This window comes from Bacillus sp. 0909A (genome assembly GCF_036765115.1).
GTDB lineage: Bacteria > Bacillota > Bacilli > Bacillales > Bacillaceae > Bacillus > Bacillus mojavensis.
The window spans coordinates 1-56,259 of record NZ_JBAIZU010000008.1 but is presented as its reverse complement, the minus strand read 5'-3'; the positions used below and the strand labels follow the sequence as shown (position 1 = coordinate 56,259).

The following is a 56,259-nucleotide window of genomic DNA, read 5'->3' as shown; positions in this document are numbered from 1 at the left end:
TCGATGAAGCGGGCTCAAAGGTCAGATTGCGTTCATTTACAACGCCTCCTAATTTAAAAGAGCTTGAACAGAAACTTGATGAAGTTCGTAAAGAGAAGGATGCTGCGGTGCAAAGCCAAGAATTTGAAAAAGCGGCTTCCTTGCGTGATACGGAACAGCGTTTACGTGAACAGGTGGAGGATACGAAAAAATCATGGAAAGAGAAGCAGGGGCAGGAAAACTCAGAGGTTTCTGTGGATGATATTGCGATGGTTGTATCCAGCTGGACTGGGGTGCCTGTTTCAAAAATCGCTCAAACTGAAACAGATAAGCTTCTTAATATGGAGAGCATTCTTCATTCCCGTGTCATCGGCCAAGATGAAGCTGTTGTAGCCGTTGCTAAAGCGGTCAGACGTGCGAGAGCAGGGCTAAAAGATCCTAAACGTCCAATCGGCTCATTCATTTTCTTAGGCCCTACAGGCGTAGGTAAAACGGAGCTTGCACGGGCACTTGCTGAGTCTATCTTCGGTGATGAAGAAGCCATGATCAGAATTGATATGTCTGAATACATGGAAAAACACTCGACTTCTAGACTTGTAGGTTCACCTCCAGGGTATGTGGGTTATGATGAGGGCGGCCAATTAACAGAGAAAGTAAGAAGAAAACCATACTCTGTTGTGCTTCTTGATGAGATTGAGAAAGCGCACCCTGACGTCTTCAATATCCTCCTTCAAGTTCTTGAAGACGGACGATTAACTGATTCTAAAGGCCGTACAGTCGATTTCCGCAACACGATTCTGATCATGACGTCAAACGTCGGAGCAAGTGAGCTGAAACGCAACAAATATGTCGGCTTCAACGTTCAGGATGAGACGCAAAATCATAAAGACATGAAGGATAAAGTGATGGGTGAACTGAAACGTGCGTTCAGACCGGAATTCATCAACCGTATTGATGAAATTATCGTCTTCCACTCACTCGAGAAAAAACATCTGGCTGAAATCGTGTCATTGATGTCTGATCAATTAACGAAACGACTAAAAGAACAGGATCTTTCTATTGAATTGACGGAAGCTGCAAAAGCAAAAGTCGCGGAAGAGGGCGTAGACCTTGAATACGGTGCCCGCCCGCTCAGAAGAGCCATTCAAAAACATGTGGAGGATCGTTTATCCGAAGAGCTCCTCAGGGGTAACATTCATAAAGGACACCATATCGTTCTTGATGTAGAAGATGGCGAATTTGTCGTAAAAACGACTGCTAAAACGAATTAATATAGAAGACGAAAATGAGGCATACAGCATGTAAGTGTATGCCTCAATTTCGTATCAAGAAATAGAACAAGGGAGAGGTCTTACACTATTTATGGCTAAAACAAAATCCAAATTCATCTGCCAATCCTGCGGCTACGAGTCTCCAAAATGGATGGGGAAATGTCCGGGCTGCGGTGCTTGGAATACAATGGTGGAAGAAATGATTAAAAAAGCACCGGCCAATCGGAGAGCGGCTTTTTCTCATTCTGTTCAAACCGTACAGAAACCTTCCCCCATAACATCAATCGAAACATCAGAAGAACCCCGGGTTAAAACACAGCTCGGCGAGTTTAACAGAGTGCTCGGCGGCGGAGTGGTGAAGGGATCACTTGTTTTAATTGGCGGGGACCCCGGTATCGGGAAATCGACCTTATTACTGCAAGTATCCGCTCAGTTATCTGGTTCAACGCGTCATGTTCTATACATTTCAGGAGAAGAATCGGTAAAACAAACGAAATTAAGAGCAGACCGTCTGGGCATAAATAATCCCTCACTGCATGTTTTATCCGAAACCGATATGGAGTATATTTCGTCTGCTATAGAAGAGATGAATCCAGCGTTTGTCGTTGTCGACTCTATTCAAACGGTTTATCAAAGTGATATCACATCGGCTCCCGGCAGTGTATCACAGGTAAGAGAATGTACAGCCGCACTGATGAAAATTGCAAAAACAAAAGGTATTCCGATATTTATTGTGGGTCACGTAACGAAAGAAGGGTCCATCGCGGGGCCGAGACTGCTGGAGCATATGGTTGACACTGTTTTATACTTTGAAGGAGAACGTCACCATACTTTCCGAATCTTACGGGCTGTAAAAAACCGTTTTGGCTCTACAAACGAAATGGGTATTTTTGAAATGCGGGAAGAAGGGCTCACTGAGGTACTGAATCCTTCAGAGATCTTCTTAGAAGAGCGTTCGGCGGGATCTTCGGGGTCGAGCATTACGGCTTCTATGGAAGGTACAAGGCCTATTCTTGTTGAAATTCAGGCACTCATCTCGCCAACGAGCTTTGGCAATCCGCGGCGCATGGCAACAGGGATAGATCATAACAGGGTTTCACTGTTAATGGCTGTATTAGAAAAAAGAGTAGGGCTGCTGCTGCAAAATCAGGATGCATATTTGAAGGTAGCGGGCGGCGTCAAACTAGATGAACCTGCGATTGATCTTGCTATAGCGGTAAGTATCGCATCAAGCTTTAGAGATACACCTCCAAATCCTGCAGATTGCTTTATAGGAGAAGTGGGATTAACCGGAGAAGTCCGCCGGGTATCAAGAATTGAACAGCGTGTAAAAGAAGCGGCAAAGCTTGGCTTTAAACGCATGATCATACCTGCGGCAAATCTGGATGGATGGACGAAACCAAAAGGGATTGAGGTCATCGGAGTAGCAAATGTTTCAGAGGCACTTCGTACTTCATTAGGAGGATAATAGATGGAAAAAGAGAAAAAAGGGGCGAAACATGAGTTAGATCTGTCTTCTATTTTGCAGTTTGTTGCTCCTGGAACACCGCTCAGAGCGGGGATAGAAAATGTGCTGAGAGCAAATACAGGCGGTCTGATTGTTGTTGGATATAATGATAAAGTAAAAGAAGTGGTGGATGGCGGTTTCCACATTAACACTGCTTTTTCTCCGGCGCATTTATATGAACTGGCTAAAATGGATGGTGCGATTATCTTGAGTGATTCTGGTCAAAAGATCCTATATGCCAATACACAATTGATGCCTGAAGCCACAATTTCTTCGTCAGAAACAGGAATGCGGCACCGCACCGCCGAAAGAGTAGCTAAGCAAACCGGCTGTCTCGTTATCGCAATTTCTGAAAGAAGAAATGTCATAACGTTATATCAGGAAAGTATGAAGTATACACTAAAAGACATAGGATTTATTTTAACAAAAGCGAACCAAGCCATTCAAACTCTAGAAAAATATAAAACAATTCTGGACAAAACGATTAATGCTCTAAACGCATTAGAGTTTGAGGAACTCGTTACATTCAGCGATGTTCTGTCTGTGATGCACCGTTATGAAATGGTGCTGCGAATTAAAAATGAAATCAACATGTATATCAGGGAGCTGGGAACAGAAGGTCATTTGATTAAGCTGCAGGTCATCGAACTGATTACTGATATGGAAGAAGAGGCTGCTTTATTTATTAAGGATTACGTGAAGGAAAAAATTAAAGATCCGTTTGTCCTTTTAAAAGAGCTGCAGGATATGTCCAGCTACGATTTGCTTGATGATTCCATTGTTTATAAGCTTCTTGGTTACCCGGCTTCTACAAATCTTGATGACTATGTTCTGCCTAGAGGATACAGGCTGCTAAATAAGATACCGCGCCTTCCGATGCCAATTGTGGAAAATGTGGTGGAAGCATTTGGCGTCCTGCCGAGAATTATTGAGGCAAGTGCAGAAGAATTAGATGAAGTAGAGGGTATCGGTGAAGTACGAGCCCAAAAAATCAAAAAGGGCTTAAAACGCCTTCAAGAGAAGCATTATTTAGACAGACAGCTATGATTTTCGGTTAAAACCGTATCATTACGGGTATATTATTGTTGGTTTTTGTTTATTCTGATATTCGTAGGTTACGTAAAATCTTGTGAAATATAACAATTTTCTTTAAAGGAGGTGGGGGTATGTTAAAACGAATAGTTCAGGCGTTCTTCATTATTTTCGGCGGCGTTGTTGGTATATTTTTAATACCTGAATTGTTTGTACTGTTAAGTTTACAGGACATACCTTTAATAACAAACGCATATACGTCTGCGGCAATAGGTGCAATTATCTTTTTTCTCATCAGTATATGGGGTACAGATTACGTTGTGAACTGGGTGAAGTGGATAGAGGATTCATTATTAAAAGCGCCGGTTCCAGATTTGTTATTTGGAAGTCTTGGCTTAGTATTTGGACTTATAATTGCTTATCTTATCGTAAACGTTATTCCTTTAGACAATATACCTTACCGCATACTCAGCACAATCATCCCTGTGTTTTTAGCTTTCTTTCTCGGTTATCTTGGCTTTCAGGTGGGCTTTAAGAAAAAGGATGAACTGATCAGCCTATTCTCCATTTCCGCCAGAATGCAAAAGAAAAAAGGAGCAGCCGATGAAGAGCACGAGGTCCAAGACAAAAAGCTGAAAATCCTGGATACAAGTGTTATTATTGATGGGAGAATTGCAGATATTTGTCAGACTGGTTTTTTAGAGGGAATCATCGTGATTCCGCAGTTTGTCCTTGAGGAATTGCAGCATATCGCTGACTCCTCAGATGTGTTAAAACGCAACAGAGGGCGCCGCGGTCTTGATATCCTGAACCGCATTCAAAAAGAATTAGATATTAAAGTTGAAATTTATGAAGGTGACTTTGAAGATATTCAGGAGGTTGACAGCAAGCTTGTCAAACTCGCTAAACTGACATCCGGAGTCGTTGTGACGAATGATTTTAATTTAAATAAAGTATGCGAGCTTCAGAAGGTAGCAGTATTGAACATTAATGACCTTGCCAACGCGGTCAAGCCCGTTGTGCTTCCGGGTGAGGAAATGAATGTTCAGGTCATAAAAGACGGCAAAGAGCATAATCAGGGAGTCGCTTACTTGGATGACGGCACTATGATTGTCGTTGAAGAAGGACGGAATTATATCGGCAAACACATTGATGTTCTCGTCACAAGTGTGCTGCAGACAGCAGCGGGACGAATGATTTTTGCCAAGCCTAAGCTGTTGGAGAAGGCGCTGTAAAGGGAGAAAGAACAATGAATTATGATGTGGTTATTCCTGCGGCCGGACAGGGGAAACGGATGAAGGCAGGGAGAAATAAACTGTTTATCGAGCTGAAAGGAGATCCGGTTATCATTCACACTTTACGGGTGTTTGACAGCCATCGTCCGTGCGACAGAATCATTTTGGTGATTAACGAGCGCGAACGTGAAGACTTTCAGCAATTGCTGAGCCAATATCCGTTTCAAACCGCTATCGAGCTTGTAGCAGGCGGAGATGAACGCCAGCACAGTGTTTATAAAGGACTTAAAGCCATTAAACAAGAAAAGATTGTGCTCGTTCACGACGGCGCTCGTCCTTTTATAAAGCATGAACAGATTGACGAACTGATCGTTGAAGCAGAGCAGGCAGGAGCGGCCATCCTGGCTGTTCCGGTAAAAGATACGATTAAACGCGTTCAAGGTTTAGAAGTCAGTGAGACGATTGAACGTTCAAGCTTGTGGGCTGTCCAAACGCCACAAGCTTTTCGTCTTTCTTTATTGATGGAGGCTCACGCTGAGGCAGAGCGCAGAGGATTTTTAGGAACGGATGACGCCAGTCTCGTCGAACAGCTTGAGGGCGGTTCGGTCCGTGTTGTAGAAGGTAACTATACAAATATTAAGCTGACGACTCCTGATGATTTAACGTCAGCTGAAGCTATCATGGAATCAGAAAGTGGGAATAAACATGTTTAGAATCGGACAAGGTTTTGATGTGCACCAATTAGTAGAGGGCCGGCCTCTTATTATCGGCGGAGTTGAAATTCCGTATGAAAAAGGATTGCTCGGACATTCTGACGCGGATGTATTATTGCACACCGTTGCTGACGCATGCCTCGGAGCTGTCGGGGAGGGCGACATCGGCAAGCACTTTCCTGATACAGATCCTGAGTTCAAGGATGCTGATTCGTTTCAATTACTTCAGCATGTCTGGGGGATTGTGAAACAGAAAGGATATGTACTTGGAAATATTGATTGCACGATCATTGCACAGAAGCCGAAGATGGCGCCGTACATAGAAGACATGAGAAAAAGAATCGCTGAAGGGCTTGAGGCAGAGGTTTCCCAAGTGAATGTAAAAGCGACTACGACCGAAAAGCTTGGATTTACAGGAAGAGCGGAAGGAATAGCGGCTCAAGCGACAGTGCTGATACAAAAAGGCTAACTTGTTTTGATGCCCGGTCTATTTGGTGGTAGAATAGATGCATACATTTAGCCTGAGGCCATACATGAGATGAAAGGAAGTATTTGAAATGGGAAACGAAGTACGCGTTCGTTATGCACCGAGTCCAACAGGACATTTGCATATTGGAAATGCCAGAACGGCGCTTTTTAATTATTTATTTGCCCGCAACCAAGGCGGTAAGTTTATTATTCGTGTTGAGGACACGGATAAAAAACGCAACATTGAGGGCGGAGAACAAAGCCAGCTTAACTATTTAAAATGGCTTGGCATCGACTGGGATGAGAGTGTGGATGTCGGCGGAGATTACGGTCCATACCGTCAGTCCGAGCGTAATGATATCTATAAGGTTTACTATGAAGAGCTGCTTGAAAAAGGGCTTGCTTATAAATGTTTCTGTACGGAAGAAGAACTTGAAAAAGAACGTGAAGAGCAGATTGCCCGCGGAGAGATGCCGCGTTATTCCGGGAAGCACAGAGATCTGACTCAGGAAGAACAGGAAAAATTCCTTGCAGAGGGCAGAAAGCCGAGTATTCGTTTCCGCGTCCCTGAAGGAAAAATCATTGCGTTCAATGATATTGTAAAAGGTGAAATTTCTTTCGAATCTGATGGCATCGGCGACTTTGTTATTGTGAAAAAAGACGGCACGCCGACTTATAACTTTGCAGTAGCTGTGGATGACTATCTAATGAAAATGACGCACGTGCTGCGCGGTGAGGATCATATTTCGAATACACCAAAACAGATCATGATCTATCAAGCATTTGGATGGGATATTCCTCAGTTCGGCCATATGACGCTGATTGTAAATGAAAGCCGTAAAAAGCTCAGCAAACGTGATGAATCCATTATTCAATTCATTGAGCAATATAAAGAGCTTGGCTACTTGCCGGAGGCGCTGTTTAACTTTATCGGCCTGCTGGGCTGGTCGCCGGTGGGAGAGGAAGAGCTTTTCACAAAAGAAGAGTTTATTGACATTTTTGATGTAAACCGGTTATCTAAATCACCAGCTCTGTTTGATATGCATAAGCTAAAATGGGTCAACAACCAATATGTGAAAAAATTGGAGCTTGATCAGGTTGTTGAGCTTACGCTTCCGCATCTTCAAAAAGCCGGCAAAGTTGGCAATGAGCTTTCTCCTGAAGAACAAGAATGGGTTCGCAAACTGATTTCTCTATATCATGAGCAATTGAGCTACGGTGCAGAAATTGTTGAGCTGACTGATTTGTTCTTTACGGATGAGATCGAGTATAATCAAGAAGCAAAAGCTGTTCTAGAAGAAGAGCAGGTGCCTGAAGTGCTTAGCACATTCGCTGCGAAGCTTGAAGAGCTAGAGGAGTTCACTCCGGACCAGATCAAAGCTTCTATCAAAGCAGTTCAGAAAGAAACAGGTCATAAAGGGAAAAAACTGTTTATGCCGATCCGTGTTGCTGTAACAGGCCAAACTCACGGTCCTGAGCTTCCGCAATCAATTGAACTGATCGGAAAAGAATCTGCAATTCAGCGTTTGAAAAATATCTAAATAGATGATTGTTGACAGGGAAGAGTATAAAGCTTTAGACCAATACAGAAAGGATCTTCATTGGCTGAGAGAGATCCAGGAGTCGGGTTTTAGAAGTGCGCCCTTAAGACCTTTGAAGAACGTTTTTCGAAATCAGTATTCAAAGGCGGCCGCCGCCGTTACAGGCTGAAGTTGGGAGAGCAGGAGTCTGCTTTTCAAACAGAGTGGAACCGCGCGGTTAAAGCGTCTCTGTCATGTTTACATGCAGGGGCGCTTTTTTTATTGGTGTTTAGAGGAAATAGATAGATGATAGCGTGTAGAATGGGGGGAAGCATGTGTTTTTTAAAATGCTCAAAGAAGACATTGATACGGTGTTCGATCAAGATCCTGCAGCACGAAGTTATTTTGAAGTGATTTTAACTTATTCAGGTTTACATGCTATATGGGCGCATCGGATTGCACATGCTTTATATAAACGAAAATTTTATTTCCTTGCACGCCTTATATCTCAGGTGAGCCGATTTTTTACAGGAATTGAAATCCACCCAGGGGCTACAATCGGAAGAAGATTTTTCATAGACCACGGGATGGGGGTTGTCATTGGGGAGACATGTGAAATCGGCAATAACGTAACCGTTTTTCAGGGGGTTACCCTTGGAGGAACGGGGAAAGAAAGAGGAAAAAGGCACCCGACAATTAAAGATGACGCATTGATAGCAACAGGTGCTAAAGTGCTCGGTTCGATTACTGTCGGTGAAGGCTCCAAAATAGGGGCTGGTTCAGTTGTGCTGCACGATGTTCCGGACTACTCCACAGTTGTCGGCATCCCGGGAAGGGTTGTCGTTCAAAACGGCAAGAAAATCAAACGGGATCTAAACCATCAGGATTTACCCGATCCTGTTGCTGACCGGTTTAAGTCTTTGGAACTGCAGATTTTAGAGCTGAAGGCGGAACTTGAAGACAGAAAAGAAAGGATTAATCAAAAATGACAATCACTCTTTATAATACATTGACCAGACAGAAGGAAACATTCGTTCCTCTTGAAGAGGGGAAAGTGAAAATGTACGTGTGCGGACCGACGGTTTATAATTATATTCATATAGGGAATGCCCGTCCGGCCATCGTTTATGACACGATACGAAACTATTTGGAGTATAAAGGCTACGATGTCCAGTATGTCTCTAACTTCACAGATGTAGATGATAAATTAATTAAAGCGGCAAATGAACTCGGTGAAGATGTTCCAACCATTTCTGAGCGTTTTATTAAGGCATACTTTGAAGATGTGGGCGCTCTTGGCTGCAGAAAAGCAGACCTTCATCCGCGCGTCATGGAAAACATGGACGCGATTATTGATTTCATAGATCAGCTGGTGAAAAAGGGCTATGCTTATGAATCTGAAGGAGATGTGTATTTTAAAACAAGAGCATTTGAGGGATACGGAAAGCTTTCGCAGCAATCGATTGATGAATTGAGATCTGGCGCACGCATCCGAGTTGGCGAGAAAAAAGAAGATGCTCTTGATTTCGCTCTGTGGAAAGCGGCTAAAGAAGGAGAAATCTCCTGGGATAGCCCTTGGGGGAAAGGACGTCCGGGCTGGCACATTGAATGCTCTGCGATGGTGAAAAAGTACTTAGGTGATCAGATTGATATCCATGCAGGCGGCCAGGATTTAACCTTCCCTCACCATGAAAATGAAATTGCGCAATCTGAAGCGCTGACTGGCAAAACATTTGCGAAATACTGGCTTCATAATGGCTATATCAATATCGATAATGAAAAAATGTCAAAATCACTCGGCAACTTTGTGCTTGTGCATGACATTATTAAACAGCATGATCCGCAGCTGCTCAGATTCTTTATGCTGTCTGTTCACTATCGTCACCCAATCAACTATTCAGAAGAGCTTCTGGAGAACACAAAGAGCGCGTTTAACCGGTTGAAAACAGCGTACAGCAACCTTCAGCACCGTTTAAACAGCAGCACGAATTTAACAGAAGACGATGATAAATGGGTTGCAAAGATTGAAGAACATCGAAAAGCATTTGAAGAAGCAATGGATGATGATTTTAATACGGCAAATGCCATTTCTGTTTTGTTCGATTTGGCGAAAAATGCGAACTATTATCTTCAGGAAGATCATACGGCAGATCATGTGATTACAGCGTTTATTGACATGTTTGACCGAATTGTTTCTGTCCTCGGTTTCTCACTGGGTGAGCAGGAGCTTCTGGATCAAGAGATTGAAGATTTGATTGAAAAAAGAAATGAAGCGCGCCGCAATCGTGATTTTGCTCTGTCAGACCAGATCCGCGACCAGCTAAAAAGCATGAATATCATTCTTGAAGATACGGCTCAAGGCACTCGCTGGAAACGGGGAGAATAACGGATGCTTGATTTTGAAACGATAAAAGATTCAAAGCAGCTTAACGGTCTTGCGCTTGCTTATATAGGTGATGCCATTTTTGAAGTTTATGTGAGGCATCACCTGCTTAAGCAGGGATTTACCAAACCAAATGATCTTCACAAAAAATCAAGTCGGATCGTATCGGCAAAGTCACAGGCTGAGATCCTTTTCTTTCTGCGGAATCAATCATTTTTCACGGAAGAAGAGGAAGCTGTGCTGAAAAGAGGCAGAAATGCCAAGTCGGGAACGATACCTAAAAATACAGATGTGCAGACGTACCGCTATAGTACAGCATTTGAAGCACTGCTGGGCTATCTTTTTCTTGAGAAAAAAGAAGAAAGACTGAATCAGCTTGTTGCTGAAGCTATACAATTCGGGACGGTCAGGGAGGAAAACAAATGAGTGAGCAACATGATTACGTCATAGGAAAAAATGCAGTGATCGAGACGTTAAAATCAGATCGTAAGCTGTATAAGCTGTGGATGGCGGAAAACACCGTAAAAGGACAAGCACAGCAGGTGATTGAGCTTGCGAAAAAGCAGGGCATCACCATTCAATACGTCCCTAGAAAAAAACTCGACCAAATGGTGACAGGGCAGCACCAAGGTGTAGTGGCGCAGGTCGCAGCGTACGAGTACGCGGAACTGGACGACTTATATAGAGCGGCAGAGGAAAGAAATGAACAGCCTTTCTTTCTCATTCTGGACGAGCTTGAGGATCCTCATAATCTCGGTTCAATTATGAGAACAGCTGATGCAGTCGGCGCCCATGGCATTGTGATTCCAAAACGCAGAGCTGTCGGTCTGACAACTACGGTGGCAAAGGCTTCAACAGGCGCAATTGAGCATATTCCAGTGGCAAAGGTCACCAATTTGGCGCGAACGCTAGAGGAAATGAAAGAGCGGGGAATCTGGGTTGTCGGAACGGATGCATCCGCGCGGGAGGATTACCGCACAATGGACGGCAGCATGCCTTTGGCTCTCGTCATCGGAAGCGAAGGAAAAGGAATGGGACGCCTGATTAAAGAAAAATGTGATTTTCTTATTAAACTCCCGATGGCCGGTAAAGTTACTTCACTCAATGCATCTGTAGCGGCGGGGCTTTTGATGTATGAAGTCTACCGGAAACGAAATCCTCTGGGAGAATAATGATCAATGGATATCCTGTTAGTAGACGGATACAACATGATTGGAGCCTGGCCGCAGCTGAAGGATTTAAAAGCGAACAGTTTTGAAGAGGCGAGAGACGTACTGATTCAGAAAATGGCTGAATATCAATCGTATACAGGAAACAGGGTTATTGTCGTATTTGACGCACATCTTGTGAAGGGGCTTGAGAAAAAACAGACCAATCACAGAGTTGAAGTGATTTTCACAAAAGAGAATGAGACTGCGGATGAGCGGATAGAAAAGCTGGCACAGGATCTGAATAACATTGCGACTCAAATTCATGTTGCGACCTCTGACTATACTGAGCAGTGGGCGATTTTCGGACAGGGGGCATTGCGAAAATCGGCCCGGGAGCTCTTGAGAGAGGTAGAAGCGATAGAAAGGCGAATCGAAAGGCGGGTAAGAAAGATCACTTCCGAAAAGCCAGCGGGTAAAATTGCTTTATCGGAAGAGGTTTTGAAAACGTTTGAAAAATGGCGGAGGGGCGACTTAGATTAAGTTGACGCTTTTTTGTCCAGTAATGTATAATATTTCTATCTACGTGCGCCGGGGGGATCGGAGTGAATCTACAGAACAACAAGGGAAAATTCAACAAAGAGCAGTTTTGCCAGTTGGAGGACGAGCAGGTCATTGAAAAGGTTCATGTTGGGGACAGTGATGCGTTAGATTACTTGATTACGAAGTACCGAAACTTTGTTCGTGCAAAAGCAAGATCCTATTTTTTAATAGGTGCGGACAGAGAAGATATTGTTCAGGAAGGAATGATAGGCCTCTATAAGTCTATTCGTGACTTCAAAGAGGACAAGCTTACCTCTTTCAAAGCTTTCGCAGAATTATGTATTACCCGCCAAATTATTACCGCAATAAAGACAGCTACTCGCCAGAAACACATTCCTTTGAATTCCTACGTCTCATTAGATAAACCAATTTTCGATGAAGAGTCAGACCGAACGCTGCTTGATGTCATTTCGGGAGCGAAAACGTTAAACCCAGAAGAAATGATTATCAATCAGGAAGAATTTGATGATATTGAAATGAAAATGGGAGAACTTTTAAGTGATTTAGAGAGAAAAGTACTTGTATTATATCTAGACGGAAGAAGCTATCAAGAGATTTCAGATGAGCTGAACCGCCATGTGAAATCGATCGATAACGCTCTTCAGCGAGTGAAACGCAAGCTGGAGAAGTACCTGGAAATTCGTGAGATCAGTTTGTAATAGGTATTTATGGTATATTGACAGTAATTTTCCGACTATGATATGTTACTTAAGATAAGAACTAATGTCTATTTAGAAAAAGGTGTAATGACATGAGAAAAAAGATTACGTTAGCATGCAAAACATGCGGAAACCGTAATTATACGACAATGAAGAGCTCTGCATCAGCGGCTGAGCGATTAGAAGTAAAGAAATACTGCAGTACTTGCAATTCACATACAGCTCATCTTGAAACAAAATAGTGTTTGCGCTTTTAAATTGTGGAGGTCTTTTACATGCGTATTATGAGATTCTTTAAAGATGTTGGGAAAGAAATGAAAAAGGTAAGCTGGCCTAAAGGAAAAGAGTTAACTCGCTATACCATCACGGTTATTTCAACAGTTATCTTTTTTATTATCTTTTTTGCCCTCCTTGACACAGGAATTTCTCAATTAATTCGTTTAATAGTTGAATAATGATCAGCAATACGTGCTATAATAGATCATAATATCACTTGCCAAAACCCGTTCAGCGGGTTTTTTATTGTGGGTTAAAAATGAAAGTTATCATAGGCTTACCGCCTATTTTTTGCATGAAGCGTTATGGTAGTACACTAAAACCAAATGCGGGGAGGGAAGGACTGGACAGTCCTGAAGAGAATGGAAAAGAATTGGTATGTTGTTCACACGTATTCTGGTTATGAGAACAAAGTAAAAGCCAACTTGGAAAAACGTGTTGAATCAATGGGGATGCAGGATAAGATTTTTCGTGTAGTCGTACCTGAAGAAGAAGAGACAGATATCAAAAACGGCAAGAAAAAAGTTGTCAAAAAGAAAGTATTCCCTGGTTATGTCCTTGTTGAAATCGTCATGACGGATGATTCTTGGTATGTTGTCCGCAACACACCTGGTGTTACTGGATTCGTAGGTTCTGCCGGCTCTGGTTCAAAACCGACGGCGCTTCTTCCTGGCGAAGCAGAAACCATTCTGAAGAGAATGGGTATGGACGAACGCAAAACTGACATTGACTTTGAATTAAAAGAGACAGTGAAAGTGATAGACGGACCTTTTGCCAACTTTACTGGATCAATTGAAGAGATTGACTACGATAAAAGCAAGGTTAAGGTTTTCGTTAATATGTTCGGCCGTGAAACGCCGGTTGAGCTGGAATTTACCCAGATCGACAAATTGTAATGTGAAAAAACTTGAAATTGCTATATATAAATGATAATATAGCAAAGGTACGTCTTGGACTTATCCAAGGCAGCTAGCTTGATATTTCGTCATTCATATAAAGAATGAAACCTTGAGTGGGAGGGTTTACCCTATTACCACATCACGGACTTAAGGAGGTGTGTCTCGTGGCTAAAAAAGTAGTAAAAGTTGTAAAATTGCAAATTCCTGCTGGAAAAGCTAACCCAGCGCCGCCAGTTGGACCTGCACTAGGTCAAGCCGGTGTTAATATCATGGGATTCTGTAAGGAGTTTAACGCTCGTACAGCTGACCAAGCTGGTTTAATCATTCCTGTTGAAATTTCGGTTTACGAAGACCGTTCATTTACATTTATTACAAAAACTCCACCTGCTGCAGTATTGCTTAAAAAAGCAGCTGGAATTGAGTCTGGTTCTGGTGAACCAAACCGTAATAAAGTGGCAACCGTTAAGCGCGATAAAGTACGCGAAATCGCTGAAACGAAAATGCCTGACTTAAACGCAGCAGACGTTGAAGCGGCAATGCGCATGGTTGAAGGTACTGCACGCAGTATGGGTATTGTAATCGAGGATTAATTTGTTTCTTGTCGGGTTGCGAGTTTTCACAAGTTCGCAACCCTTATTCGTGGGAGGTTATTCCGCTATAACCACATAAGGAGGAAATTTTAAAATGGCTAAAAAAGGTAAAAAGTACGCAGAAGCTGCTAAGCTTGTAGATCGTGCGAAAGCGTACGATGTTTCTGAAGCAGTAGCTCTCGTTAAAAAAACAAACACAGCTAAATTCGACGCTACAGTTGAAGTTGCATTCCGTCTAGGGGTTGACCCTCGTAAAAACGACCAGCAAATCCGCGGAGCAGTTGTGCTTCCAAACGGAACTGGTAAAACTCAGCGCGTTCTCGTTTTCGCAAAAGGCGAAAAAGCGAAAGAAGCTGAAGCTGCTGGTGCAGATTACGTTGGAGATACTGACTACATCAACAAAATTCAACAAGGCTGGTTCGATTTCGATGTAATCGTAGCTACACCTGACATGATGGGTGAAGTTGGTAAAATCGGTCGTGTGCTTGGACCAAAAGGTTTAATGCCAAACCCTAAAACTGGTACAGTTACTTTCGAAGTTGAAAAAGCAATCGGCGAAATCAAAGCTGGTAAAGTTGAATACCGCGTAGATAAAGCTGGAAACATCCATGTTCCTATCGGTAAAGTTTCTTTCGAGGATGAAAAACTTGTTGAGAACTTCACAACAATGTATGATACAATCCTGAAAGCAAAACCTGCTGCAGCAAAAGGTGTTTACGTGAAAAACGTTGCTGTAACTTCTACTATGGGACCTGGTGTCAAAGTAGACGCATCAACTTTCAACGTAAAATAATATTTGACATGACATCAACATTCTGATATGATTAAAAATGTTGTAAAATATAATATATCATTTATACCGTAGACAGTAGGGGCTTAACAGCTTAATATCCTACCGAGGTGTATATTATCACAGCTATTACGTTACGTATGCTTGTATATACAGCCTCCATGTCTCATGGAGGCTTTTTATATGGAATCCGTTTCTCAGTCGTGATCACCTGACGGTATAAGTGTTACACAAGAATCTACAGGAGGTGTAACCATGAGCAGCGCAATTGAAACAAAAAAAGTTGTTGTTGAAGAAATTACTTCTAAATTAAAAGAAAGCAAATCAACGATCATCGTTGATTACCGCGGACTTAACGTTTCTGAAGTAACAGAACTTCGTAAACAGCTTCGTGAAGCTAACGTTGAGTTCAAAGTTTACAAAAACACAATGACTCGCCGTGCGGTTGAACAAGCTGAACTTGATGGTTTGAATGATGTCTTAACTGGACCGAATGCAATTGCATTCAGTACTGAGGATGTTGTCGCTCCAGCTAAAGTTATTAACGAGTTTGCTAAACAGCATGAAGCTCTTGAAATCAAAGCTGGCGTTATCGAAGGTAAAGTTTCTACTGTTGAAGAAGTGAAAGCTCTTGCCGAACTTCCATCACGCGAAGGCTTGCTTTCTATGTTGCTTAGCGTACTTCAAGCTCCAGTTCGTAACCTTGCTCTTGCTGCAAAAGCTGTGGCAGATCAAAAGGAAGAACAAGGCGCTTAATCTAATCAGTTTTTAAAAATCAAAACAAAATGGAGGAATTACAAATGGCTTTAAATATCGAAGAAATCATTGCTTCCGTTAAAGAAGCAACTGTACTTGAATTGAACGACCTAGTAAAAGCAATCGAAGAAGAATTTGGCGTAACTGCTGCTGCTCCTGTAGCTGTAGCTGGCGGAGCTGCTGCTGGCGGAGCTGCTGAAGAGCAAAGCGAATTCGACCTTATCCTTGCTGGTGCAGGTTCACAAAAAATCAAAGTTATCAAAGTTGTACGTGAAATCACTGGTCTTGGCTTGAAAGAAGCTAAAGAACTTGTTGACAACACTCCAAAACCTCTTAAAGAAGGTATTGCTAAAGAAGAAGCTGAAGAGCTTAAAGCTAAACTTGAAGAAGTTGGCGCTTCTGTAGAAGTTAAGTAATCTTCACTTGCCTGTAGGGGAAGCTCGCTTTTATGAGGCGGGCTTTTTCTTTGCCATTCTTTAAGTAATGAAAAAAAGGAGGTTCTAATAATGAGTGAGCACTATTATTCAGAAAAACCTTCAGTAAAAAGCAACAAACAAACATGGTCTTTTAGGCTTCGAAACAAGGAGTTTACGTTTACCAGCGACAGCGGTGTTTTTTCTAAAAAGGAAGTCGATTTTGGCTCGCGCCTGCTGGTCGAATCTTTTGAAGAGCCTGAAGTTGAGGGCAGCTTTTTAGATGTAGGCTGCGGCTATGGCCCGATTGGATTATCGCTGGCTAGTGACTTTAAAGACCGGACCATCCACATGATTGATGTTAATGAAAGAGCCGTAGAGTTATCAAATGAAAATGCAGAACAAAACGGGATAACAAACGTTGAGATTTACCAAAGCGATTTGTTTTCAAACGTTGACTCTGCTCAAACATTTGCTTCTATTCTTACAAATCCCCCAATCCGAGCCGGAAAAAAAGTTGTCCATGCTATCTTTGAGAAAAGCGCTGAACACTTAAAAGCTTCAGGTGAATTGTGGATCGTCATACAGAAAAAACAAGGTGCGCCTTCTGCCATTGAAAAGCTTGAGGAACTGTTCGAAGAAGTTTCTGTCGTTCAAAAAAAGAAAGGCTATTATATCATAAAAGCAAAAAAAGTTTGACTCGGTATTTTAGCTATGTTAATATTATAAAATGCCAATGTATATATTTAGATTGATATGATGAAATGTCAATATCTATGTATAAATTATACAAGTATGGAAATGCTAATAAAATCGGTATTTGTTTTTGGATGTGGTTTTCTTAATTAGAAACCCTTTTTTCTTTTGTCTTGTAAAAGTGTTTTCTTTCTTTGAAAGAGATGCTTATTACACATATAATACGCATGATTTGAGGGGTGAATCAGTTGACAGGTCAACTAGTTCAGTATGGACGACACCGCCAGCGCAGAAGCTATGCTCGCATTAGCGAAGTGTTAGAATTACCAAATCTCATTGAAATTCAAACCTCTTCTTATCAGTGGTTTCTTGATGAGGGTCTTAGAGAGATGTTTCAAGACATATCGCCAATTGAGGATTTCACTGGTAACCTCTCTCTTGAGTTCATTGATTACAGTTTAGGGGAGCCTAAATATCCAGTAGAGGAATCAAAAGAACGTGATGTGACTTACTCAGCTCCGCTAAGAGTGAAGGTTCGTTTAATTAACAAAGAAACTGGAGAGGTAAAAGACCAAGATGTCTTCATGGGTGATTTCCCTATTATGACAGATACAGGTACTTTTATCATAAACGGTGCGGAACGCGTTATCGTTTCCCAGCTTGTTCGGTCTCCAAGTGTATATTTCAGTGGTAAAGTAGACAAAAACGGTAAAAAAGGTTTTACCGCAACTGTCATTCCAAACCGTGGCGCATGGTTAGAATACGAAACTGATGCGAAAGATGTTGTTTATGTACGCATTGATCGCACACGTAAGTTGCCGGTTACGGTTCTTTTGCGTGCTCTCGGCTTCGGCTCCGATCAAGAGATTCTTGATCTCGTAGGAGAAAACGAATACCTGCGAAATACGCTTGATAAAGATAACACAGAAAACAGCGATAAAGCGCTGCTTGAAATCTACGAGCGCCTCCGTCCTGGAGAGCCGCCTACAGTGGAAAATGCGAAGAGCTTGCTTGATTCTCGTTTCTTTGATCCGAAACGATACGATCTTGCCAATGTAGGACGCTATAAAATTAATAAAAAGCTTCATATTAAAAATCGCCTCTTTAATCAGAGACTTGCTGAAACGCTTGTTGATCCTGAAACAGGAGAAATCCTGGCTGAAAAAGGTCAGATTCTTGATAGAAGAACACTTGATAAAGTACTGCCATACTTAGAAAACGGAATCGGCTTCAGAAAGCTGTATCCGAACGGCGGTGTTGTTGAGGACGAAGTAACGCTTCAATCCATTAAAATCTTTGCTCCTACTGATCAAGAAGGAGAACAGGTTATTAATGTCATCGGCAATGCTTACGTTGAAGAAGAGATTAAAAACATTACACCTGCTGATATTATTTCTTCTATCAGCTACTTCTTCAACTTGCTGCACGGAGTAGGCGACACAGATGATATTGACCATCTTGGAAACCGCCGTTTACGTTCTGTAGGTGAACTTCTCCAGAACCAATTCCGTATCGGTTTAAGCCGTATGGAGCGTGTGGTTCGTGAGAGAATGTCAATTCAAGATACGAATACAATTACACCTCAGCAGCTGATTAATATTCGTCCTGTTATTGCGTCCATTAAAGAGTTCTTTGGAAGTTCTCAGCTTTCTCAATTCATGGACCAGACGAACCCGCTTGCTGAATTAACACATAAGCGCCGTCTGTCGGCTCTTGGACCGGGCGGATTGACACGTGAGCGTGCCGGAATGGAAGTGCGTGACGTTCACTACTCCCACTATGGCCGTATGTGTCCGATTGAAACGCCTGAGGGACCGAACATCGGTTTGATCAACTCACTATCATCATATGCAAAAGTAAACCGTTTTGGCTTTATTGAAACGCCATATCGCCGCGTTGATCCTGAAACAGGAAAAGTGACGCCAAGAATCGATTACTTAACTGCTGATGAAGAAGATAACTACGTTGTCGCTCAGGCAAATGCACGACTCGATGACGAAGGTGCGTTTGTGGACGACAGCATTGTAGCCCGTTTCCGCGGAGAGAACACCGTTGTTCCTAGAAACCGTGTTGATTACATGGATGTATCGCCTAAGCAGGTAGTATCTGCTGCGACAGCATGTATCCCGTTCCTAGAAAACGATGACTCAAACCGTGCCCTAATGGGAGCGAACATGCAGCGTCAGGCTGTGCCTTTGATGCAGCCGGAAGCGCCATTTGTAGGAACTGGTATGGAATACGTATCAGGTAAAGACTCTGGTGCCGCTGTTATTTGTAAACACCCTGGTATCGTTGAACGTGTAGAAGCGAAAAACGTTTGGGTTCGCCGTTATGAAGATGTAGACGGTCAAAAAGTAAAAGGAAATCTGGATAAATACAGCTTGCTGAAATTTGTCCGCTCTAACCAAGGTACTTGCTACAACCAGCGTCCGATCGTAAGTGTCGGCGATGAAGTGGTAAAAGGAGAAATCCTTGCTGACGGTCCTTCTATGGAGCTTGGTGAACTTGCACTTGGCCGTAACGTAATGGTCGGCTTTATGACATGGGATGGCTACAACTATGAGGATGCCATCATCATGAGTGAACGTCTTGTGAAAGATGATGTTTATACATCTATTCACATTGAAGAATATGAATCAGAAGCACGTGATACAAAACTCGGGCCTGAAGAAATTACTCGCGATATTCCAAACGTCGGTGAAGATGCGCTTCGCAATCTTGATGACCGTGGAATTATCCGTATCGGGGCAGAAGTAAAAGACGGAGATCTTCTTGTTGGTAAAGTAACGCCTAAGGGTGTAACAGAACTTACTGCAGAAGAACGCCTTCTTCACGCCATCTTTGGTGAAAAAGCCCGCGAGGTTCGTGATACTTCTCTTCGTGTGCCTCACGGCGGCGGCGGAATCATTCACGATGTCAAAGTCTTCAACCGTGAGGACGGAGACGAACTTCCTCCAGGTGTAAACCAGTTAGTGCGCGTATATATCGTTCAGAAACGTAAAATTTCTGAAGGGGATAAAATGGCCGGTCGTCACGGTAACAAAGGTGTTATCTCTAAGATTCTTCCTGAAGAAGATATGCCTTATCTTCCTGACGGCACACCAATTGATATCATGCTTAACCCGCTGGGCGTACCATCACGTATGAACATCGGGCAGGTATTAGAGCTTCACATGGGTATGGCCGCTCGTTACCTCGGCATCCACATTGCGTCACCGGTATTTGACGGAGCGCGTGAAGAGGATGTTTGGGAAACACTTGAAGAAGCTGGAATGTCTCGTGACGCTAAAACTGTTCTTTACGACGGACGTACCGGAGAGCCGTTTGATAACCGTGTATCTGTCGGTATCATGTACATGATTAAACTGGCTCACATGGTTGACGATAAACTTCATGCACGCTCTACAGGTCCTTACTCACTTGTTACGCAGCAGCCTCTTGGCGGTAAAGCTCAATTTGGCGGACAGCGTTTTGGTGAGATGGAGGTTTGGGCACTTGAAGCTTACGGTGCGGCATACACTCTTCAAGAGATTCTGACTGTTAAGTCTGATGACGTGGTTGGACGTGTGAAAACATACGAAGCCATCGTTAAAGGCGACAACGTTCCTGAACCTGGTGTTCCGGAATCATTCAAAGTATTAATTAAAGAACTTCAAAGTTTAGGTATGGATGTGAAAATCCTTTCTAGCGATGAAGAAGAAATAGAAATGAGAGATTTAGAAGACGAAGAAGATGCAAAACAAGCTGACGGCCTGGCGTTATCAGGTGATGAAGAGCCGGAAGAAACAGCATCTGCAGACGTTGAACGTGATGTAGTAACAAAAGAATAATCTCTAGTTATAAAGGCAAGTGACATCGGTTAATCCGAAGATAAAAAGGGAGGTAGGCCCCTTGCTAGATGTGAACAATTTTGAGTATATGAACATCGGTCTTGCTTCACCGGATAAAATCCGTTCATGGTCTTTTGGTGAAGTGAAAAAGCCTGAAACGATAAACTATCGTACGTTAAAACCTGAAAAGGACGGTCTATTCTGCGAACGCATTTTCGGACCGACTAAGGACTGGGAATGTCATTGCGGGAAGTACAAGCGAGTTCGTTATAAAGGCGTAGTTTGTGACCGCTGCGGAGTTGAAGTAACACGGGCTAAAGTCCGTCGTGAGAGAATGGGGCACATTGAACTGGCTGCCCCAGTTTCCCACATTTGGTATTTCAAAGGTATTCCAAGCCGTATGGGTCTTGTGTTGGATATGTCGCCTCGTGCATTGGAAGAAGTTATTTACTTTGCTTCTTATGTTGTAACTGATCCGGCAAATACACCGCTTGAAAAGAAACAGCTTCTATCTGAAAAGGAATACCGTGCGTATCTTGATAAGTACGGCAATAAGTTCCAAGCATCTATGGGTGCTGAAGCGATTCATAAACTTCTTCAAGATATCGATCTTGTAAAAGAAGTTGATATGTTAAAAGAAGAGCTGAAAACATCTCAAGGACAGCGTCGTACTCGTGCGATCAAACGCCTTGAAGTGTTAGAAGCCTTCCGTAACTCAGGAAACAAGCCTTCTTGGATGATCCTTGATGTGCTTCCTGTTATTCCTCCTGAGCTCAGACCGATGGTTCAGCTTGATGGCGGACGTTTTGCGACTTCTGATTTGAACGACCTTTATCGTCGTGTCATCAACCGTAACAATCGTTTGAAACGCCTTTTAGACCTTGGTGCGCCTAGCATTATCGTTCAAAACGAAAAGCGTATGCTTCAAGAGGCTGTCGATGCTTTAATTGACAACGGCCGTCGCGGACGCCCTGTAACAGGTCCTGGTAACAGACCATTAAAATCTCTTTCTCATATGCTGAAAGGGAAGCAAGGACGTTTCCGTCAAAACCTTCTTGGTAAACGTGTCGATTACTCCGGACGTTCTGTAATCGTCGTTGGTCCGCATTTGAAAATGTACCAATGCGGATTACCGAAGGAAATGGCGCTCGAACTTTTCAAACCTTTCGTTATGAAAGAGCTTGTTGAAAAGGGTCTGGCTCACAACATTAAGAGTGCGAAACGTAAAATTGAGCGCGTACAGCCTGAAGTATGGGATGTACTAGAATCAGTTATCAAGGAGCATCCGGTACTTCTGAACCGTGCCCCTACGCTTCACAGATTAGGTATCCAAGCGTTTGAACCAACACTTGTTGAAGGACGCGCAATCCGTCTTCACCCGCTCGTATGTACAGCTTATAACGCTGACTTTGACGGTGACCAAATGGCGGTTCACGTACCATTATCTGCAGAAGCTCAAGCTGAAGCACGCATCTTGATGCTTGCCGCTCAAAACATCTTGAACCCTAAAGATGGTAAACCGGTTGTAACACCGTCTCAGGATATGGTACTGGGTAACTATTACCTGACTCTAGAGCGTGCCGGTGCTGTCGGTGAAGGTATGGTCTTCAAGAATACGGATGAAGCGCTTCTTGCTTATCAAAACGGATATGTTCATCTTCATACGAGAGTGGCTGTTGCAGCAAACTCCCTTAAGAACGTGACATTTACTGAAGAGCAACGCTCAAAATTGTTAATTACAACTGTCGGTAAACTGGTCTTCAATGAAATTCTTCCAGAATCATTCCCTTACATGAATGAACCAACGAAGAGCAACATTGAAGAGAAAACACCTGACCGTTTCTTCTTAGAAAAAGGTGCCGATGTAAAAGCTGCCATCGCACAGCAGCCAATCAATGCACCGTTTAAAAAAGGTATTCTGGGTAAAATTATCGCGGAAATCTTTAAACGATTCCACATTACGGAAACGTCTAAAATGCTTGACCGCATGAAAAACCTAGGTTTCAGATATTCAACAAAAGCTGGTATTACAGTTGGGGTTTCTGACATCGTCGTTCTCGATGATAAACAAGAAATTCTTGAAGAAGCACAAGGCAAAGTTGATAACGTTATGAAGCAGTTCCGCCGCGGTCTGATTACTGAAGAAGAACGCTATGAGAGAGTCATCTCTATCTGGAGTTCTGCAAAAGACGTTATCCAAGGCAAACTGATGAACTCACTTGATGAGCTCAACCCGATCTACATGATGAGTGACTCTGGTGCCCGTGGTAACGCGTCTAACTTTACTCAGCTTGCCGGAATGCGCGGCCTGATGGCCAACCCGGCTGGACGTATCATTGAGTTACCAATCAAATCTAGTTTCCGTGAAGGTCTGACAGTATTGGAGTACTTTATCTCCACTCACGGTGCGCGTAAAGGTCTTGCCGATACCGCCCTTAAAACTGCTGACTCAGGTTACCTTACACGCCGTCTTGTTGACGTTGCACAGGATGTTATCATCCGTGAAACTGATTGTGGAACTGACCGAGGCATCCTTGCTCAACCGCTTAGAGAAGGCACTGAAATCATTGAGCGCTTAGAAGAACGCTTAATCGGCCGTTTTGCAAGAAAACAAGTGAAACATCCTGAAACAGGTGAAGTGCTTGTAAACGAAAACGAACTGATTGATGAGGATAAAGCGATTGAAATCGTAGAAGCCGGCATTGAAGAAGTGTGGATCCGTTCTGCCTTCACATGTAATACGCCTCATGGTGTATGTAAACGATGCTATGGCCGAAACCTTGCGACTGGTACCGATGTTGAAGTCGGTGAAGCAGTCGGCATCATCGCTGCCCAATCAATCGGTGAGCCTGGTACACAGTTAACAATGCGTACATTCCATACAGGCGGGGTTGCAGGAGACGATATCACACAAGGTCTTCCGCGTATCCAAGAGCTTTTCGAAGCGCGTAATCCAAAAGGTCAGGCAACAATTACCGAAATCGACGGTACAGTCGTTGAAATCAATGAAGTTCGCGACAAACAGCAGGAAATTGTGGTTCAAGGCGCAGTTGAAACACGCTCTTATACGGCACCATATAACTCCCGCTTAAAAGTAGCGGAAGGAGATAAAATTACTCGCGGCCAAGTGCTGACAGAAGGTTCAATCGATCCGAAAGAACTTCTTAAAGTGACTGACCTGACTACTGTTCAAGAGTATCTTCTTCATGAGGTTCAAAAGGTTTACCGTATGCAGGGTGTTGAAATCGGCGATAAACACGTAGAAGTAATGGTTCGCCAAATGCTTCGTAAAGTACGTGTGATTGATGCCGGTGATACTGATGTGCTTCCTGGCTCATTACTTGATATTCACCAATTTACTGAAGCGAACAAAAAGGTATTGCTGGAAGGCAAACGTCCTGCTACAGGCCGTCCTGTCTTACTCGGTATCACCAAAGCTTCTCTTGAAACTGATTCATTCTTATCTGCTGCTTCCTTCCAGGAGACAACACGTGTCCTTACAGACGCAGCGATCAAAGGTAAGCGTGATGAACTTCTCGGCCTGAAAGAGAATGTTATTATCGGTAAGCTTGTTCCGGCTGGTACTGGAATGATGAAATACCGAAAAGCAAAACCTGTTTCAAATGTTCAATCGACTGAGGACATGGTTCCGGTTGAATAACTGATAGTATGCTGCTGAGAGACTGCAAAACAGTCTTTCAGCAGTCATATTTAAATAAAAAGATCACTCTATGAGAAGATAGAAACTAAAAAATGTCATACCTTGTTGACATTCGTCTCCTAGAATGATAATATAACCAAGGTGCTCGAAATAAACCTGTTACTTTGGAGGATATGTTTATGTCTTATGATAAAGTATCACAGGCCAAATCAATTATTATTGGTACGAAGCAAACAGTGAAAGCTCTAAAACGAGGTTCAGTAAAGGAAGTAGTCGTTGCAATAGACGCAGATCCTATTCTTACGTCAAGTGTAATCACACTAGCGAAAGATCAAGGGATTGCTGTCTCAATGGTTGAATCCATGAAAAAGCTCGGCAAAGCCTGCGGAATTGAAGTAGGAGCAGCAGCTGTTGCCATTATGTTATAACGTACTTTTTGTTTTTGCGTGAGATTTATTCTCGTGTAAAGACATTGTTTTTTGCCTATTGATGAACCACCTGGGTATGTGGGTTATAAAACGTAATGAAGGGAGGAACAAAACATGCCTACAATTAATCAGCTAATTCGCAAAGGACGCGTGAGTAAAGTAGAAAACTCAAAGTCTCCTGCACTTAACAAAGGATACAACAGCTTTAAAAAAGAGCACACTAATGTATCTTCTCCACAAAAACGCGGGGTATGTACTCGTGTTGGTACAATGACACCGAAAAAACCGAACTCAGCACTTCGTAAATATGCTCGTGTTCGTTTAACTAACGGAATTGAGGTTACTGCCTACATTCCTGGTATCGGTCACAACCTGCAAGAGCACAGTGTTGTACTTATCCGCGGCGGACGTGTAAAAGACTTACCAGGGGTACGTTACCACATCGTTCGTGGTGCGCTTGACACTGCTGGAGTTGAAAACCGTGCGCAAGGCCGTTCTAAATACGGTACGAAACGTCCTAAAGCAAAATAATAAACGAATAAACGTATAATTTGAGAAGGGAGGATATTCAGATGCCACGTAAAGGTCCTGTAGCAAAAAGAGACGTTTTACCTGATCCGATTTACAACTCTAAGCTTGTATCTCGTCTAATCAACAAAATGATGATCGACGGTAAAAAAGGTAAGTCTCAAACAATCCTATACAAGTCATTCGATATCATTAAAGAACGTACTGGCAATGATGCAATGGAGGTTTTCGAACAAGCATTGAAAAACATCATGCCTGTACTTGAAGTAAAAGCACGCCGTGTAGGTGGTGCGAACTACCAAGTTCCTGTAGAAGTTCGTCCTGAACGTCGTACTACTCTTGGACTTCGCTGGTTAGTTAACTACGCTCGTCTTCGCGGAGAAAAAACGATGGAAGAGCGTTTAGCTAACGAAATCCTTGACGCAGCTAACAACACTGGTGCTGCTGTTAAGAAACGTGAAGATACTCATAAGATGGCTGAAGCAAACAAAGCATTTGCTCACTATCGTTGGTAGGATTTATATACTAAAAAACACAATTTCCCAATAAGGAAGGAGAAATTACCCAATGGCAAGAGAGTTCTCCTTAGACAAAACTCGTAATATCGGGATCATGGCTCACATTGATGCCGGTAAAACGACTACTACAGAACGTATCTTGTTCTATACTGGTCGTATCCACAAAATTGGTGAAACTCATGAAGGAGCTTCACAAATGGACTGGATGGAGCAGGAACAAGAGCGTGGTATCACAATCACTTCCGCTGCGACAACTGCACAGTGGAAAGGATACCGCGTAAACATCATCGATACTCCAGGACACGTAGACTTCACAGTTGAAGTTGAACGTTCTCTTCGTGTACTTGATGGTGCTGTTGCTGTACTTGACGCACAGTCTGGCGTTGAGCCTCAAACAGAAACTGTTTGGCGTCAAGCAACAACTTACGGAGTACCGCGTATCGTTTTCGTTAACAAAATGGACAAAATCGGTGCAGACTTCCTTTACTCTGTAGGAACTTTAAGAGATCGTCTTCAAGCTAACGCTCATGCAATTCAATTGCCGATCGGTGCTGAAGACAACTTCGAAGGTATCATTGATCTAGTAGAAAACGTTGCGTATTTCTACGAAGATGACCTTGGAACTCGTTCTGACGCGAAAGAAATCCCTGAAGAGTACAAAGAGCAAGCTGAAGAGCTTCGCAACAGCCTCATTGAAGCTGTATGTGAGCTTGATGAAGAGCTTATGGACAAATACCTTGAGGGTGAAGAAATCACTATTGACGAGTTAAAAGCAGGTATCCGTAAAGGTACATTAAATGTTGAATTCTACCCAGTTCTTGTTGGTTCTGCCTTCAAAAACAAAGGTGTTCAATTAGTACTTGATGCTGTTCTTGACTACCTTCCTGCACCAACAGACGTTGCTGCAATTAAAGGTATCCGTCCTGATACAAATGAAGAGATTGAGCGTCATTCTTCTGATGAAGAGCCATTCTCTGCACTAGCATTTAAAGTTATGACTGACCCTTACGTTGGTAAGCTGACGTTCTTCCGTGTGTACTCTGGAACACTTGATTCTGGTTCATACGTGAAAAACTCAACTAAAGGCAAACGTGAGCGTGTTGGACGTATCCTTCAAATGCACGCCAACAGCCGTGAAGAAATCTCTACTGTATATGCAGGAGATATCGCAGCTGCTGTAGGTCTAAAAGATACTTCTACTGGAGATACTCTATGTGACGAAAAGGATCTAGTTATCCTTGAATCAATGGAATTCCCAGAACCAGTTATCGACGTTGCAATTGAGCCTAAATCAAAAGCTGACCAAGATAAAATGGGTATCGCTTTAGCAAAACTTGCTGAAGAGGATCCAACTTTCCGTACTCAAACAAACCCGGAAACTGGTCAGACAATCATCTCTGGTATGGGTGAGCTTCACCTTGATATCATTGTTGATCGTATGAAGCGTGAATTCAAAGTAGAAGCTAACGTTGGTGCTCCTCAAGTTGCGTACCGTGAAACATTCCGTTCCGGTGCAAAAGTTGAAGGTAAATTCGTACGTCAGTCTGGTGGACGCGGTCAGTTCGGTCACGTTTGGATTGAATTCGAACCAAACGAAGAAGGCGCTGGCTTTGAATTCGAAAATGCGATTGTCGGTGGGGTTGTTCCTCGTGAATACATCCCAGCTGTTCAAGCAGGTCTAGAAGATTCACTTGAAAATGGTGTATTAGCTGGATTCCCGCTTATCGACATTAAAGCAAAACTTTTTGATGGATCTTACCATGATGTTGACTCAAACGAAATGGCGTTTAAAGTTGCTGCTTCTATGGCATTGAAAAATGCAGTCAGCAAATGTAACCCAGTTCTTCTTGAACCAATCATGAAAGTAGAAGTGGTTATTCCTGAAGAATACATGGGAGACATCATGGGTGATGTTACTTCTCGTCGCGGACGCGTAGAAGGTATGGAAGCTCGCGGTAACGCGCAAGTTGTTCGTGCGATGGTTCCTCTTGCTGAAATGTTCGGTTACGCTACTGCCCTTCGTTCTAACACGCAAGGTCGCGGTACGTTCACTATGCACATGGATCACTACGAAGAAGTGCCGAAGAGCATTGCTGAAGAAATTATCAAAAAAAATAAAGGCGAATAATTGATTTTGCCTCTTAACTCAAGTATAACTACTATTGTAAGATGAGGAAGTGAAAGCTTTCTTTCACTTCCTATCACTCTATACATTACTAATTAAAAGCTCTTAAGGAGGATTTTAGAATGGCTAAAGAAAAATTCGACCGTTCCAAATCACATGCCAATATCGGTACAATTGGACACGTTGACCATGGTAAAACAACTTTAACTGCTGCTATCACAACAGTACTTCATAAGAAATCTGGTAAAGGTACAGCTATGGCGTACGATCAAATTGATGGTGCACCAGAAGAACGTGAGCGCGGTATCACAATCTCTACTGCACACGTTGAGTATGAAACTGAAACTCGTCACTATGCACACGTTGACTGCCCAGGACACGCTGACTATGTTAAAAACATGATCACTGGTGCTGCGCAAATGGACGGAGCTATCCTAGTAGTATCTGCTGCTGATGGCCCAATGCCACAAACTCGTGAGCACATCCTTCTTTCTAAAAACGTTGGTGTACCATACATCGTTGTATTCTTAAACAAATGCGACATGGTAGACGACGAAGAGCTTCTTGAACTAGTTGAAATGGAAGTTCGCGATCTTCTTAGCGAATACGACTTCCCTGGTGATGATGTACCAGTTATTAAAGGTTCTGCTCTTAAAGCTCTTGAAGGAGATGCTGAGTACGAAGCTAAAATCTTCGAACTTATGGATGCAGTTGATGAGTACATCCCAACTCCAGAACGTGACACTGAAAAACCATTCATGATGCCAGTTGAGGACGTATTCTCAATCACTGGTCGTGGAACAGTTGCTACTGGACGTGTAGAACGCGGACAAGTTAAAGTCGGTGACGAAGTTGAAATCATCGGTCTTCAAGAAGAAAACAGCAAAACAACTGTTACTGGTGTTGAAATGTTCCGTAAGCTTCTTGATTACGCTGAAGCTGGAGACAACATTGGAGCCCTTCTTCGCGGTGTAGCTCGTGAAGATATCCAACGTGGTCAAGTACTTGCTAAACCAGGTACAATCACTCCACACAGCAAATTCAAAGCTGAAGTTTACGTTCTTTCTAAAGAAGAGGGTGGACGTCATACTCCATTCTTCTCTAACTACCGTCCTCAGTTCTACTTCCGTACAACTGACGTAACTGGTATCATCCATCTTCCAGAAGGCGTAGAAATGGTTATGCCTGGAGATAACACTGAAATGAACGTTGAGCTTATCTCTACAATCGCTATCGAAGAAGGAACTCGTTTCTCTATTCGTGAAGGCGGACGTACTGTTGGTTCAGGCGTTGTTTCTACAATCACTGAGTAATAGTATATTGAAAACGAGGCCCTTTGGGTCTCGTTTTTTTTTGTGCTTTTTTGTTTTATAATAAGGTTTATCCTATTTGAGGAGCTATGGGTTATGAGTGAAATCACATCAATTTCTTTCATGAAAGAACTGAGAATCGATAATACGAAGCAAATGCTCATGATCAATGGAAATGATATATCGAACCCATTGCTGCTTTTTTTACATGGTGGACCCGGAGCATCCCAAATCGGATTTATCAGGAACTTTCAAAGGGAACTGGAACAGCACTTTACAGTTGTAAATTGGGATCAAAGGGGTTCAGGTCTTTCCTATACTAAACAGATTCCGCAAAGTTCAATGACAATCAGTCAAATCATTAAAGACACGATTCATGTTACTGAATGGCTCTTAGATCATTTTTCAAAAACAAAAGTGTATCTTGCAGGACACTCCTGGGGTTCGCTGCTGGCTCTTCATGTACTTCAAGAGAGGCCGGATCTTTTTCACGCTTACTATGGAATCAGTCAGGTCACTAATACTCAGCTGGAAGAAAAAATGGCCTATCATTCTGTATGCAAGACAAATCGCTTTCTATCATTAACCTTAGGTTTACTTGGCCCGCCACCTTGGAACAAGAAGATTTATCATTTCATCTTTCGAGTCTGCATTGAATTGAGCAGGGGAGGATTCACTCATCATCGCCGACACATTCTTACAGTATTGTGTCAGTTGCTAGCTGGCAATGAGTATGGAATAAAAAACATCTCTCGTTTCATCAGAGGGCATCGTTTCAGCGCAAAGAATTTGTCTGATGATTTACACCGTTTTGATGCTTTTAAATCAGTTTCTTCTATTAAAGTACCGTGTTTCTTCATTTCAGGCAGTCATGATTTGATTGTTCCTGCTGAAATATCGAAACAGTATTATCAATTTGTTGATGCTCCTGAAAAGCACTGGCATTATTTTAAAAACTCCGCCCATACGCCGCATATCGAGGAGCCTTCATTATTTGCCAAAACTCTGAGTAAACACGCAGTGTACCACTTATAATAGAAGAAAATTCCCTTATTCACTCGCTTCTTGATAAATAAGAAAAACACATGTATAATACTAAAAGTGTGCAAATCATGCATATTCTAAATAAGTCTTGCAACATACGTCTATTTTCTGTATAATGGTGTATGTTGGTCTTTGACTGCGATGAAGTGAGAGGTTGCTGACACACCCGGCCGCTTTGCCATGGCAAGGTGTTCAGGTTTTTCTCACGGAGAACTGTCTAACGTGAAGTAGGCGAAAAGGAGGGAAAATAATGGCAAAACAAAAAATTCGTATTCGTTTGAAAGCATATGATCATAGAATCCTTGATCAATCTGCAGAGAAGATTGTTGAAACGGCAAAACGTTCTGGTGCCAGCGTATCTGGTCCGATTCCGTTGCCAACTGAAAAATCAGTTTACACAATCCTTCGTGCGGTGCACAAATACAAAGATTCTCGTGAGCAATTTGAAATGCGTACACATAAACGTTTAATCGACATTGTGAACCCAACACCACAAACTGTTGATGCACTCATGCGATTAGACTTACCATCTGGTGTCGATATCGAAATTAAACTTTAATTCTAAAATATAGAATGATCTTAATAGGAGGTGTGACGAATGACCAAAGGAATCTTAGGAAGAAAAATTGGTATGACGCAAGTATTCGCTGAAAATGGTGATCTTATTCCGGTAACTGTTATTGAGGCTGCTCCGAACGTTGTTCTTCAAAAGAAATCAGCTGAAAACGATGGCTACGAAGCAATCCAGCTTGGTTTTGACGACAAGCGTGAAAAGCTTTCTAACAAACCTGAAAAAGGACACGTTGCAAAAGCGGAAACTGCTCCTAAGCGCTTCGTAAAAGAATTACGCGGAGTGGAAATGGATGCGTATGAAGTTGGTCAGGAAGTCAAGGTTGAAATTTTCTCTGCTGGAGAAATTGTAGATGTAACAGGAGTATCTAAAGGTAAAGGTTTCCAAGGTGCAATCAAGCGCCACGGACAATCTCGCGGACCTATGTCTCACGGTTCACGCTACCACCGTCGTCCTGGTTCAATGGGACCTGTAGATCCTAACCGTGTATTCAAAGGTAAATTATTACCTGGACGTATGGGCGGAGAGCAAATCACTGTTCAAAACCTTGAAGTCGTAAAAGTTGATGCAGAACGCAATCTTCTTTTGATCAAAGGTAACGTACCTGGTCCGAAAAAATCTTTAATCACTGTTAAAAGTGCTGTTAAATCTAAATAACTCTCTTAGGAAAGGAGGAAATTGATCATGCCAAAAGTAGCATTATACAACCAAAACGGTTCTACTGCTGGTGACATCGAATTAAACGCTTCTGTATTTGGAATTGAGCCAAATGAAAGTGTTGTATTCGACGCTATTCTTATGCAAAGAGCTTCCTTACGTCAAGGATCTCATAAAGTAAAAAATCGTTCTGAAGTACGCGGCGGAGGTCGTAAACCATGGCGTCAAAAAGGTACTGGACGTGCCCGTCAAGGTTCTATCCGTTCACCGCAATGGCGCGGAGGTGGTGTCGTATTCGGCCCAACACCACGCAGCTATTCTTATAAATTACCTAAAAAAGTTCGCCGCTTGGCAATCAAATCAGTATTGTCTTCTAAAGTGAACGACAACAATATCATCGTTCTTGAAGATCTTACTCTTGATACGGCTAAAACAAAAGAAATGGCAGCTATCCTTAAAGGGCTATCTGTTGAGAAAAAAGCTTTAATCGTAACTGCGGATGCTAACGAAGCAGTGGCTTTATCTGCTCGCAACATTCCTGGAGTTACTGTAGTTGAAGCGAACGGAATCAACGTTTTAGACGTTGTCAACCACGAGAAGCTTCTGATTACAAAAGCAGCGGTTGAAAAAGTAGAGGAGGTGCTTGCATAATGAAAGATCCTCGTGATGTTCTAAAGCGCCCCGTCATTACTGAACGTTCGGCTGATTTAATGGCTGAAAAGAAATATACTTTTGAAGTTGATGTAAGAGCTAACAAAACAGAAGTGAAAGACGCGGTTGAAAGCATCTTTGGTGTGAAAGTTGACAAAGTCAACATCATGAACTACAAAGGTAAATCAAAACGTGTCGGACGCTACACTGGTATGACTAGCCGTCGCAGAAAAGCGATCGTGAAACTTACTGCAGACAGCAAAGAAATCGAAATTTTTGAAGCTTAATTATCTGTAAAAAGAAGGAGGGAAATTCAAAATGGCGATTAAAAAGTATAAACCGACCTCTAATGGACGTCGTGGCATGACAACTTCAGATTTTGCTGAAATCACGACTGACAAGCCGGAAAAATCCTTGCTTGCTCCCCTTCACAAAAAAGGCGGACGTAACAACCAAGGTAAATTGACTGTACGTCACCAAGGTGGCGGACATAAACGCCAATACCGTGTTATCGATTTTAAACGCGATAAAGATGGTATACCTGGACGCGTTGCTACAGTTGAATACGATCCAAACCGTTCAGCTAACATCGCTCTAGTCAACTATGCAGACGGAGAAAAACGTTACATTCTTGCTCCTAAAGGAATTCAAGTGGGTACTGAAATCATGTCAGGTCCAGAAGCTGACATCAAAGTAGGTAATGCACTACCACTTATCAACATCCCTGTTGGTACAGTTGTGCATAACATTGAATTAAAACCTGGTAAAGGCGGACAGCTTGTACGTTCAGCTGGTACATCTGCTCAGGTTCTTGGTAAAGAAGGCAAATACGTTCTTGTACGTCTTAACTCTGGAGAAGTTCGCATGATTCTTTCTGCTTGCCGTGCTTCTATCGGTCAAGTAGGTAACGAACAGCATGAACTTATCAACATTGGTAAAGCTGGACGTTCTCGCTGGAAAGGCATCCGTCCAACAGTTCGTGGTTCTGTAATGAACCCTAACGATCACCCACACGGTGGTGGTGAAGGACGTGCGCCAATCGGACGTAAATCACCAATGTCTCCATGGGGCAAACCAACTCTTGGATTCAAGACACGTAAGAAAAAGAACAAATCTGATAAATTTATCGTACGTCGTCGTAAAAATAAATAACGGGGTTGTCTACGGTTCATATCGGACCGTAGTGCAATCACGAAGGGAGGTTCCAAAATGGCTCGCAGCTTGAAAAAAGGACCATTTGTCGATGGACACTTGATGACAAAAATCGAGAAATTAAATGAAACTGACAAGAAACAAGTCGTTAAAACTTGGTCTCGTCGTTCTACTATTTTCCCACAGTTTATTGGTCACACAATCGCAGTCTATGACGGACGTAAACACGTGCCTGTATTCATCTCTGAAGATATGGTAGGGCACAAGTTGGGTGAATTCGCTCCAACTCGTACGTACAAAGGTCATGCTAGTGATGACAAAAAAACAAGACGCTAAGAGAGGAGGCTTTTAAATGCAAGCTAAAGCTGTTGCAAGAACAGTCCGTATTGCTCCTCGTAAAGCACGTCTAGTAATGGACCTGATTCGAGGCAAGCAAGTAGGTGAAGCAGTGTCAATCTTGAACCTAACACCGAGAGCTGCTTCTCCAATTATCGAGAAAGTATTAAAATCCGCTATTGCAAATGCTGAGCATAACTACGAAATGGACGCTAATAGCCTGGTTATTACTCAAGCATTCGTTGACGAAGGCCCTACGTTAAAAAGATTCCGCCCACGTGCTATGGGACGTGCGAGCCAGATCAACAAACGTACGAGCCACATTACAATCGTTGTATCAGAAAAGAAGGAGGGATAAGTAGTGGGTCAAAAGGTAAATCCAGTCGGTCTTCGTATCGGAGTCATTCGTGATTGGGAATCTAAGTGGTACGCTGGTAAAGATTACGCTGACTTCCTGCACGAAGATTTAAGAATTCGTGAATACATTAGCAAACGACTTTCTGACGCTTCTGTTTCTAAAGTTGAAATCGAACGCGCAGCAAATCGTGTTAACATTACGATCCACACAGCTAAGCCTGGTATGGTTATCGGTAAAGGCGGTTCTGAAGTTGAAGCACTTCGTAAAGCCCTTAACAGCCTAACTGGCAAGCGTGTACACATCAACATTCTTGAAATCAAAAGAGCAGATCTTGATGCACAACTAGTTGCTGACAACATCGCTCGTCAATTAGAAAACCGTGTTTCTTTCCGCCGTGCGCAGAAGCAACAAATCCAACGCACAATGCGTGCTGGAGCACAAGGTGTGAAAACAATGGTTTCTGGTCGTCTTGGCGGTGCAGATATCGCTCGTTCTGAATACTACAGTGAAGGAACTGTTCCATTGCACACATTACGTGCGGACATTGACTATGCAACATCTGAAGCTGACACTACTTATGGTAAGCTTGGTGTGAAAGTCTGGATCTATCGTGGAGAGGTTCTTCCTACTAAGAAGAAAACTGAGGAAGGAGGAAAATAATATGTTATTACCTAAACGCGTTAAATATCGCAGAGAGCATCGCGGAAAAATGCGTGGCCGTGCGAAAGGCGGTACTGAAGTACATTTCGGTGAGTTCGGTATCCAAGCTCTAGAAGCTTCTTGGATCACTAACCGTCAAATCGAAGCTGCCCGTATTGCGATGACTCGTTACATGAAACGTGGCGGTAAAGTTTGGATCAAAATTTTCCCTTCTAAACCTTACACTGCTAAACCACTAGAGGTACGTATGGGATCCGGTAAAGGGGCTCCAGAAGGTTGGGTAGCTGTTGTAAAACCGGGCAAAGTTTTATTTGAAATTTCTGGTGTGTCTGAAGAGGTTGCTCGTGAAGCGCTTCGTCTTGCATCTCACAAATTGCCAATTAAAACGAAGTTCGTAAAACGTGAAGAAATTGGTGGTGAATCAAATGAAAGCTAATGAAATTCGTGACCTTACCACTGCTGAAATTGAACAAAAAGTAAAGTCTCTTAAAGAAGAACTTTTCAATCTTCGCTTTCAATTAGCGACAGGACAACTTGAAAATACTGCTCGCATTCGTGAAGTGCGCAAAGCTATCGCGCGCATGAAAACTGTGATTCGTGAAAGAGAAATTGCTGCTAATAAATAATCACTGAGGGGAGGTCGTGAGCATGAGCGAACGTAACCAACGCAAAGTTTACCAAGGCCGTGTTGTTTCTGACAAAATGGATAAAACCATCACTGTTGTTGTTGAAACATACAAGAAACATTCACTTTACGGTAAACGCGTAAAATACTCAAAGAAATTCAAAGCACATGATGAAAATAATCAAGCGAAAATCGGTGACATCGTAAAGATCATGGAAACTCGTCCATTGTCTGCAACTAAGCGTTTCCGTCTAGTTGAAGTTGTCGAAGAAGCTGTTATTATCTAATAAAGTTCGGAATTCTTCTTTCCGAAGGGAGGTAACAAATAATGATTCAACAAGAGACTCGTTTAAAAGTAGCTGACAACTCTGGCGCACGTGAAGTACTTACTATTAAAGTTCTTGGTGGTTCTGGTCGTAAAACAGCTAATATTGGTGATGTAATTGTTTGCACGGTTAAACAAGCAACACCAGGAGGCGTTGTCAAAAAAGGTGAAGTCGTAAAAGCTGTTATCGTTCGCACTAAAAGTGGAGCGCGCAGAAGTGACGGTTCATACATCAGCTTCGATGAGAATGCATGTGTTATCATCCGTGACGACAAGAGCCCGCGTGGAACTCGTATCTTCGGACCAGTTGCTCGTGAATTGCGTGAAAACAACTTTATGAAAATTGTTTCTCTAGCTCCAGAAGTTATCTAATGAAATAAATGCCTTACTCAAGGAGGTGCGATCAGGATGCATGTAAAAAAAGGCGATAAAGTTATGGTTATCTCTGGTAAAGATAAAGGTAAACAAGGAACAATCCTTGCTGCTTTCCCTAAAAAGGACCGCGTTTTAGTTGAAGGTGTTAACATGGTAAAGAAACACTCTAAACCAACTCAAGCTAACCCTCAAGGCGGTATTTCTAATCAAGAGGCGCCAATTCATGTATCAAACGTTATGCCGCTCGATCCTAAAACAGGTGAAGTGACTCGCGTAGGATACAAAGTGGAAGATGGCAAAAAAGTTCGTGTGGCAAAAAAATCTGGGCAAGTTCTAGATAAATAGTATTAAAGGAAGGGAGGTCTATCTCATGAACCGCCTTAAAGAAAAGTACAATAAAGAAATTGCACCTGCTTTAATGACTAAGTTCAGCTATGACTCAGTTATGCAAGTGCCTAAAATTGAAAAAATCGTAATCAACATGGGTGTTGGTGATGCTGTTCAAAACGCAAAAGCAATCGACAGTGCTGTTGAAGAATTAACGTTTATCGCAGGTCAAAAACCTGTCGTTACTCGTGCGAAGAAATCAATTGCTGGATTCCGTCTTCGTGAAGGAATGCCTATCGGTGCGAAAGTAACTCTTCGCGGAGAGCGCATGTATGATTTCCTTGATAAACTTATTTCTGTATCTTTACCGCGTGTGCGTGACTTCCGTGGGGTTTCTAAAAAATCTTTCGACGGTCGCGGTAACTACACACTTGGTATCAAAGAACAGTTAATCTTCCCTGAAATTGACTACGATAAAGTAACAAAGGTTCGCGGAATGGACATCGTTATTGTAACGACTGCTAATTCTGATGAAGAGGCTCGTGAGCTATTAACTCAAGTAGGTATGCCGTTCCAGAAATAATCAATGAAAGGGAGGCGAAATCGTGGCTAAGAAGTCAATGATTGCGAAACAACAACGTACACCAAAGTTTAAAGTACAAGAGTACACTCGCTGTGAACGCTGCGGACGTCCGCATTCAGTCATTCGTAAATTTAAACTTTGCCGTATTTGTTTCCGTGAGCTTGCATATAAAGGACAAATTCCTGGCGTGAAAAAAGCCAGCTGGTAATCCCCAAGAAAGGGAAGGAGGTAATTATATAATGGTTATGACAGATCCAATTGCAGATATGCTGACTCGTATTCGTAATGCAAACATGGTACGTCATGAGAAGCTTGAAATTCCTGCTTCTAAATTGAAAAGAGAAATTGCTGAAATTTTAAAGCGTGAAGGTTTCATTCGTGACGTTGAGTTCGTAGAAGACAGCAAACAAGGTATCATCCGCGTTTTCTTGAAATACGGACAAAACAACGAGCGCGTAATCACTGGTCTTAAAAGAATCAGCAAACCTGGTTTGCGTGTTTATGCTAAATCTAATGAAGTACCTCGTGTACTTAACGGTCTTGGAATCGCAATTCTTTCTACATCACATGGCGTTTTAACGGACAAAGAAGCCCGTGCAAAACAAGCTGGTGGAGAAGTATTAGCATACGTTTGGTAAAAAAGTTTAACATGAATGGAGGTGTTTGGTATGTCTCGTGTAGGTAAGAAGCTACTTGAGATTCCTTCTGATGTTACAGTAACGTTAAACGATAACAATACTGTAGCTGTGAAAGGACCAAAAGGAGAATTAACTCGTACGTTTCACCCTGATATGGAGATTAAAATAGAGGACAATGTGCTTACAGTCGCTCGTCCTTCTGATCAAAAAGAGCACCGTGCCCTGCATGGTACGACTCGCAGTCTGCTTGGCAACATGGTGGAGGGCGTATCTAAAGGATTTGAAAGAGGTTTGGAATTAGTCGGTGTCGGTTACCGTGCGTCTAAATCCGGAAATAAACTTGTTTTAAACGTTGGATACTCTCACCCTGTTGAGATCGTCCCTGAAGAAGGCATCGATATCGAAGTTCCTTCTCAAACGAAAGTAGTCGTTAAAGGTACAGACAAAGAACGCGTAGGAGCTATTGCTGCTAACATTCGCGCTGTCCGTTCTCCAGAGCCTTACAAAGGTAAAGGAATCCGCTACGAAGGTGAAGTTGTTCGCCGTAAAGAAGGTAAATCTGCTAAGTAAGATCGCTTAAAGTGAAGAAAGGAGTGACCTAGATGATTACGAAAACTAGCAAAAATGCTGCTCGTCTTAAAAGACACGCTCGTGTTCGCGCTAAACTTTCTGGTACTGCTGAAAGACCGCGTCTGAACGTTTTCCGTTCAAACAAGCACATTTACGCTCAAATCATCGATGATGTAAATGGTGTAACACTTGCTAGTGCATCTACTCTCGATAAAGACTTGAACGTTGAAAGCACTGGAGATACTTCAGCTGCTGCTAAAGTTGGAGAATTAGTTGCAAAACGCGCTGCTGAAAAAGGCATTTCTGACGTAGTATTTGACCGTGGCGGATACTTATACCATGGACGTGTAAAAGCTTTGGCTGATGCCGCTCGTGAAGCTGGACTTAAATTTTAATAAAAGAAGGAGGGACACATGATTATGCGTCGTATTGACCCAAACAAATTAGAGTTAGAAGAACGCTTAGTTACGGTTAACCGCGTAGCGAAAGTTGTTAAAGGTGGTCGTCGTTTCCGCTTCGCAGCTCTAGTCGTTGTCGGTGACAAAAACGGACACGTAGGATTCGGTACTGGTAAAGCGCAAGAAGTACCAGAAGCAATCCGCAAAGCTGTTGAAGATGCGAAAAAGAATTTAATTGAAGTACCAATGGTTGGAACTACAATTCCACATGAAATCATCGGACGTTTCGGTGCAGGTAACATCTTGTTAAAACCTGCTTCTGAAGGTACTGGAGTTATCGCTGGAGGCCCTGTACGTGCGGTACTTGAGCTTGCTGGCGTAGCTGACATCCTTTCTAAGTCTTTAGGTTCTAACACACCGATCAACATGATTCGTGCAACACTTCAAGGCTTAAGTGAACTTAAGCGCGCTGAAGAGGTTGCGAAGCTTCGTGGAAAATCTGTAGAAGAACTGTTAGGATAAGGAGGGAATATTAATGGCTAAATTAGAAATTACCCTCAAACGAAGTGTAATCGGTCGCCCGGAAGATCAACGCGTTACTGTGAGAACACTTGGTTTAAAGAAAACAAACCAAACTGTTGTTCATGAAGACAACGCTGCGATTCGTGGTATGATTAATAAAGTATCTCATTTAGTTTCTGTTAAAGAACAATAAAAATAATTGATCGGATAAGGAGGTGTCCTAATGAAACTTCATGAATTAAAACCTTCAGAAGGTTCACGCAAAACGCGTAATCGCGTAGGTCGTGGTATTGGTTCTGGCAACGGTAAAACAGCTGGTAAAGGTCACAAAGGTCAAAACGCTCGTTCTGGCGGCGGTGTACGCCCAGGGTTCGAGGGGGGACAAATGCCTTTATTCCAACGTCTTCCTAAACGCGGCTTTACTAACATTAACCGTAAGGAATACGCTGTAGTCAACCTAGACAAATTGAACGGTTTTGCAGAAGGAACGGAAGTCACTCCTGAACTTCTTCTTGAGACTGGTGTTATAAGCAAACTTAATGCAGGAGTAAAGATTCTTGGCAACGGTAAATTAGAGAAAAAATTAACTGTAAAAGCCAATAAATTCTCTGCTTCTGCGAAAGAAGCTGTTGAAGCTGCTGGCGGTACAGCTGAGGTGATCTAACTTGTTTAAAACAATCTCCAACTTTATGCGTGTGAGTGATATCCGGAATAAAATCATATTCACTTTACTCATGCTTATCGTCTTTCGCATAGGTGCGTTTATTCCTGTGCCGTATGTTAACGCTGATGTGTTACAGGCACAGTCTCAAATGGGTGTATTTGATCTTCTTAATACATTTGGCGGCGGTGCGCTTTACCAATTCTCTATTTTCGCAATGGGGATTACTCCTTATATCACAGCTTCAATCATCATCCAGCTGCTTCAGATGGATGTTGTGCCGAAGTTTACAGAGTGGTCTAAGCAAGGTGAAGTCGGCCGCCGTAAATTGGCTCAGTTCACAAGATACTTTACGATTGTCCTTGGATTTATCCAAGCGCTGGGTATGTCATACGGATTTAACAACTTAGCTAACGGATTGCTAATTGAAAAATCCGGCGTATCCACATATCTGATCATCGCTTTAGTACTCACTGGCGGAACTGCCTTTTTAATGTGGCTTGGGGAACAAATCACAACTCATGGAGTAGGCAACGGAATATCGATCATTATCTTCGCGGGGATTGTATCTAGTATTCCGAAAACGGTTGGACAAATATATGAGACTCAATTTGTCGGCAGCGACGATCAGCTGTTTATTCATATTGTGAAAGTCGCTCTTCTTGTGATTGCGATTTTAGCAGTTATTGTTGGAGTTATTTTCATTCAGCAAGCCGTACGGAAAATTGCGATTCAATATGCTAAAGGCACAGGTCGTTCACCTGCTGGCGGAGGTCAGTCTACACACCTTCCATTGAAAGTGAATCCTGCCGGGGTTATTCCAGTAATCTTTGCGGTTGCGTTTTTAATAACGCCGCGTACGATCGCATCATTCTTTGGAACAAACGATGTGACAAAGTGGATTCAAGCCAACTTTGACAATACACATCCGGTGGGTATGACTATATATGTTGCGTTAATTATTGCCTTTACGTACTTTTATGCTTTTGTCCAGGTTAATCCTGAACAAATGGCTGATAACCTTAAAAAACAGGGTGGCTATATCCCGGGGGTTCGTCCAGGGAAAATGACTCAAGATAGAATTACGAGCATTTTGTATCGACTTACGTTTGTGGGTGCTTTATTCTTAGCCGTGATTTCCATTCTTCCTATCTTTTTCATTCAATTCGCTGGATTGCCTCAAAGTGCACAAATTGGCGGAACATCTTTGTTAATTGTTGTCGGGGTAGCCTTGGAGACAATGAAACAACTAGAAAGCCAGTTGGTGAAACGAAACTACCGTGGATTTATGAAAAACTAGAGGAAATGGATTTATCCATTCCCTCTTAATTAAGAGAGGACGGGGGAAATCCGAATGAACTTAGTCTTAATGGGGCTTCCTGGTGCCGGTAAAGGTACACAGGGCGAACGAATTGTTGAGGATTATGGAATACCTCACATCTCAACAGGAGATATGTTCCGGGCTGCTATGAAAGAGGAAACATCACTCGGACTCGAAGCAAAATCTTATATTGATAAGGGAGAGCTCGTACCTGACGAAGTCACAATTGGAATTGTCAAAGAAAGACTTGGCAAAGATGATTGTGAAAGAGGTTTTCTTCTGGACGGATTTCCGCGAACAGTCGCTCAAGCCGAAGCTCTTGAAGAAATTCTTGAAGAATACGGCAAGCCGATTGATTATGTCATTAACATTAAAGTTGATAAAGATTCTTTAATGGAACGTCTGACTGGACGCAGAATTTGCAGTGTTTGCGGCACAACCTATCATTTAGTCTTTAATCCGCCGAAAACGCTGGGTGTTTGTGATAAAGACGGAGGCGAACTCTATCAACGGGCAGATGATAATGAGGAAACAGTCTCTAAACGGCTTGAGGTAAACATGAAGCAGACTCAGCCTTTACTCGATTTCTATTCTGAGAAAGGTTATCTTGTAAACGTGAATGGCCAGCAGGACATTCAAGACGTTTATGCAGATGTGAAGGATCTTCTTGGAGGATTAAAAAAATGATTATCTGTAAAACCCCTCGTGAACTTGGTATCATGCGGGAAGCAGGGCGAATCGTGGCTTTGACTCACGAAGAGTTAAAAAAGCACATTAAACCAGGAATCTCGACAAAAGAATTGGATCAAATTGCCGAACGTTTTATTAAGAAGCAGGGTGCAATCCCATCTTTTAAGGGGTATAATGGGTTTCGCGGGAGCATTTGCGTATCAGTGAATGAAGAACTCGTTCACGGTATTCCTGGCAGCAGGGTGCTGCGTGACGGTGACATCATCAGTATTGATATCGGTGCTAAATTAAATGGTTATCATGGTGACTCTGCATGGACATATCCGGTAGGAACCATCAGCGATGATGATAAAAAACTTCTGGAAGTGACAGAGGAATCTTTATATAAAGGCTTGCAGGAAGCAAAACCAGGTGAACGTTTGTCGAATATTTCCCACGCAATACAAACGTATGTCGAAAATGAGCAGTTTTCAGTTGTTAGGGAGTATGTCGGACATGGTGTTGGTCAAGACTTGCATGAGGACCCGCAAATCCCTCATTACGGTCCGCCCAACAAAGGACCACGACTCAAACCTGGCATGGTTCTCGCTATTGAACCTATGGTGAACGCTGGCAGCCGCTATGTGAAAACTTTGGCTGATAACTGGACGGTTGTAACGGTAGATGGGAAAAAGTGTGCTCATTTTGAACATACAATTGCGATTACGGAAACGGGTTTTGATATACTGACAAAAGTCTAGATGATAACATTATTCCGAAAGCAGATGTTTTTCCGGCTTGATAGGGCAGAAGGTTCGGTTTAACATTGGCAGGAACGAATTCATCTTGCTGTTTTCGGTGGAATTGTTAATCATCATGTACTAATAGCAGACGGAGAAAAGCGTACATTTCATTCTCCTAAGAAAAAGAATATCAATCATTTAACCCTTTATGATTGCGTATCTCCGGAAGTTCAGAACAGTATAAACGAAACAGGGCGTGTGACAAACGGAAAACTGAGATTTTCTCTTTTGAAATTTGTCAGAAAGCAAGTTACTGATTTGAAGAAGGGAGAACACTTGAATGGCGAAAGACGATGTAATTGAAGTGGAAGGTACGATAGTTGAAACATTGCCAAACGCGATGTTCAAAGTTGAACTCGAAAATGGACACACTGTTTTGGCTCACGTATCTGGTAAAATCCGCATGCACTTCATTCGCATTTTACCTGGAGACAAAGTTACGGTAGAATTATCTCCATATGACTTAACTCGTGGCAGGATTACGTACCGTTACAAATAAGCACTCCGGAAACTGAAGGAGGTTGGAAACACATGAAAGTGAGACCATCAGTTAAACCAATCTGCGAAAAATGTAAAGTTATTCGCAGAAAAGGAAAAGTAATGGTGATCTGTGAAAATCCAAAGCATAAACAAAAACAAGGATAATTTATAAGGAGGTGCCCAGAGAATGGCTCGTATTGCTGGTGTAGATATCCCACGTGACAAACGTGTTGTTATTTCTTTAACATATGTCTTCGGAATTGGCCGCACAACGGCTCAGCAAGTCTTGAAAGAGGCTGGTGTTTCAGAAGATACTCGTGTGCGTGATCTTACTGAAGAAGAACTTGGTAAAATCCGTGATGTTATTGACAAACTGAAAGTAGAAGGTGACCTTCGCCGTGAAGTTTCTCTTAACATTAAGCGTCTGATCGAAATCGGAAGCTACCGCGGAATCCGCCATCGCAGAGGTTTGCCTGTTCGCGGACAAAACTCTAAAAACAATGCGCGTACTCGTAAAGGTCCGCGTCGTACTGTAGCTAACAAGAAAAAATAAGTAAGGGAGGTACCTAAACAATGGCTGCTGCTCGTAAATCTAACACGCGTAAACGTCGCGTGAAAAAGAATATTGAGTCTGGAATTGCTCATATTCGTTCAACTTTCAATAACACGATCGTTACGATCACTGACACTCATGGTAATGCTCTTTCTTGGTCTAGTGCCGGAGCTCTAGGATTCAGAGGTTCTCGTAAATCTACTCCTTTTGCTGCGCAAATGGCTGCAGAAACAGCTGCTAAAGGTTCAATCGAACATGGACTTAAAACTCTTGAGGTTACTGTTAAAGGCCCTGGTTCAGGTCGTGAAGCTGCTATCCGTGCGCTTCAAGCTGCTGGATTAGAAGTCACTGCTATCAGAGACGTAACTCCTGTTCCTCATAACGGATGCCGTCCACCAAAACGTCGCCGCGTGTAATTTGTTTGTATAGATTTTGTGTCCCTGTCAATAATGGGTTATGATACAGTTATTTATTAAACGAATGCACCGACTCGTTGCCTGAGCACATACGGGACTAAACAATGGGGAATTTCGGATGGAATCTCATATGATTCTATTCGAGGTTTCGACGTTTTGAAGGAGGGTTTTAAGTAATGATCGAGATTGAAAAACCAAAAATCGAAACGGTTGAAATCAGCGACGATGCCAAATTTGGTAAGTTTGTCGTAGAGCCACTTGAGCGTGGATATGGTACAACTCTGGGTAACTCCTTACGTCGTATCCTCTTATCCTCACTCCCTGGTGCCGCTGTAACATCAATCCAGATAGATGGTGTACTGCACGAATTCTCGACAATTGAAGGCGTTGTGGAAGATGTTACAACGATTATCTTAAACATTAAAAAGCTTGCATTGAAAATCTACTCTGATGAAGAGAAGACGCTAGAAATTGATGTACAGGGTGATGGAACTGTAACAGCAGCTGATATTACACACGATAGTGATGTAGAGATCTTAAATCCTGATCTTCATATCGCGACTCTGGGTGAGAATGCGAGTTTCCGAGTTCGCCTTACTGCTCAAAGAGGACGTGGGTATACGCCTGCCGACGCAAACAAAAGAGACGATCAGCCTATCGGCGTGATTCCGATCGATTCAATCTATACGCCAGTTTCTCGTGTATCTTATCAAGTAGAGAACACTCGTGTAGGCCAGGTTGCAAACTATGACAAACTTACACTTGATGTTTGGACTGATGGAAGCACTGGACCAAAAGAAGCAATTGCGCTTGGTTCAAAGATTTTAACTGAACACCTTAATATATTCGTTGGTTTAACTGACGAAGCTCAGCATGCTGAAATCATGGTTGAAAAAGAAGAAGATCAAAAAGAGAAAGTTCTTGAAATGACGATTGAAGAACTAGATCTTTCTGTTCGTTCTTACAACTGCTTAAAGCGTGCGGGTATCAACACGGTTCAAGAGCTTGCGAACAAGACGGAAGAAGATATGATGAAAGTTCGTAATCTAGGACGCAAATCACTTGAAGAAGTGAAAGCGAAACTAGAAGAACTTGGACTCGGACTTCGCAAAGACGATTGACTAGTTTCCCTTGTGAACTAGGATTTTCGTGTGTTTATAATTCAGAAAAAGCATTCCAATAAAGGAGGGGACATCACATGTCATACAGAAAACTAGGACGTACGAGTGCACAGCGTAAGGCTATGCTTCGTGATCTTACAACTGATTTGATCATCAATGAAAGAATCGAAACAACTGAAACACGTGCGAAAGAACTTCGCTCTGTAGTTGAAAAAATGATCACGCTTGGCAAACGCGGTGATCTTCACGCTCGCCGTCAAGCTGCTGCATACATCCGCAACGAGGTTGCTAACGAAGAAAATAACCAAGATGCACTTCAAAAATTATTCTCTGACATTGCAACTCGTTACGAGGAGCGCCAAGGTGGATACACACGTATTATGAAGCTTGGTCCTCGCCGTGGTGACGGAGCACCAATGGCAATTATCGAATTGGTTTAATCACATATTTTTGTGTATCTAAAGAAGGGCGGGACAGTTTCTAACTGGATCTATGCCCTTTTTTTAGATACTTCAACTTTTTCAATAGAGAGACAAGCAGAGTATGAGCTGAGAGGAGGCCGGTTGTCCGTGAATCAAAATCAGTTGATATCGGTAGAGGATATCGTTTTTCGATATCGGAAAGACGCAGAAAGACGAGCGCTAGATAGCGTCTCCCTGCAGGTGTATGAGGGTGAATGGCTTGCAATTGTAGGTCATAACGGTTCAGGGAAATCAACACTGGCCCGGGCATTGAATGGTTTAATCCTTCCTGAATCAGGCGACATAAAGGTTGCTGGGATTCAACTGACAGAGGAGTCAGTGTGGGAAGTGCGTAAGAAGATTGGTATGGTCTTTCAAAATCCGGATAACCAATTTGTCGGAACGACAGTTCGCGATGATGTGGCTTTTGGTTTAGAAAACAATGGTGTACCGCGGGAAGAAATGATTGAGAGAGTAGATTGGGCTGTCAAACAGGTCAACATGCAGGATTTTCTTGATCAAGAGCCGCACCATCTCTCCGGAGGCCAAAAGCAGAGAGTTGCGATAGCAGGGATTATTGCCGCACGTCCTGATATTATTATCTTAGATGAAGCAACATCCATGCTTGACCCGATCGGGCGAGAAGAAGTGCTTGAAACAGTAAGACACTTAAAAGAGCAAGGTATGGCAACTGTCATCTCGATTACACATGATCTGAATGAAGCTGCAAAAGCTGACAGAATCATTGTCATGAATGGCGGTAAGAAATATGCCGAGGGTACGCCTGAAGAAATTTTCAAATTGAATAAGGAACTTGTTCGAATCGGGCTTGATTTACCCTTCTCATTCCAGCTCAGCCAGCTCTTAAGAGAAAATGGACTGGCTTTGGAAGAAAATCATTTGACTCAGGAAGGGCTGGTGAACGAGCTATGGACATTACAATCAAAGATGTAGAGCATCGCTATCAGATAAAGACGCCGTTTGAGCGCCTTGCCCTGTATGATATCAATGCATCGATTAAGGAAGGCAGCTATGTGGCCGTAATAGGGCATACAGGCTCCGGTAAATCCACTCTTCTTCAGCACCTGAATGGTCTCCTGAAGCCTACAAAAGGGCATATTTCATTAGGCAGTACTGTTATACAGGCAGGAAAAAAGAATAAAGACCTTAAAGCCCTCCGAAAAAAAGTCGGAATCGTTTTCCAATTCCCCGAACATCAATTATTTGAAGAAACAGTTCTCAAAGATATTTCATTTGGACCGATGAACTTTGGTGTGAAAAAGGAAGACGCTGAACAAAAAGCGAGAGAGATGCTGAAGCTTGTAGGTTTATCTGAAGAGCTCCTGGATAGATCACCTTTTGAATTAAGCGGAGGGCAAATGCGCAGGGTTGCAATCGCCGGGGTGCTTGCAATGGATCCTGAAGTGCTCGTTCTTGATGAACCGACAGCAGGACTGGATCCAAGAGGGCGAAAAGAGATCATGGACATGTTTTATGAGCTCCACCAACGGGGAAACCTGACGACAATTCTTGTCACCCACAGCATGGAGGATGCGGCTGCCTATGCTGATGAAATGATCGTGATGCATAAAGGAACTATCCAGGCATCAGGCAGTCCGCGAGACTTGTTCTCAAAAGGGGAAGAGATGGCCGGCTGGGGGCTGGATCTTCCGGAAACGATTAAATTCCAAAGGCAGCTGGAAGCCGCACTTGGTGTCAGATTTAAAGAGCCTCTGCTCACAATAGAAGATGCCGCTACTGAAATCCGTGCTCTTTTTCAGGGGGAAAAGAGCTTATGATGGACAGCATGATTATCGGCAAGTATGTGCCGGGTTCTTCACTTGTGCACCGGCTTGATCCACGAACAAAACTGGTTACGATCTTTTTGTTTGTCTGTATCGTTTTCCTAGCCAATAATGTGCAGACATATGTGCTGCTTGGTTTATTTACAGCAGGCATTGTTTCTTTAACAAGGGTTCCTTTTTCCTTTTTGATGAAAGGGCTAAGGCCTATCATCTGGATTATTCTTTTTACGTTCCTGCTCCATATTTTCATGACACATGAAGGGCCGGTTATTTTTGAACTTGGCTTTTTCAAGATCTATGAGGGCGGTTTGGTACAAGGGATTTTCATTTCCCTTAGGTTCGTCTATCTGATTTTAATGACCACTCTATTAACGCTGACAACAACACCTATTGAGATTACCGATGGTATGGAACGGCTGCTCAACCCATTTAAAAAATTAAAGCTTCCTGTTCACGAGCTGGCTCTTATGATGTCGATCTCTTTGCGGTTTATCCCAACCTTGATGGAGGAGACAGATAAGATTATGAAGGCACAGATGGCGCGTGGCGTTGATTTTACAAGCGGACCGCTTAAAGACAGAGTGAAGGCAATTGTGCCTCTGCTAGTCCCTCTCTTTGTCAGTGCGTTTAAGCGTGCTGAAGAGCTTGCGGTTGCAATGGAAGCAAGAGGCTATCAAGGCGGAGAGGGACGCACTAAATACAGAAAGCTTGTATGGACGGCAAAGGATACTTCTGTCATCGTCAGCTTGTTCATATTGGCTGCTCTGTTATTTTTCTTAAGGGCTTAGAGGTGCTTTATGAGACTGAAATGCACGATTTCTTATGACGGACATTTGTTTAATGGATATCAAGTACAGCCGGGGAAAAGGACGGTTCAGGATGAGCTTGAGAAGGCGCTGGCTGTGCTGCATAAGTCAAAAGACAGAATCCCTGTCGTTTCCTCTGGACGGACGGACAGCGGGGTTCACGCGGCTGGACAGGTGATTCATTTTGATACACCGCTCTCTATTCCGGCTGAGAGATGGCCGTATGCTTTAAATGCACTGCTTCCGGATGATATTGCAGTCAAAACGGCAGAAATTGCGGATGATGGGTTCCATGCACGATTTAGCGCAGTTAAAAAGGAATATCGCTACTTTGTATACACGGAGAAACACCCGGACGTATTTAAACGGCATTACGCTTACCATTTTTCATATCGCCTCAATGTGCAGAACATGAGAGAAGCGGCAAAGCATCTTTTAGGAACACATGATTTTACAAGCTTTTGTGCGGCTAAAACGGAAGTGCAGGACAAAGTGAGAACGATTTACGAACTCGACTGGACTGAGACTGATGACGGCCTGCAAATGCGGATCACAGGCAGCGGTTTCCTATATAATATGGTCAGAATTATTGCGGGTACTTTGCTGGATGCAGGTATTGGAAAAATTTCTCCCGATGATGTGAAATCCATGCTGGAAGCGAAAGACCGCGAAGCAGCAGGGCGCACAGCACCGGGACACGGACTGTACTTATGGAACGTTTACTATGACAACTAAACCAGGTGTATAATATTTTCTTGACAGAGTCTGCATAAAGTTATAAGATATCATATGGTATGTATTTCAACCCCACGATAAGCCCCGGAACTTATTGTGTTGTGAAATAGAACGTAATCGAAGTTTATTGAAAATGACAGATCATTTAGGAGGGAAATTCAATGCGTACAACACCTATGGCTAACGCAAGTACTATTGAACGCAAGTGGTTAGTTGTTGATGCTGCTGGCAAGACTTTAGGCCGTCTTTCTTCAGAAGTTGCAGCTATCCTTCGCGGAAAACACAAACCAACTTACACACCACACGTTGATACAGGAGATCATGTGATCATCATCAACGCTGAGAAAATCGAGTTAACTGGTAAAAAGTTAACTGACAAAATCTACTACCGTCACACTCAACATCCAGGCGGATTAAAATCAAGAACTGCTCTTGAAATGCGTACAAACTACCCTGAGAAAATGCTTGAGCTTGCTATCAAAGGCATGCTTCCAAAAGGTTCTCTAGGTCGTCAAATGTTCAAGAAATTGAACGTATACCGTGGTTCTGAGCATCCACATGAAGCACAAAAACCTGAAGTTTACGAACTTCGCGGTTAATTAAAAAGGAGGTTACCAATTTGGCACAGGTTCAATATTACGGTACTGGCCGTCGTAAAAGTTCTGTAGCGCGTGTGCGCTTAGTTCCAGGAGAAGGTCGTATCGTCGTTAATAATCGTGAAATCAGCGAGCACATCCCATCTCCAGCTCTAATCGAAGATATCAAACAACCATTAACTTTGACTGAAACAGCTGGCACTTATGATGTTTTAGTAAACGTACATGGAGGCGGCTTATCTGGTCAAGCTGGAGCAATCCGTCATGGTATCGCTCGTGCTTTGCTTGAAGCAGATCCAGAATACCGTGCAACACTTAAACGTGCAGGTCTTCTGACTCGTGACGCTCGTATGAAAGAACGTAAAAAATACGGTCTTAAAGGCGCTCGTCGTGCACCTCAGTTCTCAAAACGTTAATTTTACGTTTCAAAGCTCTCAACCATGGGTTGGGGGCTTTTTTTTATTTTCTTTTCTTTTCAGAATAAAAGCAGAAGTGATGAAACAGGCATCTGTTTTTGGCTATTAAAATGACCCTTTTTCATTGATGGTCTTTCTCACAAGGTTTCGCAATCGTGTATGCTTTTAACAGTTCCCAGCACAAAAGGCATCACTTTTTCAATTCAATGCTTAATGATCTATTTTGAGTGCCTGTAAACGGACGATGAGTTCTGTATATTCAAAAGTCCTTGGCAAATGGTATATACATTTATCGCTTGTAATCAAAACTGAAAGATTTTCCTTCGTTGTTGGAAATACAGAACCTTGTTTAACAAAGGGCCTATTACATCATAGGCATTCTTACAAAAGTGTCAAATGCCATAGGACAATGCAAAGCGTAATGCCGGCACCAAGTGCTCTACCATTAATTTGATTTGAAAAAGTGATATTATATTCACTAGCCATAAAATCACACATCTCCTTTGTGAATTTATTGCGGTTTTATGAATTTTTTTCTGGATATGCAAAGGGAAAGCGGTATCAATATAGAAATATTTGTTATACTCTAAACATTAAAGTAAGGAGAACGATTCATGAATGCGTTAGTAGATCATAATAGCAAAGCCTGGGATCAAAAAGTAGAAACAGGCAATGAATGGACTGTTGCTGTAGAGCGGCATGTCATTGAACAAGCAAAAAGAGGGATTTGGGATATCAGGTTAACCCCTATTAAAAATGTGCCAAAGGATTGGTTTCCTCCTGTAAAAGGCTTGAAGGTGCTTTGTTTGGCCTCAGGAGGCGGACAGCAGGCCCCGGTTTTGGCGGCAGCCGGAGCGGATGTCACAGTCTTAGATAACTCAGAACAGCAGCTGGAGCAGGACAGAATGGTTGCTGATCGCGACGGCTTGACCATACGTACCGTTAAAGGAAGTATGGATGATCTCAGTCAATTTGAAAATGAATCATTTGACTTTATCGTACACCCAGTTGCCAATGTTTTTGTTGAAAATATCCTGCCGGTCTGGAAAGAAGCGCACCGCGTGCTGAAAAGAAATGGCACTTTAATCTCAGGGTTTGTTAATCCAGTTGTTTTTCTGTTTGACATTGAATTAGAAGAGCAGGGCGTTCTAAAAGTAAAGCACTCCATTCCATACGCCGACTCAGAAGATCTTCCAAAACATAAGGTGAAAAAGCTGATTGAAAATAATGAAGCGCTGGAATTCGGGCATTCCTTAGAAGACCAAATGAAGGGACAGCTCGACGCCGGTTTTATCTTCACTGGTTTTTATGAAGATAAAGGCGGTTTTGTACTGGATCAATACATTAATACATATTCTGCAACAAGAAGCATTAAAGTATGAAGGCAGCGACCTATTAGAGGGAGCTGCTTTTTATTATTATGATGCCTCTGCACTTGCAAGCGAACTCATGTTCCCTCCCCCGCAGAAAGCTGCTTTTTTTAGATGTTCAAGTTATCAACACCTTCATTTGGGGGAATTTCCAACCGTATTCGGGCATGGTTTCACCTCCCAAACCTCAAAATAACCGGTAAAAGGAGAGTGAATTTGTATGGCAGAGGTACTGTCTTTTATGGATGTGAAACGGCAAAAGGATTTTGAATTAGAAAAAAACTTGCTTAAAGAACTCTCACTTAGACAAATCATTCAGTCTGTAAAGGCCTGTCTTACTCCATTATTTCCATTTTTGCAGGATGAAAGGGACGTTATGACTGAAGGCTGTATTGATTTTGCGATAGAAGCCTATTTGTTAGGCGGGCGTTTTGGGGTTTTCGGGTATTATGGAGAATCTATGCAAAGTGTTAGTGCCCGCTCTGCAAGGGAAGAAGAAGAGCTTCGTATGGAGTTTTTTGAATATCTTTATCATTGGACACATGAGCAATACTCAACATTTGATAAAAACACAGTATATGAAGCAGCGCGAAAATTCATCAAAGATTGGTGGACAGAAGGGTTTGTCCAAAGAGAAAAACAATGTAAGCTTCGTATGCGTTAATCATATTTCCCAACCCTGTCCCATACTTATGTAATAACGGACAAGCGGGAGGGGAAGGGATGAGGAAAAAGCTTAAATGGCTCAGTTTTATGCTAGGCTTTATCGTATTACTGTTTCTATTCAAGTATCAATTCAACAATAGCGATTCTTGGAATCCGTGGAGTCTGCCTTTGAGCGGAAAAATTATTTACCTTGATCCAGGTCATGGCGGGCCGGACGGAGGAGCAGTGGGCGGCAAGCTGTTAGAGAAGGATATAACTTTGGAGGTGGCCTTCAGAGTCAGGGATTATCTTCAGGAACAAGGGGCACTAGTGGTGATGACTAGAGAAAGTGACACCGATCTAGCTCCTGAAGGGACAAGAGGCTATAGTAAGCGAAAAGGGGAAGACTTAAGACAGCGAGTGAAATTAATTAACAACTCAGAGGCTGAGCTCTACCTTAGCATCCATCTTAATGCAATCCCGTCACAAAAATGGAGCGGAGCCCAAAGCTTTTATTACGGAAAATACGAGGAAAACGAGAAAATTGCAAAATACATTCAGGATGAGTTGAGAATAAACCTAGAGAATACAACCCGAAAAGCAAAGCGAATCCATGGAATTTACTTAATGCAAAACGTCACAAAACCAGGTGCGCTTGTAGAAGTCGGTTTTTTATCCAATCCTGGCGAAGCTAAGATGCTGGGAAAACCAAAATATCAGGACAAAGTGGCATCTTCCATATATAAAGGAATATTGAGATACTTTACAGAAAAAGGCGACCCTCCGGAGTAAAGGAGGGTTTTCTCATGGTTCTAAGCATAAGACACCCGCTGTTTATGTATGATATAATACTGTTTGTAAACGAATACACAAAAGGGTGAGGTTCGATGATAAGAGAAGATGAAGTAAGAAAACTAGTCGGTGAAATGCGCGAACCTTTTCTTCAAAGACCTCTGGGAGAATTGGATGCCGTTAAGGAAGTAAAAATAAAGCCTGAAAAACGGCATGTCAGTGTGAAGGTGGCTCTTGCAAAAACCGGGACAGCAGAACAAATGCAGGTTCAGCAAGAAATCGTAAACGTCTTAAAAGGGGCAGGCGCTGAGACGGTAGGCCTTCGATTTGAAGAGCTGCCTGAAGAAACAGTTGCGAAATTTCGGGCGCCGTCAACTGAGAAAAAAACATTGTTAACTATGGATAACCCGCCGGTCTTCCTTGCTGTAGCAAGCGGAAAAGGCGGAGTAGGCAAATCAACTGTGTCAGTGAACCTTGCTATTTCTCTGGCTCGGCTTGGGAAAAAGGTCGGTTTAATTGACGCGGATATCTATGGCTTTAGTGTGCCGGATATGATGGGCATTACAGTGCGTCCAACAATTGAAGGAGACAAGCTGCTCCCTGTTGAACGCTTCGGGGTAAAAGTCATGTCGATGGGCTTCTTCGTTGAAGAAAATGCTCCTGTCGTCTGGAGAGGCCCGATGCTGGGCAAGATGCTCAATAACTTTTTCCACGAAGTAGAATGGGGAGAAGTAGACTATATCGTTCTTGATCTTCCGCCTGGAACAGGGGACGTTGCACTTGATGTACATACGATGCTTCCAAGCAGTAAAGAAATTATCGTGTCAACGCCGCACCCGACTGCTGCCTTTGTTGCGGCCAGAGCGGGATCTATGGCTATTAAAACAGATCATGAGGTCGTTGGCGTCATAGAGAACATGGCTTATTATGAAAGTGCAAAGACTGGGGAAAGAGAATATGTCTTTGGCAAAGGTGGCGGAGATAGACTTGCTGAGGAGCTTAAAGTGCCTTTGCTCGGCAGAATACCGTTGAAACAGCCTGACTGGGATAAAGACCAATTTGCTCCGTCTGTTTATGACGAAAGCCATCCTATCGGTGAAATATATCATGACATTGCAAAAAAAGTTGTTGAAAAAATGGAAGTGCAAATATAAAAAGGCGAACCGGGATTTTTTGATCCCGGCTCCCCTTTACTCACCTTCTTTAGCGGTTTCTGCTGCTGCTTTTTTCAGTTCATCTTCAAACTGTTTTTTGTAAAGCGGACTAGAAAGTGTTTCGGTTATTACTTGTTCTAAATAACTGCGGAATTCTTGGCTTTTTGCCAATTCGCTGTATTTTTTATTCATTCCCGGGTCTTGCATAACACTCATAAGCATCTTCTGATAATCCGGATCCTTCATCAGCTTTTTAATTACTTTTTCATGCTCTGTTTGAAGGGTTTTAGCAAAGCTTTCCGCAAATTCAGTGTCTTCAAAGATGTTTTTCCAAAAATCCACACCTTTTTTAGAGGTGAGTGTTTTTTCTATTGTTCCTTTAATGGCATCCTGATCAATCACCAGTGCTTCATTCATCGCATCATCGTTCAATAATTCCTTAATTGCTTTCTTTCCATCATCTGTTTTTAATATATCAACAACCATTTTTTTGGTCTGATCATAATCCATATCCGCTGCTTGGTCTTTTGGAGCGCAAGCTGTTACAGATAATATCAAAAAACAGCCCATCAATAGCGTTTTGGCTTTTGACATGCTTAAGCTCCTTTCACATACTTATCTTACTTTTAATATGATTCATCCGGTTGGAATTATACATAACAAAATATCGCGATGTGCGATTTTTGAGGGGTTGAATAAAGAAATGAAAAGCCGTGGCTTAGTTCGTTTTTTCTTTTCTATTTTAGCTGTCGGAGCGGTTATCACGAGTATTGTGGGTTTTGCTTTAAAATGGGGGGAGTATAAGGAGCTGTTTTTAAATCTTGAAGCGGGCCAGATTTTCTCTGTTTTATTTTGGTTTATCGGTGTCGGCATGATTTTTAGTGTCATCAGTCAAATGGGCTTTTTCGTGTTTTTAACAGTCCACCGGTTTGCTCTCGAAATATTAAGATCTTCATCTTTATGGAATTTACTGCAGCTGTTTTTGATCCTGTTTGTCGCTTTTGATTTAATGTACGTGCGGTTTTTATTTTTTGGAGATAGCGGAGAATCAATGGCTGGCTATGCTTGGCTGCCGTTATTTTTATTGATCTTCGGTTTGCTAACCGCGTATATAAAACAAAAGCAGTCCTCAAAGAAAACGTTTGTGTCATCTTTATTTTTAATGGTTGTGATCACTGCATTGGAATGGTTTCCTGCGCTCAGAGTAAATGATGAGGACTGGCTTTACTTAATGCTTTTTCCGTTAATGGCGTGTAATGCTTTTCAATTACTGATGCTGCCGAAGTTTGCAGCGAAATGATTTATTTTACCTCGGCGGATTTAGCATCTGTGTTTGCTATGAGATCTCCCACGTTAACATTTTTTAAGCCTTTTTCTCTTATATGTTGGATAATCTCCGGCAGGGCTTCTTCTGTTTGTTTAGCTGAGTCTGAGGCATGTAAAAGAATAATGTCTCCTCCTGAAACTTGACGGTTTACATTATTGACGATTTTTTCAACACCTGGATTCGTCCAGTCATGGGAATTCACACTATAGTGAACGACTGTATAGTTATACTGCTTTGCGATTGATAGGACATTTTTATTGAACTGACCGGTAGGAGGTCTTAATAGCCGTATGTCTTTAATTCCTAATTTTTCAAAGGCGGTCTGCGCACGATTAATGTCCTTTTTTATTTCACTATCCTCTAGATTTGCATAGTTTTTATAAGCATAACCCATACTCCCTATTTGATGGCCGTCCTTTACAATGCGAGCCACCGTGTCCGGGTGGCGTTCGGCCCAAGAAGCGGAAAGAAAAAATGTCGCGTTTTTGATGCCGTTGGCTTTCAGGGTATTAAGGATAGGCTCGGCTTTTTTATCGCCCCAGCTGATATCAAAGGTAAGAGCAATGTCTTTTGAATCTGTTTCTCCTTTATAAATGGCTTTTGGTCCGCTGTCAGTCGAAAACACAGGGAGCGGCACAGCTCTTTGAATATAAAAAAAGCTGGCTGCAGCAAATGCGGCGATAAGTATAATAATCAATTGTTTAACACGTTTTATGTGCCACACATAGAAGTGATTCACTGATGATGCCTCCTTATCTTGTCCATCATTCTTGTGTTACATCTTATGTGCCTGGCCAAATGAATATAACTGAATAAAAGTCTCTTTAAAACCAGATTAATTTAGTTATTGACCTCTTGATAATAACTATGTTATATTATTATTCGTCGCTGATGAACAGCTGACAACAAATAAAAGCTTCATTAACCTTTTAAAAAAGGTGTTGACTTAAAAGAAGCTGAATGTTATAGTAATAAAGCTGCTTCGTTAAGCAGAAATG

Annotated in this window: 71 protein-coding genes, 2 pseudogenes and 2 other annotated features (1 of these 75 only partly in view); of the genes and pseudogenes, 71 read left to right on the top strand and 2 right to left on the bottom strand. The window is 42.5% G+C overall.

The features are described from left to right. The 70 genes and pseudogenes from clpC to salA all read left to right on the top strand — a co-directional run. Positions 1-1,250: the 3' portion of an ATP-dependent protease ATP-binding subunit ClpC gene (clpC, locus tag V6D42_RS19715; protein WP_010332750.1), read on the top strand. It extends 1,183 nt beyond the left edge of the window; 1,250 of the gene's 2,433 nt are visible here — the last part of the coding sequence; the start codon falls outside the window, past its left edge; its stop codon occupies positions 1,248-1,250. A gap of 91 nt (positions 1,251-1,341) precedes the next feature. Then, positions 1,342-2,718: a DNA repair protein RadA gene (gene radA / locus V6D42_RS19710; protein ID WP_229150208.1), complete on the top strand. Its 1,377-nt coding sequence runs from the start codon at positions 1,342-1,344 to the stop codon at positions 2,716-2,718. A gap of 3 nt (positions 2,719-2,721) precedes the next feature. Beyond that, positions 2,722-3,804, top strand: coding sequence for a DNA integrity scanning diadenylate cyclase DisA (gene disA / locus V6D42_RS19705; RefSeq protein WP_003242042.1), 1,083 nt, complete (start codon positions 2,722-2,724; stop codon positions 3,802-3,804). A 119-nt stretch (positions 3,805-3,923) separates the two neighbouring features. Continuing rightward, entirely contained in the window at positions 3,924-5,024 is a 1,101-nt protein-coding gene (locus V6D42_RS19700) for a PIN/TRAM domain-containing protein (protein ID WP_168746772.1), read from the top strand. A 14-nt stretch (positions 5,025-5,038) separates the two neighbouring features. Then, complete coding sequence (gene ispD / locus V6D42_RS19695) at positions 5,039-5,737, top strand: 2-C-methyl-D-erythritol 4-phosphate cytidylyltransferase (protein WP_326218815.1); 699 nt, start codon at positions 5,039-5,041, stop codon at positions 5,735-5,737. Then, entirely contained in the window at positions 5,730-6,206 is a 477-nt protein-coding gene (ispF, locus tag V6D42_RS19690; protein WP_010332754.1) for a 2-C-methyl-D-erythritol 2,4-cyclodiphosphate synthase, read from the top strand. Before ispD ends, ispF begins: the two co-directional genes overlap by 8 nt. Before the next feature lie 88 nt (positions 6,207-6,294). Then, positions 6,295-7,746, top strand: coding sequence for a glutamate--tRNA ligase (gene gltX / locus V6D42_RS19685; protein ID WP_333514331.1), 1,452 nt, complete (start codon positions 6,295-6,297; stop codon positions 7,744-7,746). Between the two features lie 2 nt (positions 7,747-7,748). After that, positions 7,749-7,979, top strand: a binding site (T-box leader). Between the two features lie 81 nt (positions 7,980-8,060). After that, on the top strand, positions 8,061-8,714 hold the full coding sequence (gene cysE / locus V6D42_RS19680; protein ID WP_333514330.1) for a serine O-acetyltransferase: 654 nt from the start codon (positions 8,061-8,063) through the stop codon (positions 8,712-8,714). Next, entirely contained in the window at positions 8,711-10,111 is a 1,401-nt protein-coding gene (gene cysS / locus V6D42_RS19675) for a cysteine--tRNA ligase (protein WP_268451183.1), read from the top strand. Before cysE ends, cysS begins: the two co-directional genes overlap by 4 nt. 3 nt (positions 10,112-10,114) lie before the next feature. Beyond that, positions 10,115-10,538 (top strand): annotated as a pseudogene (locus tag V6D42_RS19670) (mini-ribonuclease 3). Beyond that, positions 10,531-11,280 (top strand): 23S rRNA (guanosine(2251)-2'-O)-methyltransferase RlmB, encoded by a 750-nt coding sequence (rlmB, locus tag V6D42_RS19665; RefSeq protein ID WP_326204319.1) that lies wholly within the window; start codon positions 10,531-10,533, stop codon positions 11,278-11,280. The pseudogene V6D42_RS19670 and the gene rlmB overlap by 8 nt, the downstream one beginning before the upstream one ends. Before the next feature lie 6 nt (positions 11,281-11,286). After that, entirely contained in the window at positions 11,287-11,799 is a 513-nt protein-coding gene (rae1, locus tag V6D42_RS19660) for a ribosome-dependent mRNA decay endonuclease Rae1/YacP (RefSeq protein ID WP_333514329.1), read from the top strand. A 62-nt stretch (positions 11,800-11,861) separates the two neighbouring features. Then, the gene (gene sigH, locus V6D42_RS19655) at positions 11,862-12,518 is read left to right on the top strand and encodes an RNA polymerase sporulation sigma factor SigH (RefSeq protein ID WP_003225758.1); all 657 of its coding nucleotides are present in this window, start codon (positions 11,862-11,864) and stop codon (positions 12,516-12,518) included. Positions 12,519-12,610: 92 nt separating this feature from the next. Further along, positions 12,611-12,760, top strand: coding sequence for a 50S ribosomal protein L33 (rpmG, locus tag V6D42_RS19650; protein ID WP_003156421.1), 150 nt, complete (start codon positions 12,611-12,613; stop codon positions 12,758-12,760). Positions 12,761-12,793: 33 nt separating this feature from the next. Further along, on the top strand, positions 12,794-12,973 hold the full coding sequence (secE, locus tag V6D42_RS19645; RefSeq protein WP_010327716.1) for a preprotein translocase subunit SecE: 180 nt from the start codon (positions 12,794-12,796) through the stop codon (positions 12,971-12,973). A gap of 183 nt (positions 12,974-13,156) precedes the next feature. Then, on the top strand, positions 13,157-13,690 hold the full coding sequence (gene nusG, locus V6D42_RS19640) for a transcription termination/antitermination protein NusG (protein ID WP_010332761.1): 534 nt from the start codon (positions 13,157-13,159) through the stop codon (positions 13,688-13,690). A gap of 167 nt (positions 13,691-13,857) precedes the next feature. Beyond that, entirely contained in the window at positions 13,858-14,283 is a 426-nt protein-coding gene (gene rplK / locus V6D42_RS19635; RefSeq protein WP_003156430.1) for a 50S ribosomal protein L11, read from the top strand. A gap of 94 nt (positions 14,284-14,377) precedes the next feature. Continuing rightward, positions 14,378-15,076 (top strand): 50S ribosomal protein L1, encoded by a 699-nt coding sequence (gene rplA, locus V6D42_RS19630; protein WP_003225765.1) that lies wholly within the window; start codon positions 14,378-14,380, stop codon positions 15,074-15,076. A gap of 48 nt (positions 15,077-15,124) precedes the next feature. After that, positions 15,125-15,264: a sequence feature (ribosomal protein L10 leader region), on the top strand. 64 nt (positions 15,265-15,328) lie between these two features. After that, on the top strand, positions 15,329-15,829 hold the full coding sequence (gene rplJ / locus V6D42_RS19625; protein ID WP_010332762.1) for a 50S ribosomal protein L10: 501 nt from the start codon (positions 15,329-15,331) through the stop codon (positions 15,827-15,829). A gap of 44 nt (positions 15,830-15,873) precedes the next feature. Next, on the top strand, positions 15,874-16,245 hold the full coding sequence (gene rplL / locus V6D42_RS19620) for a 50S ribosomal protein L7/L12 (RefSeq protein ID WP_003156436.1): 372 nt from the start codon (positions 15,874-15,876) through the stop codon (positions 16,243-16,245). Positions 16,246-16,335: 90 nt separating this feature from the next. Beyond that, a complete protein-coding gene (locus V6D42_RS19615) occupies positions 16,336-16,941 on the top strand; it encodes a class I SAM-dependent methyltransferase (protein ID WP_010332763.1) in 606 nt (201 codons plus the stop codon). A gap of 245 nt (positions 16,942-17,186) precedes the next feature. Then, positions 17,187-20,768 carry a DNA-directed RNA polymerase subunit beta gene (rpoB, locus tag V6D42_RS19610; RefSeq protein WP_010332764.1) on the top strand — a complete coding sequence of 1,194 codons (3,582 nt, stop codon included), beginning with the start codon at positions 17,187-17,189 and terminating at the stop codon, positions 20,766-20,768. A 61-nt stretch (positions 20,769-20,829) separates the two neighbouring features. Beyond that, positions 20,830-24,429: a DNA-directed RNA polymerase subunit beta' gene (gene rpoC, locus V6D42_RS19605; protein ID WP_229150202.1), complete on the top strand. Its 3,600-nt coding sequence runs from the start codon at positions 20,830-20,832 to the stop codon at positions 24,427-24,429. A gap of 179 nt (positions 24,430-24,608) precedes the next feature. Continuing rightward, a complete protein-coding gene (locus V6D42_RS19600) occupies positions 24,609-24,857 on the top strand; it encodes a 50S ribosomal protein L7ae-like protein (RefSeq protein ID WP_010332766.1) in 249 nt (82 codons plus the stop codon). A gap of 114 nt (positions 24,858-24,971) precedes the next feature. Next, on the top strand, positions 24,972-25,388 hold the full coding sequence (gene rpsL, locus V6D42_RS19595) for a 30S ribosomal protein S12 (RefSeq protein ID WP_003156445.1): 417 nt from the start codon (positions 24,972-24,974) through the stop codon (positions 25,386-25,388). A 41-nt stretch (positions 25,389-25,429) separates the two neighbouring features. Continuing rightward, complete coding sequence (gene rpsG / locus V6D42_RS19590) at positions 25,430-25,900, top strand: 30S ribosomal protein S7 (RefSeq protein ID WP_003225784.1); 471 nt, start codon at positions 25,430-25,432, stop codon at positions 25,898-25,900. Positions 25,901-25,952: 52 nt separating this feature from the next. Then, positions 25,953-28,031: an elongation factor G gene (gene fusA / locus V6D42_RS19585; protein ID WP_010332767.1), complete on the top strand. Its 2,079-nt coding sequence runs from the start codon at positions 25,953-25,955 to the stop codon at positions 28,029-28,031. Between the two features lie 119 nt (positions 28,032-28,150). Continuing rightward, positions 28,151-29,341, top strand: a complete 1,191-nt coding sequence (gene tuf, locus V6D42_RS19580; RefSeq protein ID WP_010332768.1) for an elongation factor Tu — start codon at positions 28,151-28,153, stop codon at positions 29,339-29,341. 93 nt (positions 29,342-29,434) lie between these two features. Beyond that, on the top strand, positions 29,435-30,373 hold the full coding sequence (locus V6D42_RS19575) for an alpha/beta fold hydrolase (protein WP_333514328.1): 939 nt from the start codon (positions 29,435-29,437) through the stop codon (positions 30,371-30,373). 259 nt (positions 30,374-30,632) lie between these two features. Beyond that, positions 30,633-30,941, top strand: a complete 309-nt coding sequence (gene rpsJ / locus V6D42_RS19570; protein WP_003156464.1) for a 30S ribosomal protein S10 — start codon at positions 30,633-30,635, stop codon at positions 30,939-30,941. Between the two features lie 39 nt (positions 30,942-30,980). Next, positions 30,981-31,610 carry a 50S ribosomal protein L3 gene (gene rplC, locus V6D42_RS19565; protein ID WP_168746777.1) on the top strand — a complete coding sequence of 210 codons (630 nt, stop codon included), beginning with the start codon at positions 30,981-30,983 and terminating at the stop codon, positions 31,608-31,610. A 27-nt stretch (positions 31,611-31,637) separates the two neighbouring features. Beyond that, on the top strand, positions 31,638-32,261 hold the full coding sequence (gene rplD, locus V6D42_RS19560) for a 50S ribosomal protein L4 (RefSeq protein ID WP_003242004.1): 624 nt from the start codon (positions 31,638-31,640) through the stop codon (positions 32,259-32,261). Continuing rightward, positions 32,261-32,548, top strand: a complete 288-nt coding sequence (gene rplW / locus V6D42_RS19555) for a 50S ribosomal protein L23 (protein ID WP_003225793.1) — start codon at positions 32,261-32,263, stop codon at positions 32,546-32,548. Before rplD ends, rplW begins: the two co-directional genes overlap by 1 nt. Before the next feature lie 31 nt (positions 32,549-32,579). Next, positions 32,580-33,413 (top strand): 50S ribosomal protein L2, encoded by an 834-nt coding sequence (rplB, locus tag V6D42_RS19550; protein ID WP_010332771.1) that lies wholly within the window; start codon positions 32,580-32,582, stop codon positions 33,411-33,413. A gap of 57 nt (positions 33,414-33,470) precedes the next feature. Then, complete coding sequence (gene rpsS / locus V6D42_RS19545; protein ID WP_003156472.1) at positions 33,471-33,749, top strand: 30S ribosomal protein S19; 279 nt, start codon at positions 33,471-33,473, stop codon at positions 33,747-33,749. Positions 33,750-33,765: 16 nt separating this feature from the next. Beyond that, positions 33,766-34,107 carry a 50S ribosomal protein L22 gene (gene rplV / locus V6D42_RS19540; RefSeq protein WP_010332772.1) on the top strand — a complete coding sequence of 114 codons (342 nt, stop codon included), beginning with the start codon at positions 33,766-33,768 and terminating at the stop codon, positions 34,105-34,107. A 3-nt stretch (positions 34,108-34,110) separates the two neighbouring features. Next, on the top strand, positions 34,111-34,767 hold the full coding sequence (gene rpsC / locus V6D42_RS19535) for a 30S ribosomal protein S3 (protein ID WP_010332773.1): 657 nt from the start codon (positions 34,111-34,113) through the stop codon (positions 34,765-34,767). Between the two features lies 1 nt (position 34,768). Beyond that, positions 34,769-35,203: a 50S ribosomal protein L16 gene (rplP, locus tag V6D42_RS19530; RefSeq protein WP_003225801.1), complete on the top strand. Its 435-nt coding sequence runs from the start codon at positions 34,769-34,771 to the stop codon at positions 35,201-35,203. Then, positions 35,193-35,393 (top strand): 50S ribosomal protein L29, encoded by a 201-nt coding sequence (gene rpmC, locus V6D42_RS19525; protein ID WP_003156482.1) that lies wholly within the window; start codon positions 35,193-35,195, stop codon positions 35,391-35,393. Before rplP ends, rpmC begins: the two co-directional genes overlap by 11 nt. A 22-nt stretch (positions 35,394-35,415) precedes the next feature. Then, a complete protein-coding gene (rpsQ, locus tag V6D42_RS19520; RefSeq protein ID WP_003178345.1) occupies positions 35,416-35,679 on the top strand; it encodes a 30S ribosomal protein S17 in 264 nt (87 codons plus the stop codon). A gap of 41 nt (positions 35,680-35,720) precedes the next feature. After that, positions 35,721-36,089 (top strand): 50S ribosomal protein L14, encoded by a 369-nt coding sequence (gene rplN, locus V6D42_RS19515; RefSeq protein WP_003225805.1) that lies wholly within the window; start codon positions 35,721-35,723, stop codon positions 36,087-36,089. Between the two features lie 36 nt (positions 36,090-36,125). Then, a complete protein-coding gene (rplX, locus tag V6D42_RS19510) occupies positions 36,126-36,437 on the top strand; it encodes a 50S ribosomal protein L24 (protein WP_003156486.1) in 312 nt (103 codons plus the stop codon). A 25-nt stretch (positions 36,438-36,462) separates the two neighbouring features. Then, positions 36,463-37,002 carry a 50S ribosomal protein L5 gene (gene rplE, locus V6D42_RS19505; protein WP_010332775.1) on the top strand — a complete coding sequence of 180 codons (540 nt, stop codon included), beginning with the start codon at positions 36,463-36,465 and terminating at the stop codon, positions 37,000-37,002. Between the two features lie 22 nt (positions 37,003-37,024). Next, a complete protein-coding gene (rpsN, locus tag V6D42_RS19500) occupies positions 37,025-37,210 on the top strand; it encodes a 30S ribosomal protein S14 (protein WP_003156488.1) in 186 nt (61 codons plus the stop codon). A 31-nt stretch (positions 37,211-37,241) separates the two neighbouring features. Continuing rightward, positions 37,242-37,640: a 30S ribosomal protein S8 gene (gene rpsH, locus V6D42_RS19495; protein ID WP_010332776.1), complete on the top strand. Its 399-nt coding sequence runs from the start codon at positions 37,242-37,244 to the stop codon at positions 37,638-37,640. 30 nt (positions 37,641-37,670) lie between these two features. Further along, positions 37,671-38,210, top strand: a complete 540-nt coding sequence (rplF, locus tag V6D42_RS19490) for a 50S ribosomal protein L6 (RefSeq protein ID WP_010332777.1) — start codon at positions 37,671-37,673, stop codon at positions 38,208-38,210. Positions 38,211-38,242: 32 nt separating this feature from the next. Then, complete coding sequence (gene rplR / locus V6D42_RS19485; protein ID WP_010332778.1) at positions 38,243-38,605, top strand: 50S ribosomal protein L18; 363 nt, start codon at positions 38,243-38,245, stop codon at positions 38,603-38,605. Positions 38,606-38,629: 24 nt separating this feature from the next. Then, positions 38,630-39,130 (top strand): 30S ribosomal protein S5, encoded by a 501-nt coding sequence (rpsE, locus tag V6D42_RS19480; protein WP_333514333.1) that lies wholly within the window; start codon positions 38,630-38,632, stop codon positions 39,128-39,130. 13 nt (positions 39,131-39,143) lie between these two features. Next, positions 39,144-39,323 carry a 50S ribosomal protein L30 gene (rpmD, locus tag V6D42_RS19475; RefSeq protein WP_003156497.1) on the top strand — a complete coding sequence of 60 codons (180 nt, stop codon included), beginning with the start codon at positions 39,144-39,146 and terminating at the stop codon, positions 39,321-39,323. Positions 39,324-39,353: 30 nt separating this feature from the next. Next, on the top strand, positions 39,354-39,794 hold the full coding sequence (gene rplO / locus V6D42_RS19470) for a 50S ribosomal protein L15 (RefSeq protein ID WP_003225819.1): 441 nt from the start codon (positions 39,354-39,356) through the stop codon (positions 39,792-39,794). A gap of 1 nt (position 39,795) precedes the next feature. Beyond that, positions 39,796-41,091 carry a preprotein translocase subunit SecY gene (gene secY / locus V6D42_RS19465; RefSeq protein WP_333514327.1) on the top strand — a complete coding sequence of 432 codons (1,296 nt, stop codon included), beginning with the start codon at positions 39,796-39,798 and terminating at the stop codon, positions 41,089-41,091. Positions 41,092-41,145: 54 nt separating this feature from the next. Next, complete coding sequence (locus V6D42_RS19460; RefSeq protein ID WP_333514326.1) at positions 41,146-41,799, top strand: adenylate kinase; 654 nt, start codon at positions 41,146-41,148, stop codon at positions 41,797-41,799. Further along, positions 41,796-42,542, top strand: a complete 747-nt coding sequence (gene map, locus V6D42_RS19455; protein WP_010332781.1) for a type I methionyl aminopeptidase — start codon at positions 41,796-41,798, stop codon at positions 42,540-42,542. The genes V6D42_RS19460 and map overlap by 4 nt, the downstream gene beginning before the upstream one ends. Before the next feature lie 64 nt (positions 42,543-42,606). Beyond that, a pseudogene (locus V6D42_RS19450) lies at positions 42,607-42,887 on the top strand (KOW domain-containing RNA-binding protein). Then, complete coding sequence (gene infA, locus V6D42_RS19445; protein ID WP_003156508.1) at positions 42,865-43,083, top strand: translation initiation factor IF-1; 219 nt, start codon at positions 42,865-42,867, stop codon at positions 43,081-43,083. Before V6D42_RS19450 ends, infA begins: the two are co-directional and overlap by 23 nt. Before the next feature lie 32 nt (positions 43,084-43,115). Beyond that, on the top strand, positions 43,116-43,229 hold the full coding sequence (gene rpmJ, locus V6D42_RS19440; protein WP_003156543.1) for a 50S ribosomal protein L36: 114 nt from the start codon (positions 43,116-43,118) through the stop codon (positions 43,227-43,229). Between the two features lie 22 nt (positions 43,230-43,251). Continuing rightward, complete coding sequence (rpsM, locus tag V6D42_RS19435; protein ID WP_003156545.1) at positions 43,252-43,617, top strand: 30S ribosomal protein S13; 366 nt, start codon at positions 43,252-43,254, stop codon at positions 43,615-43,617. 20 nt (positions 43,618-43,637) lie between these two features. After that, positions 43,638-44,033: a 30S ribosomal protein S11 gene (rpsK, locus tag V6D42_RS19430; protein WP_010332782.1), complete on the top strand. Its 396-nt coding sequence runs from the start codon at positions 43,638-43,640 to the stop codon at positions 44,031-44,033. A gap of 176 nt (positions 44,034-44,209) precedes the next feature. Continuing rightward, a complete protein-coding gene (locus V6D42_RS19425; protein ID WP_010332783.1) occupies positions 44,210-45,154 on the top strand; it encodes a DNA-directed RNA polymerase subunit alpha in 945 nt (314 codons plus the stop codon). A 77-nt stretch (positions 45,155-45,231) separates the two neighbouring features. Continuing rightward, a complete protein-coding gene (gene rplQ / locus V6D42_RS19420) occupies positions 45,232-45,594 on the top strand; it encodes a 50S ribosomal protein L17 (RefSeq protein ID WP_003225836.1) in 363 nt (120 codons plus the stop codon). Between the two features lie 129 nt (positions 45,595-45,723). Beyond that, positions 45,724-46,569 carry an energy-coupling factor ABC transporter ATP-binding protein gene (locus V6D42_RS19415; protein WP_010332784.1) on the top strand — a complete coding sequence of 282 codons (846 nt, stop codon included), beginning with the start codon at positions 45,724-45,726 and terminating at the stop codon, positions 46,567-46,569. Further along, a complete protein-coding gene (locus V6D42_RS19410) occupies positions 46,545-47,414 on the top strand; it encodes an energy-coupling factor ABC transporter ATP-binding protein (protein ID WP_333514325.1) in 870 nt (289 codons plus the stop codon). Before V6D42_RS19415 ends, V6D42_RS19410 begins: the two co-directional genes overlap by 25 nt. Next, entirely contained in the window at positions 47,411-48,208 is a 798-nt protein-coding gene (locus V6D42_RS19405; RefSeq protein WP_333514324.1) for an energy-coupling factor transporter transmembrane component T family protein, read from the top strand. The genes V6D42_RS19410 and V6D42_RS19405 overlap by 4 nt, the downstream gene beginning before the upstream one ends. A gap of 9 nt (positions 48,209-48,217) precedes the next feature. Next, a complete protein-coding gene (gene truA, locus V6D42_RS19400; protein WP_268447478.1) occupies positions 48,218-48,961 on the top strand; it encodes a tRNA pseudouridine(38-40) synthase TruA in 744 nt (247 codons plus the stop codon). 161 nt (positions 48,962-49,122) lie between these two features. Then, positions 49,123-49,560: a 50S ribosomal protein L13 gene (gene rplM / locus V6D42_RS19395; RefSeq protein WP_003241966.1), complete on the top strand. Its 438-nt coding sequence runs from the start codon at positions 49,123-49,125 to the stop codon at positions 49,558-49,560. A gap of 20 nt (positions 49,561-49,580) precedes the next feature. Then, positions 49,581-49,973 (top strand): 30S ribosomal protein S9, encoded by a 393-nt coding sequence (rpsI, locus tag V6D42_RS19390; RefSeq protein ID WP_003225846.1) that lies wholly within the window; start codon positions 49,581-49,583, stop codon positions 49,971-49,973. A 614-nt stretch (positions 49,974-50,587) separates the two neighbouring features. Further along, positions 50,588-51,355: a class I SAM-dependent methyltransferase gene (locus V6D42_RS19385; RefSeq protein WP_333514323.1), complete on the top strand. Its 768-nt coding sequence runs from the start codon at positions 50,588-50,590 to the stop codon at positions 51,353-51,355. Positions 51,356-51,563: 208 nt separating this feature from the next. Then, a complete protein-coding gene (locus tag V6D42_RS19380) occupies positions 51,564-52,007 on the top strand; it encodes a YbaK family protein (protein ID WP_010332789.1) in 444 nt (147 codons plus the stop codon). Between the two features lie 59 nt (positions 52,008-52,066). After that, a complete protein-coding gene (gene cwlD, locus V6D42_RS19375; protein WP_333514322.1) occupies positions 52,067-52,780 on the top strand; it encodes an N-acetylmuramoyl-L-alanine amidase CwlD in 714 nt (237 codons plus the stop codon). A 95-nt stretch (positions 52,781-52,875) separates the two neighbouring features. Continuing rightward, positions 52,876-53,934, top strand: a complete 1,059-nt coding sequence (gene salA, locus V6D42_RS19370) for an iron-sulfur carrier protein/transcriptional regulator SalA (protein WP_333514321.1) — start codon at positions 52,876-52,878, stop codon at positions 53,932-53,934. Positions 53,935-53,970: 36 nt separating this feature from the next. Here the strand turns inward: salA and gerD are convergent, their stop codons facing one another. Next, entirely contained in the window at positions 53,971-54,528 is a 558-nt protein-coding gene (gene gerD, locus V6D42_RS19365; protein ID WP_268447476.1) for a spore germination lipoprotein GerD, read from the bottom strand. Positions 54,529-54,637: 109 nt separating this feature from the next. Here gerD and kbaA point away from each other — a divergent pair, with 109 nt between their 5' ends. Continuing rightward, entirely contained in the window at positions 54,638-55,234 is a 597-nt protein-coding gene (kbaA, locus tag V6D42_RS19360; protein WP_333514320.1) for a KinB-signaling pathway activation protein, read from the top strand. Position 55,235: 1 nt separating this feature from the next. Here the strand turns inward: kbaA and pdaB are convergent, their stop codons facing one another. Continuing rightward, complete coding sequence (pdaB, locus tag V6D42_RS19355) at positions 55,236-56,000, bottom strand: polysaccharide deacetylase family sporulation protein PdaB (protein ID WP_333514319.1); 765 nt, start codon at positions 55,998-56,000, stop codon at positions 55,236-55,238. Positions 56,001-56,259: the final 259 nt, after the last annotated feature.

Coding starts and splice junctions, on each gene's coding strand:
- radA (WP_229150208.1), top strand. CDS start 1,342: ATGGCTAAAACAAAATCCAAATTCATCTGCCAATCCTGCGGCTACGAG.
- disA (WP_003242042.1), top strand. CDS start 2,722: ATGGAAAAAGAGAAAAAAGGGGCGAAACATGAGTTAGATCTGTCTTCT.
- V6D42_RS19700 (WP_168746772.1), top strand. CDS start 3,924: ATGTTAAAACGAATAGTTCAGGCGTTCTTCATTATTTTCGGCGGCGTT.
- ispD (WP_326218815.1), top strand. CDS start 5,039: ATGAATTATGATGTGGTTATTCCTGCGGCCGGACAGGGGAAACGGATG.
- ispF (WP_010332754.1), top strand. CDS start 5,730: ATGTTTAGAATCGGACAAGGTTTTGATGTGCACCAATTAGTAGAGGGC.
- gltX (WP_333514331.1), top strand. CDS start 6,295: ATGGGAAACGAAGTACGCGTTCGTTATGCACCGAGTCCAACAGGACAT.
- cysS (WP_268451183.1), top strand. CDS start 8,711: ATGACAATCACTCTTTATAATACATTGACCAGACAGAAGGAAACATTC.
- rlmB (WP_326204319.1), top strand. CDS start 10,531: ATGAGTGAGCAACATGATTACGTCATAGGAAAAAATGCAGTGATCGAG.
- rae1 (WP_333514329.1), top strand. CDS start 11,287: ATGGATATCCTGTTAGTAGACGGATACAACATGATTGGAGCCTGGCCG.
- rpmG (WP_003156421.1), top strand. CDS start 12,611: ATGAGAAAAAAGATTACGTTAGCATGCAAAACATGCGGAAACCGTAAT.
- secE (WP_010327716.1), top strand. CDS start 12,794: ATGCGTATTATGAGATTCTTTAAAGATGTTGGGAAAGAAATGAAAAAG.
- nusG (WP_010332761.1), top strand. CDS start 13,157: ATGGAAAAGAATTGGTATGTTGTTCACACGTATTCTGGTTATGAGAAC.
- rplA (WP_003225765.1), top strand. CDS start 14,378: ATGGCTAAAAAAGGTAAAAAGTACGCAGAAGCTGCTAAGCTTGTAGAT.
- rplJ (WP_010332762.1), top strand. CDS start 15,329: ATGAGCAGCGCAATTGAAACAAAAAAAGTTGTTGTTGAAGAAATTACT.
- rplL (WP_003156436.1), top strand. CDS start 15,874: ATGGCTTTAAATATCGAAGAAATCATTGCTTCCGTTAAAGAAGCAACT.
- V6D42_RS19615 (WP_010332763.1), top strand. CDS start 16,336: ATGAGTGAGCACTATTATTCAGAAAAACCTTCAGTAAAAAGCAACAAA.
- V6D42_RS19600 (WP_010332766.1), top strand. CDS start 24,609: ATGTCTTATGATAAAGTATCACAGGCCAAATCAATTATTATTGGTACG.
- rpsL (WP_003156445.1), top strand. CDS start 24,972: ATGCCTACAATTAATCAGCTAATTCGCAAAGGACGCGTGAGTAAAGTA.
- rpsG (WP_003225784.1), top strand. CDS start 25,430: ATGCCACGTAAAGGTCCTGTAGCAAAAAGAGACGTTTTACCTGATCCG.
- fusA (WP_010332767.1), top strand. CDS start 25,953: ATGGCAAGAGAGTTCTCCTTAGACAAAACTCGTAATATCGGGATCATG.
- tuf (WP_010332768.1), top strand. CDS start 28,151: ATGGCTAAAGAAAAATTCGACCGTTCCAAATCACATGCCAATATCGGT.
- V6D42_RS19575 (WP_333514328.1), top strand. CDS start 29,435: ATGAGTGAAATCACATCAATTTCTTTCATGAAAGAACTGAGAATCGAT.
- rpsJ (WP_003156464.1), top strand. CDS start 30,633: ATGGCAAAACAAAAAATTCGTATTCGTTTGAAAGCATATGATCATAGA.
- rplC (WP_168746777.1), top strand. CDS start 30,981: ATGACCAAAGGAATCTTAGGAAGAAAAATTGGTATGACGCAAGTATTC.
- rplD (WP_003242004.1), top strand. CDS start 31,638: ATGCCAAAAGTAGCATTATACAACCAAAACGGTTCTACTGCTGGTGAC.
- rplW (WP_003225793.1), top strand. CDS start 32,261: ATGAAAGATCCTCGTGATGTTCTAAAGCGCCCCGTCATTACTGAACGT.
- rplB (WP_010332771.1), top strand. CDS start 32,580: ATGGCGATTAAAAAGTATAAACCGACCTCTAATGGACGTCGTGGCATG.
- rpsS (WP_003156472.1), top strand. CDS start 33,471: ATGGCTCGCAGCTTGAAAAAAGGACCATTTGTCGATGGACACTTGATG.
- rplV (WP_010332772.1), top strand. CDS start 33,766: ATGCAAGCTAAAGCTGTTGCAAGAACAGTCCGTATTGCTCCTCGTAAA.
- rplP (WP_003225801.1), top strand. CDS start 34,769: ATGTTATTACCTAAACGCGTTAAATATCGCAGAGAGCATCGCGGAAAA.
- rpmC (WP_003156482.1), top strand. CDS start 35,193: ATGAAAGCTAATGAAATTCGTGACCTTACCACTGCTGAAATTGAACAA.
- rpsQ (WP_003178345.1), top strand. CDS start 35,416: ATGAGCGAACGTAACCAACGCAAAGTTTACCAAGGCCGTGTTGTTTCT.
- rplN (WP_003225805.1), top strand. CDS start 35,721: ATGATTCAACAAGAGACTCGTTTAAAAGTAGCTGACAACTCTGGCGCA.
- rplX (WP_003156486.1), top strand. CDS start 36,126: ATGCATGTAAAAAAAGGCGATAAAGTTATGGTTATCTCTGGTAAAGAT.
- rplE (WP_010332775.1), top strand. CDS start 36,463: ATGAACCGCCTTAAAGAAAAGTACAATAAAGAAATTGCACCTGCTTTA.
- rpsH (WP_010332776.1), top strand. CDS start 37,242: ATGGTTATGACAGATCCAATTGCAGATATGCTGACTCGTATTCGTAAT.
- rplF (WP_010332777.1), top strand. CDS start 37,671: ATGTCTCGTGTAGGTAAGAAGCTACTTGAGATTCCTTCTGATGTTACA.
- rplR (WP_010332778.1), top strand. CDS start 38,243: ATGATTACGAAAACTAGCAAAAATGCTGCTCGTCTTAAAAGACACGCT.
- rpsE (WP_333514333.1), top strand. CDS start 38,630: ATGCGTCGTATTGACCCAAACAAATTAGAGTTAGAAGAACGCTTAGTT.
- rpmD (WP_003156497.1), top strand. CDS start 39,144: ATGGCTAAATTAGAAATTACCCTCAAACGAAGTGTAATCGGTCGCCCG.
- rplO (WP_003225819.1), top strand. CDS start 39,354: ATGAAACTTCATGAATTAAAACCTTCAGAAGGTTCACGCAAAACGCGT.
- V6D42_RS19460 (WP_333514326.1), top strand. CDS start 41,146: ATGAACTTAGTCTTAATGGGGCTTCCTGGTGCCGGTAAAGGTACACAG.
- map (WP_010332781.1), top strand. CDS start 41,796: ATGATTATCTGTAAAACCCCTCGTGAACTTGGTATCATGCGGGAAGCA.
- infA (WP_003156508.1), top strand. CDS start 42,865: ATGGCGAAAGACGATGTAATTGAAGTGGAAGGTACGATAGTTGAAACA.
- rpmJ (WP_003156543.1), top strand. CDS start 43,116: ATGAAAGTGAGACCATCAGTTAAACCAATCTGCGAAAAATGTAAAGTT.
- rpsM (WP_003156545.1), top strand. CDS start 43,252: ATGGCTCGTATTGCTGGTGTAGATATCCCACGTGACAAACGTGTTGTT.
- rpsK (WP_010332782.1), top strand. CDS start 43,638: ATGGCTGCTGCTCGTAAATCTAACACGCGTAAACGTCGCGTGAAAAAG.
- V6D42_RS19425 (WP_010332783.1), top strand. CDS start 44,210: ATGATCGAGATTGAAAAACCAAAAATCGAAACGGTTGAAATCAGCGAC.
- rplQ (WP_003225836.1), top strand. CDS start 45,232: ATGTCATACAGAAAACTAGGACGTACGAGTGCACAGCGTAAGGCTATG.
- V6D42_RS19410 (WP_333514325.1), top strand. CDS start 46,545: ATGGACATTACAATCAAAGATGTAGAGCATCGCTATCAGATAAAGACG.
- V6D42_RS19405 (WP_333514324.1), top strand. CDS start 47,411: ATGATGGACAGCATGATTATCGGCAAGTATGTGCCGGGTTCTTCACTT.
- truA (WP_268447478.1), top strand. CDS start 48,218: ATGAGACTGAAATGCACGATTTCTTATGACGGACATTTGTTTAATGGA.
- rplM (WP_003241966.1), top strand. CDS start 49,123: ATGCGTACAACACCTATGGCTAACGCAAGTACTATTGAACGCAAGTGG.
- V6D42_RS19385 (WP_333514323.1), top strand. CDS start 50,588: ATGAATGCGTTAGTAGATCATAATAGCAAAGCCTGGGATCAAAAAGTA.
- V6D42_RS19380 (WP_010332789.1), top strand. CDS start 51,564: ATGGCAGAGGTACTGTCTTTTATGGATGTGAAACGGCAAAAGGATTTT.
- cwlD (WP_333514322.1), top strand. CDS start 52,067: ATGAGGAAAAAGCTTAAATGGCTCAGTTTTATGCTAGGCTTTATCGTA.
- salA (WP_333514321.1), top strand. CDS start 52,876: ATGATAAGAGAAGATGAAGTAAGAAAACTAGTCGGTGAAATGCGCGAA.
- gerD (WP_268447476.1), bottom strand. CDS start 54,528: ATGTCAAAAGCCAAAACGCTATTGATGGGCTGTTTTTTGATATTATCT.
- kbaA (WP_333514320.1), top strand. CDS start 54,638: ATGAAAAGCCGTGGCTTAGTTCGTTTTTTCTTTTCTATTTTAGCTGTC.